This is a genomic window from Microbacterium sp. CCH5-D1 (assembly GCF_001557335.1).
GTDB classification, from domain to species: domain Bacteria; phylum Actinomycetota; class Actinomycetes; order Actinomycetales; family Microbacteriaceae; genus Microbacterium; species Microbacterium oxydans.
Map to the genome: position 1 here is coordinate 1 of NZ_LSJW01000295.1, position 52,424 is coordinate 52,424.

Consider the following 52,424-nt stretch of genomic DNA (forward strand, 5'->3'; position numbering starts at 1 on the left):
CTGTCTCGCGTCAAGTAGTTGGCAGGATTTCTTCGGTTTCGAAGTTGGGGATGGTGGGGTCGGCCAGGCCGACGTAGACCTCGGCGGGTCGGTTCCAGGCGATCGCCTCGTGCGGGCGGACGTGGTTGTAGTCCTGCCGGTACGCGTTGATCTGATCGACGAGGGCGAGGCCGTCGACGATCTCTTCGCGGAACAGCCATTCGTATTTCAAAGTGCCGAAGCCGCGTTCCCGTGACCCGTTCTGCCCGGGCGTGCGAACCCGGGTGCGGACGTGCTTGAGTTCGGGGTGGCGCATGATGAACAGCTCGAACGTGGCTGAGCGGAATGGGCCGCCGTTGTCCGTGACGATTGTCACGACCGGCAGCAGCTCGCCGGTGGCTTCGTCGATCTGACAGTCGTCGACCAGCGGGTGACCGAGCAGCATCTCCGCCTCGGCGAGTGCGAGCTCGACGGCGGCGACGGCGTCGTGCATGTTCGCCGTCGGAGACACGTGCGCGTCGAACTCGTACTTGGCCCAGTAGTCCCGGCATGACGCGATCCGCCACGTCCCGCCGGTGGTGGTCTCGTACTCGGAGAAGTCGAGCTGCCAGACTTGGTTCGGCCCGGTCGGTTCTTTCGCGAACGCGGCCTTGCGGCGCTCGGCGAGCTTGCGGCGTTCCCGCTGGTAGTTCGCTTCCAGGATCAGGCCCTCGTCGCGCAGCAACCGCAGCACGGTCGCCTGGGAGACCCGGTGCCCGTCATGACGGGTCATCGCCCAGATCTTCCGATGCCCCCACGCCGGATGCGCGGCCGCGTGAGCGATGACGACGTCACGGACAGCGACTCGGGCTGGCTGCGGCCACGGGCCCTTCGGCGGCCGGTCGATCTTCGCCTTGGCCTGCCAGCGCCGCCAGGTGCGTTCGGGCATGTCGATCAGTTCACAGAACCTCGAAGTCGACATGCCCGCCTCGGTGCGGATCACCTCAAGGTCCGAGAAGGGCCCAAGCGGCCCTCTCGAGCTGCTGCTCCCGGGAAGTGGGCTTGGACTTGCCCGCCTCGATCCCGGCCTTGCCACCCTCAAGGAATTGCCGCTTCCAGTTCCCGATGGCCTGCTCGGAAACCTTCTCCCGGCGGGCTGCCTCGGCGATCATGATCTCGCCTTGCAACACGGACAACACGATGCGGAGCTTCTTCTCCGCGGGGATCGTCGGTGGACGACTCATGACATTCAGACCTTTCAGCTGGGGCGTTGCATCAGCAACCAACTACCCCTGCCAAACATTCTGACGCGCGACAGGAGCACCACATCGAGGCGCTGACCACGGCCGCGCGCAACCTCACGGGCGCACAACGAGCCGCGTTCGCCCGCTACGTCGAAGACCGCATCCGGGGATGGTGAGATCCCCAACTCCCCGCAACGCAGCGGCGCCAGCAACCCGCACCCCGCCGCGGGACTGCTGTCGGCGGCGCTCGAATTCTGGACGCTTCTGGCGTTCGAAAAGTGAACGGTTGCGGGCAGTCTAGTCAGGCGGGTCGGTGATGTCGGGGCGGGTGCTGGGGAGGCTGTCGATACCGCGGCCGCGGAGCCTGTAGCTGGCGCCCTTGAGGGTGATGACGTCGGCGTGGTGGACGATGCGGTCGATCATCGCGGCGGCGACGGCTTGGTCTCCGAACACGGTGCCCCAGCCGGAGAACGGCAGGTTCGACGTCAACACGAGCGAGGCTTGTTCGTAGCGGGACGACACGAGTTGGAAGAACAGGTTCGCGGAGTCCTGCTCGAACGGGAGGTAGCCGACCTCGTCGACGATGATCAGCCCGTAACGGCGTAGCCTGGCGAGTTCGTGCGGCAGCCGGCCTTGCCGGTGCGCGTCGCCCAGGCGGGTGACCCAGTCGGTCGCGGTCGCGAACAGGACCCGGTGGCCCTGGTGGGCGGCGATGACGCCGAGCGCGGTGGCGAGGTGGGTCTTCCCGGTGCCGGGCGGGCCGAGTAGAACGACGTTGCGGGCTTCGTGGAGGAACGCTCCGGAGGCGAGTTGGGCGACTTGCTGCCGGATGGTGGGCTGCTGGTCCCAGTCGAAGTCCTCGATGGTCTTGACTGCGGGGAACCCGGCCGCGCGGATGCGTAACCGGGCGCCGGAGGCGTTGCGGGCGGACACTTCGCGTTCCAGGACGGCGGCGAGGTAGTCCTCGAACGACCATCCCGCGGTGCGTGCCTGTTCCGCGAGACGTTCAGCGGCTTCGAGGATCCGTGGGGCTTTCAACGCGCCGGCGAGGTGGGTGAGCTGCTTGACCGTCTCGGTCTGCCCTTTCGCCATCAGAGTGTTCCTCCGATCCCGAACGCGCGGTCGTAGTCGGACAGATCCCGGGTGAGGTCATCGCCCACCGCGACGGGACGCGGGGCCCGGAACTGCTCCCGCAGGGTTTTCGCGACAGCCACATGCACTGAGTCGGTGATCGTCATCCCGCGCGCCCAGACCCGCTCATGCTCCGCGACCAACCGGCCGTCCACGCGAACCCGGACGCTGTCGAGATCCGCGCTGACGTCGACGAGCCGCCCGACGGCGCGGGGATCGACGGAGTAGTCGTTCGTGTCGACGCGGACGTAGTAGTCCCGCCCGAGCCGGACCCGGTTCCGCCAGCCCAGGTGCAACGGGACCGGCGGCAACGGCAGCATCGCCGCCCGATCCGCGTCCAATCCCGACGCCGGCGACGCCTTCAACGTCCGGACCGTCCGGACATTGGCGGTTGCGAGCCAGTGCGCGAACTGGGTGTTGAAGTCCGCCGGGGACGTGAACGATCGGCCGGGCATGAACGACGTCTCGAACCAGCCGTTACGGCGTTCAACGATGCCCTTCGACTCCGGGTCTCGAGGAGGCAACAGCACCAGCTTCGCCGCGAGGGTGCCCATGAATGACGCGACGCCCTCCGCCCGGCGCGGGCCGCGGCCGATGCCGGGCTCGTTGTCCCAGATGAAGCGGCGCGGAACCGCGCCGATCTGCTGCAGCAGCTCCCACGTGCCCAGCAGCAGATCCTCCGTCTTCCGAGTCGGGATCATCCGCGCGGCGACGAACCTCGAATACGCGGCGGTGATCACCAGAACCGGCAACATCTTCGATGAACCGTCCTCCAGCGGGATCCGCCGAGGCGGGAACCAGAGATCACACTGCGCGGCATCCCCCGGCTCCCAGACAAGACGGTCCGCGGGATCGATGCGACGCTGCTCCGGACGCAGACGCTTCACGTTCTCCCGGAACCAGCGGATCGACCCCTCCCAGCCGACCCGCTCCGCCAACACCGTCGCCGGCATGTCCGGCGTCTGGCGCAGCAACTCCTTCACCCGTTCCTCGACCGGCGTGAACGACGTCGCCGTCGGCGTCCGCCCGTACTTCGGCGGCGAATCAGACCCCAACGCCGCGTAGACCGTCGTACGCGACACCCCCAACCGCCGCGCAATCTGCGCCTTCGAGACCCCCTCCGCAGCCAGCCTCCGGATCAGCGCCCAGTCCTCCAAAGTGATCACACTCCAATCGTTGAGTGTTCACTTTTCGAGCGCCGAAACTGTCCAGTTTTCGAGCGCCGCCGACAACTGCTGAAGGTCTTGGTGACTCTTCTTGTTAGGCCGCGGATGCGGCCGGTTTGGTCATGATGGCTTCGAACTCGACGGGCGTCAACTTGCCGAGGACACGTTGCCGGCGACGCCGGTGGTAGGTCCGCTCGATCCAGGTCACGATCGCGAGGCGGAGGTCGTCTCGGGTGGACCAGCGGTGGCTGTTGAGCACGTTCTTCTGTAGCAGAGCGAAGAAGGATTCCATCGCGGCGTTGTCGCCGGCCGCGCCGACTCTGCCCATCGAACCGGCGAGGCCGTGCCGGTCAAGTTCGGCTTGGAAACGCCGTGAACGAAACTGGCTGCCCCTGTCGCTGTGGACGGTCGTGCCGGTCGGGTTGCGACGCTGGATCGCCATCCGCAGGGCCGAGACGGCGAGTTCTGACGTCATCCGTTCGTTGATGGAGTATCCGACGATTCGGTTCGACCAGACGTCCTTCACGGCGCAGAGATAGACCTTCCCCTCGCCGGTCGGGTGCTCGGAGATGTCGGTGAGCCAGAGCCGGTCAGGGCCGGTCGCGGTGAACTCCCGCCTGACGAGATCGTCGCGCACCGGCGGGCCGACCAGGCGCCCCTTGCCGCGTCGTTTGCGGACGAACGCGCTGAAGATCTCGTTCTCCGAGCACACCCGCCACACCCGCCTCTCCGATGCGGTGAACCCCGCCTCGGCGAGCTCGTCGGCGATGAACCGGTATCCGAACGCGGGATCGTCAGCGTGCACATCGATCGCCGCGTTGATCAGGTGCGCATCGTCCCAGTCCCGTCGCGAGACGGGAGCCTGCAGCCACCGGTAATAGGGCTGTTTCGCGAACTTCAGCACCCGACACGTCACCGCGACGGGGATCCCGTCGACGGCGAGTTCGCTCACGAGCGGGTAGAGCCTTTTGGGCCGGACAGGTTCGCCTGCGACAGATACGCCGCAGCCCGGCGAAGGATCTCGACCTCCTGCTCGAGCAGCTTCACCCGCTTGCGCAGCTCACGGTTCTCGACCGCGTCGCTCGAGCTGACACCGGGCCGCCGACCACCGTCGACCTCGGCGATCTTGACCCATCGCTGCACGCAGGACTCAGAGATCCCGAAGTCCTTCGCGATCTGCGCGAAGGAGGACTCCCGCTTCAACGCGATAGCAACGACGTCGTCCCGGAACTCCTTGGGGAACGGCTTAGGCATGAGGACATCCTTCCAGCGGTGACGAATCACCACAGATCAGGAGTCTCCTAAACCCTCAGCAGTCCCCGCTGTCCACCCCCCGACGTAAGGTCACCACATGTCCACCCGCGACGACCACCACATCGACTGGGCAACCGTCTCCCGCTGGGTCGACGAGCACCGTCCCGACCTCGCCCCCACCCTCGAGCCCCAGCACTCGCCGCAGAGTGCTGCCGCCGACGATGTCGACAGCAAGTGAGAACTGACCACCGCCCCAGCTAGGCCTGGCCTCGCCGAGCGCCAGCAATCCTCATCCATCCGCTCGCCAATGTCTCCCCGTTCTGATATTGTTGTGGATGTCAGATACACAACATATAGGAGGATGAGATGACCATCACGGCCTGGATCGCGACCCACAGCGACGGCACCACCTGCACGGTCGCCACCACCACGGCGAACTGCCCGCACAATCACACGTACACGGCGCCCACCGACGCGCCGGGCACAAAGGGCCTGCTGATCACGACGGCCGGTGAACTCGCGATCGCGGCGTTCGCCGAGCTCGAGGACTACCAGCGCGCGGTCGGCGGCTACATCGAGACCGTCAGCCTCGACGATCGCCACGATCTCATCGCCAACGAGGAGGGGCTGATCCAGCGCCTGCCGATGAACCTCCTCGCCAGCACGATCGCGAAGCGCCCACTCGTCGGGGACGTCGTGATCGTCGGGTTTGACGATGCCTCGGGCGATTTCGTCGACGTCGACGACTCGATCGTCGACAGCATCCGCCGCGCGTTCAGCGCGTGATGCCCCAGCCGGCGTCGCCGACGTCCACCGCCTGCCAGCGGTGGACGCTCGGCCGGCACTCCTGGCGCCACGCCTCCGAAGGCGGGTTCGATCGCAGGCGGTTCACCGTCGCAGTGATCCCCGAGGCAGTCGCGCGCGCGTTCGTGTGCCGCCACCACTACAGCGCTTCCTACCCCGCCGCCCGCCTCGCGTGGGGCCTGTTCACCGACGACGAGGCCCTCGTCGACGACGGCCCTCTGACCGGGGTGGCCGTCCTGTCGGTGCCCATGCGCGCAGCCGTTCTCACCAACGTCTTCCCCGACCTCGAGCCGTTCACCGAATCGCTCGAGCTCGGCCGCTTCGTGCTCACCGACGCCGTGCCCGCGAACGCCGAATCCTGGTTCCTCGCGCAGGTCTGGCGCCAGGCTGCCGCGGCCAGCCTCCGCGGGGTGGTCACCTTCGCCGATCCTCTGCAGCGGCAGCGCGCGATCGCCGACGTCGATGAGGACGGCCAATCGGTCACCCGCGTCGAGACGATCACCCCCGGCCACGTCGGGGTGATCTACCAGGCCACCAACGCCGTCAGCCTCGGCCGCTCCACCGCCCGCACGATCAACTACGTCCCCTCCGCCGGGCTCGTCCTCCCCGAACGCACCCTCTCGAAGATCCGCACCGGCGAGCAGGGCTGCGAAGCCGCAGAGCGCCACCTGGTGACCCTCGGCGCACGAGCCCGCCGAGCACACGAGGACACCCGCAGCTGGCTGCGCACAGCGCTCGAGGAGATCGGGACGCAGAAGATCCGCCACCCCGGCAACCACCGCTACGCCTGGGCGCTCGGCAACGCTCGCCAACGGCGCCGGCAGCTGATCGCGCTCGAGCGGACGCCCTACCCCAAAGCTGCCCGCGATCTCCTGCAGCACATCCCGTCGATCGGGGCTTGACCCCGCGCGCTCATCCGACTAGTGTTGTGCATGTCAGATACACAACTTAGGTCGACGGGGAGTTCTCGTCGACACGGCGAGCACTCTCCCGAGTGACACGCGACCGCGAGCCGGCCGGCACAGGCCCCGGCCCGCGGCCGCTCCACCCTCGCCGTCCGCGAACGGCCGGGGAACCGGCCTATATGCAGTGAGACCCGGGAGGTCACCCAATGAAGCTCACCCGCACCGCAGGCGCAGCCGCCGGCGTCGTCGGCATCGCCGCGGCCGCCGCGCTGCTGCTGTGGCCGGCCCCGCACGCCGGCGACAGCCTCTCCCCCGTCACGCTCCCCACGGCGACTTCGACAACCGCACAGTCCTCCCCAATGTCTGCCGCGGCCGAGGAGTACTCGCGGGAGGAGTTCGGCCCTCGCTGGGCCGACGTCGACCGCAACGGCTGCGACACCCGCAACGACATCCTCGGACGCGATCTCGTCGACGTCGTCCACAAGCCCGGAACCAACGACTGCGTCGTGCTCACCGGCATCCTGCACGACCCATTCACCGGGGAGACGGTCACCTTCACCCGTGTCAACGAGGGCTACCAGCCCGTGCAGATCGACCACATCTTCCCTCTCGCGGTCGCCTGGTCATCCGGCGCCGCCAGCTGGACGACCGAGCAGCGCACGCAGTTCGCGAACGATCCCGCCAACCTGCAGGCCACCACCGCCAACCAGGTGAAGGGAGACAGCACCCCGAGTGAATGGCTGCCCACCGGCGCCGCGGCCTGCACCTACGCAACCCGCTACCTCGAGGTCACCGACACCTACGCCCTCGAGATCTCCGCAGCCGACCTCAGCGCCCTCGACGAGGCGCTGACCCGCTGCCCGAGCACTCGATAACCCAGGAGACCGACATGAGCCTCACCCTCCGGCGCATCAGCGACGAGACCGGCACCAACTACACCGACCTGTTCGCTGATCTCGACCCCGACAGCTTCGACCTGCTGCCCGGCGAGCTCGGCCCCCGCGGTGTCGACGCCATGGTCCCCAACGCGCCCCACTCCCCCCGCGCCAACGCGGACGGCCCACTCGGGGCGGTCATCGTCCGGTGGATTCAGTCGCGGGTCGACACCCCTGCCGACCGATACGGCTGGCAGTACCTCGACGCCGCCGACGTCCACACCATCGCCTACCTCGACGACGCCAGCGGCGAGCTCGAGTTCATCAACATCTTCGGCCACGTCGAGCACGGCCGGCGCGGCTACCGACTGCGGACCATCGCCGACGCCCTCGGCCTGCTCATCGAGCACGACCTGCACTGAGAGGACACCACCGATGTCGACCCTCGATCTCCTCACCGACACCTTTCCGCACGGAACCCCGGACGGCTATCGTCTCGGCTGCCGCACCGCGGCGTGCCCGGCCGTCCTGCCCTGCCGTGCGGTGCACAGCCGCTACTGCGGCGACTTCACCTTCGCCAAGCTCATCGACGCCGGCGTGCCGCTGGCCGAGATCCTCGAGCGCGACGCCGCCGAGAAAGAGAGCATCCGCCACCGCGACCAGATCGCCGCCCGCAAGGCACGACGAGCAGCTGCACAGCCGAAGGCGGCGGCGCGAACGAAGACGGCGACCCGGCCTCGCGCCGCGGGAACCACGACGTCGCCCCGGCCGAAGCCGGCCGCCGCACAGCAGCCCGCTCGCACATCCCGGCCGCAGCGCCCCCACCCCGGGCACAAGTGGCTCGCCGAGGCGACCGAGGCGATCGCGCAGCTGCCGGCAGACATGCAGGCGCAGCGTCGGGAGGATCTCGCCCAGTACCGACGCGACCTCGATCGTCACGTCGCAGAGCTCGCCCAGTGGCAGGAGCGACGGGACGCGGCCCGCGCTCACCTGAAAGCCGCGGCCTCGACACTCAAGACCGCGACGATCGCCTCCGGCACCGGCCTGTCTGTTAGCGGCGCGATCGAGAACGCGCTGCACGCCGCCACCATCCAGCACCAAGCGGCGACCGACACGCTCGCGCAGGTCGACCAGCAGAAGCCTCCGGCACCGGCCAAGCCCCGCGCACCGCGGCCGCCTCGTGCGCCTCGCATCAGCAAACCCCGTCAGCTGCAGCCGCACGGCACGAACGCCTGCCGAGCTCGCGGCTGCGACCGTCCCGAGTGCATCGAAGCGGGCCGCGAGTATCACCGGATCTGGATGCAACAGCGCCGCGCCGAAAGCATCCCCCTCGAGCACCACGGCACCGCCTACGGGTATCAGCTGGGATGCAAAGACCGGGAGACCTGCCCCGCAGAGATCTCCTGCGCCGACGCCTCCCTCGCCGAAGAGCGCCGCCGGCGCCGCGAAGCCGGCATCGGCGAGCAAGCTCCTCGCGTCCCCGCCGAACCCGTCCGCGAGCACGTCCGTCAGCTGATGGCCGGCGGCATGACCGTCCTGGGCATCGCGGAGAAGGCGGGCGTGTCCAAGACCGGGGTGAAGATCCTGCTCTACGGACGCTCGGGCGCACGCAAGGGCGAACTCCCCCGCGAGATCGAAGAGACCAAGGCGCAGCGCATCCTCGCGCTGCAGCCCGCCGACGCCACCCTGGCGATCTCCGCCTGATCCCCTCGACGCCCACCCGGTAGCATCGAGGCCTGGGCACCCGTCCGTAGAGCATCCTCTGTTCGCAGTGGTGCCGCCCTCCCAGTTGTGTATCTGACAATCCGCATCTGAGTTGGCTCCGGACGGGTGCCCTTTCTCTTTGCCTGCAGACGCGGATTACTCGTCGTCGTCGTCGCCGATCGCGATAAACCGGAACTCCGGGTGCCGACGTCGCGCCGACGCCAGCAGGGCATCCATCTCCCCGGTCGCCGAGTGAGTGCGAACGGTCAGCTGCTCGCCGGAGAGCCGGTACGTCGCCAGCGCCATATCGAGCAGTCGCGTCGCTACACCCTTCCCGCGCCAAGCCTCATCGACCTCGACGTGCTCGAGGTAGAGATCCTGGTCGTCGATCCACCGCATCACGAGCGTTCCGTGCGTCACCCCGGCCCTGTCCTCCTCCCAACACGCCACCCGCGAGGGCTCTTTCCTCGCCTGCATCACCACGTACTCGTCCATGTCGCTCTCCCGTTCGATCGTGAGCACCTTCACTAAGAAATATCGGCCGCGCGGCTCCCGAACCGTGAAGCGTCCCTGTCCTCGTCGACGAGGCCCACCCACTGTGCGGCCAGACACTCACGACCCGGAGAACCACCGAGCCGGCGCGGCCGCCGCCCACTGATCCAACGCCGGCGACGAGTACCCGAAGTAACGCAGGATCAGCAGCGCGGCGTTGTAGGCGAAGAGGCACCCCAGCCTCACCTGGAAGTTGATCACCCGCGGGATCGCGGGGTAGTCGGTTGACGTGATCCCGTCTTCATCCCTCGTTGTGGACTGGAAGGCGAGCGAGATCACCGAGGGGTGCGTGTTGTCGGAGAGCACGTCGTACAGCGCTGCGGCCCCGGTCATGTGGAGCTCGAGAAAGAGACCGATCGACTTGCCCAGGGGCAGCATCGGCTCGCCGCCGATCCGCCACTCGTCAATCTGCTGCGGGTTGTCCAGAGGAGTGTCGACGTCGTCGAAGAGCTCACGGATGCGGGCGAGGAGCTCGTCGCGCTTGCCCTTGAACTGCTTCGCCCGGGGCTTGTCCCACTTGCCGGCTGTGAACCGCTGCCGCTGTATCGCCGCCAGGTGATCGAGCATTTCACGTGCGACCCTGCGGGTGCCCGCCTCCGCCTCCGGGAGCGGCTCAAGCAGCCACGCGACTCGACCGGCGTACTCGAGCTCCGATCTCACCAGCGGCCAAACACCCAGAGGAATCATCGGCTCAGCGCGCAGCAACGTCACCACGGACCGCAGCTGCAGCACGATCGCGTTGACCAGGTTGCCCGCCATCTGGCCATGGGCGTACTCGAGGTTCCGCGGCCGGTTCTCCGGGAACGCCTGCACGATCGCACGGGCGTCGAGCGCGGATGCCGAGTCCGGTGCTGCGCCGGCACCGGACTGAGCCGAATCCTCGTGCCATGCGGCGATGAGCGCCTCGCACACCTCCGCGAGCTTTATCGGGCTCAGGTCGCCGTCGTCGCTCGCCGCCGCCCGGTCGTAAGTGGTCATCTACCCAATTCCTTGTCGTCGTTGTCGCTGTAATCCGCTACAAGATGTCCAACCCCGGCCCAGTAGTTCTCAGTCGCAATAAGCCTCGAGGACCACCTCGATCAAGGCCATTTAGAGCCTCCGCTGCACTACCGCCTCGTCTATGTGCGCGGCGGAAAGGGCGGTTCTGTGGAGGACGGTGACGGCGATCGCGCCAAGGATCGCGAGTCCGAGGAGCGCGATGGCGGCGATCGGCAGGCCGATGGCGCCGAGCCATCCGGCGATCGGGTAGCTGATCAGAAAGCAGCCGTGGGACAGGGCGAACTGAGCGGTGTAGACCAGGTTGCGGTTGGCGGGGGTGGATGCGTCGGCGAGAAGCCGCGACGAGGGGGTATTGATCAGTGATGTGCTGGCTCCGAGGAGCGCCCAGGTGGCGAGCAGCGCCCACCACCCCTCCCCCGTCGATACCGCGACGACCGTCATGGCGACAGCGGCGCCCATGGCGGCGACGAGGAGCCAAGCACCGATGCTCATGGTGCGGAGCACTCCGATTCTGTCCACGATCCAGGGGACGTTCAGCGCGACGACGAGGGACCCGACACCGTACGCGCCGAGCGCGAGGGCGAGCGCGGAGTCATCGAGGCCGAACACGCCCTTGGCGTAGACGACGGAGTTGACCAGGACAATCGCGGTGCCGGCTGCGACGACGATGTTAGCGGCCATCAGGAAGCGGAGGCTGGGGGTGCGGGCGAAGACGCGCAGGCCGGTGGGCAGCCGTTCCCAGAAGGTACCGGTGATCGCCTCCGGGACGTGAGCGGGGAGGCGGGCGATGAGGACGAGGGTGGCGGAGGCTGCGAAACCGAGCGCGGTGCCGATGAACAGGTTGTTGTAGCTGATCACGGTGAGCAGGGCTGCGGCGATGACAGGGCTGAGGATCGAGTCCAGGTCGTAGGCGAGGCGGGAGAGCGCGAGCGCACGGGTGTACTGCTGGAGGTCGGGCAGCACGCTCGGGATGAGCGATTGGAACGCGGGGGTGAAGGTCGCAGACGCGGATTGCAGCACGAACACGAGCAGGTAGATCTGCCAGGTGTCCTGGACGAAGGGCAGGGTGAGCGCGATCGCGAGTCGGACCGCGTCGGCGCCGACCAGGACGGCCTTTTTGGGGAGCCGGTCCACGAGCGCTGCGACCAGGGGTGCGACGCCGACGTAGGCGACCATCTTGATCGTCAGCGCGGTGCCGAGCACCGATCCGGCGGCGTCGCCGGCGATCTGGAACGCGAGCAGTCCGAGGGCGACGGTGAGCAGCCCGGTGCCGACCAGGGCGATGACCTGGGCGAAGAACAGCGCCCGGTACGTGCCGTTGCGGAGGACGGTGATCATGACGGCCCGGGTCGGGTGGTGTCGGCTTCGGTGTGGTGGTGCGGGACGGTGCCGCCAAGGGAGTGCTCTGCTTGGAAGATCGCGTCCGTGACGAGCTGGCGGGCGTGTTCGTCGGCGAGGGCGTAGAAGACGCGGGTGCCGTCTTGCCGGGTGGTGACCATGCGGGCCAGGCGCAGCTTGGCCAGGTGCTGGGAGACGGCGGCCGGGGACTTGTCGACGATGTCGGCGATGTGGTTCACGGACAGCTCCCCCGCCCCGTCCAGCGCGAGGATGATCCGCACGCGGGTGGCGTCGGCGAGCATGGTGAAGACCTCGACGGCGAGCTCGACGTACAGGCTGTCGGGGTCGCGACCGCACGTCTTGTTATCTGCATCCATACGCAGATTATTTCATATGGAGGGCGCGGCCGGCAGCTGACGAGAATGCTCAGTCGAGATGACGCGCGCGATGCAGCAGAGCATCCATGCCGAATTCGAGGTGCGCGGCGACGTTGTCGCCGAGGAAGAGATCGCGGACGCTGGTCAGGGCGGGGAACGAATGCGAGGCGAGTTCCTGCTCGAAACGGTGGGCGCCGTCCTCAGGGGTGGTCTGCTCTTCGTGGACGAGGCCGACCACGAGGTAGTTGAGACTCCAGAAGGTGGTGACCGCGAGGTCGGGGTCGACGCCGGCATCGAGCAGCGCGGCGATCACCGCCTCCCCCAGGCGCAGGGTGTTGGTCTCGGAGACCCGCGTGCCCGAGACGAGGTGCGCGCCGTCGCGGTGGTTCAGCAGGACCTGACGGTAGCGGCGGAAGATCTCCTTGACCCGGTCGATCGGCGGGTGCGGGAGGTCGTCGAAGGAGAGCTCGCCGAGGATGGCGTCGGCCATCAGGTCGAGCAGGCGCGCCTTGCTTCCCACCTGCAGTGACACCGAGTTGAGGTGGACGTCGAGGTGTCGGGCGATCCCCCGGAGGGTGATGGCGTCCGCTCCGTCGCGATCGAGCAGGAGCAGGGCGGCGTGGATGACGTCGCGGCGGGACAGTCGGTCGGCCACAGGGTTCTCCTCGGGGTTGGTCAGTGACCAACATTGTAGTAGCTTGGTCACCGACCAAGAGTGTTGGTCACTGACCAAGTGAGGGAGCAGGACATGGGTGCGGGTCACAATCACGGTGCGCCGGCGAGCGAGGCGGGAGCGCCTGGGGATCACCGGGCACGTCTGTGGATCGCGTTTGGTCTGACGACGACGATCGTGGTCGCGCAGGCGATCGGGTCTGTCGTCACCGGCAGCCTGGCGCTGCTGACGGACACCGCCCACGCGATCACCGACGCATCCGGACTGCTGGTCGCGCTGATCGCCGCGACCTTGATGCTGCGGCCGGCCAACCCGAAGCGGACCTGGGGGTTCCGGCGGATCGAGGTGATCGCCGCGCTCGGACAGGCCGCGCTGCTGCTGGTGGTCGGCACCTACGCCGCCATCGAGGGCATCCGGCGTCTGTTCGAGCCGCCGGAGGTCGCCGCCGGCGAGATGCTCGTGTTCGGCATCGTGGGACTGGCCGCGAATGTCGTGGCGATCGTGATCTTGTCGTCGAGCCGCGGCGCGAACTTCAACATGCGTGCCGCGTTCCTGGAGGTGATCAACGATGCACTCGGCTCCCTCGGAGTGATCGTGGCCGCGATCGTGATCGCCACGACCGGCTTCCAGCAGGCCGACGCGATAGCGGGCCTCCTGATCGCCGGGCTGATCGTGCCGCGCGCGATCATCCTGATGCGTGACACCACCCGGGTGCTCATGGAGTTCACCCCCGCCGGGCTCGACTTGGACGAGGTGCGCCGGCATATCCTCGAGCTCAAGCACGTCACCGACGTACACGACCTGCACGCGTCGACGGTCGCGACGGGCCTGCCCACCCTAACCGCCCACATCGTGGTCGAGGACGAGTGCTTCACCGATGGGCATGCCGCAGAGGTGTTGCACGAGGTCCGCGAATGCGTGGCCGGGCACTTCCCGGTGTCGATCCAGCACTCGACCTTCCAGGTCGAGACCGCGCACCTCACCGAGGACGAGTCGGCCCTGGTCCGGCACCGCTGAGCGCGGCTAGCAGCTCACGGGAGCAGTGTCTCGAAGGCCCCGCCGTGCTGATGCCGGTCCCAGATGGAGCCGGCGATCTGGGCGGCGTCGATGCTGGGGAAGCTGCCGTCCGCGTTCCATTCGGCGGCGGCGTCCGCGGCGGCGCTGCCCTCGATCATCGCGGCGACGAAGGTTGCCCCGACGAACACATCGCCGGCGAGCTCATCGCGCAGGGTAGCGAGGTAGTTGCGGGCGGCGGCCATCGCCGGGGCGGGACCACTCATCCCGGCGGGTGCGCCCAGGGCGCTGGCGCCGTTGACGTAGAAGATCGCACCGTGCTCGCTACCTCGGAGGTCCGCCAGGGTGAGTTGAACGGTGGTGATCAGCGGGTAGAGGAACAGGTCCGCGAAGGTGCGGGCCTGTTCGCTGGTGAGATCTGCCGCCGGGACGAATCCGTCGTCGGAGGCCGCGGTGAAGGCGATCGCGTCGATCCGCCCGAGCCGCTCGCGCACCTGGTCGATGACCGTGCGCAGCTCGTGCGGGTTTGTGATGTCGGCGGGGAACGCGGCGATCTCGCCGCCGTTGCGGCGGATGCTGTCGGCCAGAGCGGTGAGCGGGTCGGATCGGCGGGCGACGAGGGCGACGTTCCAGCCTTCGGCGGCGTAGGTGTGTGCGAGGGCGCGGCCGGTGCCGGGTCCGGCGCCGAGGATGAGCAGGGTGGCGGTCATGGGTGTCCTTCGGGGTGGGGTGGGTCAGTCGAGGCCGCGCGGGTGCTGCAGCGGGAGGGCAGCGACAGTGGGGTGGTCGAGACCGAGAACACCGGTCTTGGCGGCACCGCCGGGTGAACCGAGCTCGGTGAAGAACTCGACGTTGACGGTGTAGTAGTCGGCCCACTCGTCGGGGAGGTCATCTTCGTAGTAGATCGCTTCGACCGGGCAGACGGGCTCGCAGGCACCGCAGTCGACGCATTCGTCGGGATGGATGTAGAGCATCCGGTCGCCCTCGTAGATGCAGTCCACCGGGCACTCGTCCAGACAGGCGCGGTCGGTGACGTCCACGCAGGGCAGTGCGATCACATAGGTCATCAGTAGGGTCTACTCGGTGACGTTGATGATCATCGTGAGCCCGCCGGCGCCGTCGGTCTCGACGTTGTTGTTGGTCGTGTGGTGGTTGATGTGGCAGTGGATGAGCCACTTGCCGGGCTCCAGCGCCTCCCAGATCACGTCGTAGCGTTGACCGGGCCCGATGTTGATGGTGTCGGCTTTGAATTGTTGGTCTTCGGCGAGGGATTCACCGTCGCGGGCGACGACGGTGAACGGGCCGCCGTGGATGTGCATCGGGTGGATGCCGACGGTGTTCGAGCCGATGAAGCGGACCCTGAGGGTCTCGCCAACTTTCATGTCGATGGTTTCGGTGGCCGGGTACGCCTTGCCGTTGATGGTGAAGTAGTTCGGCATCCCTCCTTCCATCGGCATCGCCGGATAGGTCAGGCCTTCTCGGTTGAGCCATTCCTGCAGCTGGATCGTGTAATCGTGATCTGCTGGTGGCTGCTGGGACGGGTCGGCCGGGTCGATGATGAGGGCCCCGTAGAGGCCAAGGGATTGCTGCCGGTCGGCGTGGTCGTGGGAGTGGTAGAAGAAGGTGCCCCACTGCTTGACGGTGTACTCGTAGCTGTACGTGTCACCGGGCTCGATCGGGTCCTGGGTGATGCCGGCAGGGCCGTCCATCTCGTTGGGGACGTCCAGGCCGTGCCAGTGCACAGTGGTGGTTTCGCCGAGCTTGTTGGTGACGTCGATGCGGATCCGGTCGCCTTGGGTGAAGTTCAGCCGGGGCCCGGGCACCTGCCCGTTGTACGCGTATGCGTCGACGGCAACACCAGGGAGGATCTCCCATCGGATCAGGGAGACAGTGAGCTCGTAGATCTTCACGCCATCCTCGATCCGGGAAGGCTCGAGGACCTCGTCACCACGGGTGTCCACGTCGTAGGCGCTGGTGACGTCCCGCGGATCGACCGCAGCCATGTCCTCCATCGCCTCGGCGGGAGTGTCGCGGGTCATGATCATGCCCGGCGGCATGATCAGACCTCCGACGTCTTCGGCGCTGAGGGTCATGTTGACCGCGTTGGCGGGGGCGACCATGCCCACGATCAGTGCGATCGTCGCGAACGAGGCAACGACGGTCAGCTGCGGCACAGTGACCTTGCTTGCCCCATTGGGCTGATGCTGCTCATGCTCGGATGGCTGTTGCGCATCGTCATGCCCCGCTCCGGATCCGGCGGCCATCGCCGCGTGCCCGGCGTGTTCAGGCTGCGGATCGGTGGCCGGCTCCTTGCGCTGAGTCATCAGTCCGTGCTTGATGCCCTTCTTCACCATCCACACGTTGGAGGGGTAGGCCAGCGCAAAGCCGGCGGCAACACCGACGGACATCACGGCCCAGAAGATGAGTTCAGTGGGGACCATGGCCCGCATGTCCCGCCCCATCATCAGCAGCGACATCACCGGCGCCATCCCGGCCATCATGAAGTTCATGCTGATGAATTCCGGCAGGAACGAGCGGCGCACGTTCTGCCAGTAGGTGCCTCCCATCATGTTCTTCATGAACAGGGCCTGGAAGATGAAGAGCCCGAAAGCGAATCCGGCGATGTACTCGATGATCAGATCGAGCCACATCGGCAGGCCCAGGGTAGAGACGATCACCGCGGCGGCGATGATTCCCGTCGCGTCTCCGGCCACGCAGTGAATGGTCGATCCGATGCCCTGCTTCCAGAGGGGCTTTGTGAACTCTTCGTGCTCCCCCGGCCGTGGCTCCTTGTCCGCCAGGACATATAGGAGCGCACCGATGGGTCCGAGGTAGAGGGTGACGAGGATAAAGCCCCACTTCATCACGGTGGGCTCGGGGTTGCTTCGGAACTGGTCGACGCCGACCCAAAGGGTACTGATGGCTACAAGGACGAACCAGCCGACCAGGAAGTAGTCGATGGGTTGGATCAGCATGGCGCTCCTTTTCGCCGAGCCGGTCGGTGCGAAGGAGGCTCAGACCCGTATAGCCTACCCCCGCAGGGTATCCACGATTGGTGGTGTGCCTGCTCGTGCCCCTGGCTCCTCCGGCTGATTCATCAGCGTGATTGCTAAAGTGAGCGCCACCATGGTGTCGGCGCTGCGTTCTCCGGGAGACGCCCTGCGGGGCGATCGGTGGCTGGTGCTGCGTGCCATTACGGTGCTGGGCTTGGGGTTGCTGGTCTGCGCCGGGATCTTCTCGAGCACGCATGCCGAGGAGGGCTCCTCGGGAACGGGGACCGCGGTCAGTGTTGTCACCCCGGAGCTTGTGGCGGATGCGCCTGCAGGAGCAGCCGCTAGCGCGGAGACGGTCGCGGTGCCTACGGATGGGGCGCTCGGTGCAGCGGCATGTTTCATCGGGGTGCTGTGCACGCTGCTGATCTTTACCCTGATCCGCGCGTTCGTGTTGCGGGGGCGGGCCGCACCGTTGCGGGCGCCCCACGTGCGACGTCCGCTGCGCGCCATGCCCATGCCGGGCGGTGCGCCGCCCACGCCGATATCGCTCGTCCAGTTGTCGATTTCTCGAACCTGAGAACCGGGTCGCCGTCCCGTTGTGGGCGGCTCCTCCCCCGCCATCGGCGGGGATGATGACCTGCCGTTTTCGTGTTCTTGGAGAGCTTCGTGACTCATTTTTCGGGGGCGACGCCTGTCGCCGCTGCGGCCACCCCGCCGGGTGTGTGCCGTATTGACCTGTTTTTCTGCCCACCCGAGCCGTTCACCACCGTCCCGGGGGTGCTCGGTTCTGCTGTGACGCGGCGGGCGGGGCTGTCCCTGCGCCCTGGCATCGCGTTCGGTGAGTCTGTGGGGTACGGCTGGTGACCGCGCCGGGACTGTCGCATCGCCGCGCCATCATTGTCGGCGCCGGGCAGGCGGGCCTGGCGGTCGCCGCGGGGCTGATCGCTCGCGGTCTGCGCCCGCAGCAGGATTTCGTGGTCATCGATGCGGCGCCGCGCGGACAGCGCAGTTGGGCGTCCCGGTGGCATTCGATGGAGCTGCTGAGTCCGGCGCGGCACAGCACGCTGCCGGGACTGCCGCTGCCTGGCGATCCCCGACGGCGCCCGCGAGCCGATGAGATCCTCGAGTATCTGGACTCGGTGGAGGCCGCGCTGGGGGTCACCCCGGTGTGGTCAATCCGGGCCTTGGGGCTCGAGCGGCGCGGCGACGGGATGGCGTTGACGCTGTCCACGACAGCGGGCGAGGTGCAGACCCGCAACGTGGTGTGTGCGACGGGCGCGTCCGCGCGCCCGCGCGTCCCCGAATGGGTCACCCGGATGCGGGTTCCCGGAGTGCGGATCCACAGCAGCGACTACCACTACCCGAAGCAGGTCCCGGCGGGCAACGTGCTGGTCGTGGGCGGCGGCAATAGCGGCGTCCAGATCGCGCGTGAGCTCGCACCCTCGCACACCGTCACTCTGTCCACGCGCACCCCGCGACGTCACCGTCCAGCGATGCGGTATCCCGCCGCCGCCGGCACCTCCACGTCGTGGACGTCGGGGGCGCAGGTGCCCGAACCCGTCTTCGGGAACAGGGATGAGCAGCTCCGGCAGGCCGGGGTGAAGCTGGTGCCGGCCGTGATGGATGTGCAGGACCCGTCGACGGTGGTGCTGGCTGACGGCGAGCAGGTGCGGGGAATCGATTCGGTGATCCTCGCGACCGGGTACCGGGCGGGTGACGAATGGCTGCCCGAGGTGGTGCGAACCGAACCCTCCCGCCGCACCCTCACCTCAATGCCGGGCCTGTTCGTGGCGGGGATCCCCGCGTACAGTCGGCGGCGAGCCGACACGCTGGCCGGAGTGGGGCGTGACGCGGCCGCGATCGCTCGACAGATCGTGGACCGGCCGTGAACCGCGGCGGACACCAGCGGCGGCCGCGGGCTTGGTGGCGGCGGTCCCGTCCGGAGCATCCGCGGAGTGACCAGCGCGACGAGGTCGCCGACGCGGCTCGGCGGTACCGTCGGCAGCGCCGCTTCGTGCGTCTCGGGCAGGTTCTCATGTTGGCCGGTGTGGTGGTCGCGGTGGCGCACTGGTTGATGCACCTGGAGATCTTCGGCCCGGGGCAACCGGAAGGGTGGGTGGATCTGGCCGCGGGGTACCCGATGGGTGCGCTGCTACTCCTGGTGGGAGCGGTCATCGCGGGACGGAAACCGGCATGACACGCCTCCGCGATTCCGGCGCGCTCCGCGTTCTCCCCCCACTCCCCCGGACCCGTCGGCAGGATCAGGGACGGGAGCGGGCACCACTGCTGCCGTTGTGGGCGGCGCTGCCGGCAGCGGCCGTGGCCGGGATCCTCATGGACCTCGCCTACCCGGAGGTGGGCTGGTGGCCGGCCGCGTTCCTGGCAGCCGGGGTGCTGCTGGTCGCCGCGATCGGCCGCAGCGTGGCCGGTTCCCTCGCGGTCGGGCTGGTGTTTGGGCTGGTGTTCTTCTCCCTGGTGGTGTCGTGGACGTCCCGGTACCTGGGGCCGGTGCCGTGGGCGGCGCTGACGGTGGTCGAGGGGGCACTGACCGCGGTGTGGGTGATCCCGCTGACGTTGGCGTACCGGTGGGTTCCCCGGCTTGTTCCTCCGGGGACGGTGCGTCTGGTGCTGCTTCCCGGTGTGGTGGCCGCGCTGTGGACGGGCAGGGAGGTGATGCTCGGGGCGTGGCCGTACGGCGGGTTCCCGTGGGCGCGTCTGGGGATGACGCAGTCAGAGTCTCCCGCCGCGGCGGTCGCGTCGTGGGTGGGGGTGAGCGGGTTGAGCTTCGTGATGGTGTTTGCCGTTGCGGTCAGCATCGAGTGGGCACGCACCCGCGCCTGGCGATACCCGCCGCGCACACTGGTTCCTGCCGCGACGATCGGCGTCCTGCTGCTCACGCCGGCGTTCCCGACGACCCCGGCCGGGACGATGCGGGTCGGCGCCGTGCAGGGCAACGGCCCCTCCGGGTATTTCGATCAACGCGGCCCGTGGTCGATCGCGTCGGCGCAGGGTGACGCGTCGGCCGCGCTGGCGGGCACCGATCTGGATCTGCTGGTCTGGCCGGAGGGGTTGGACGACGACCCGTTCGACAGTGACTACCTCGCCGCCTACCTGACCGGGGTCAGTGAGCGGGCGGGGGCGCCGCTGCTGGCGAACGCCGCTACCAGGGTCGACGGGAAGTTCTACAACACGTCGTTCCTGTGGGACCCGACGCTCAGCTCGACCCCGCCCAGGGACCAGCTGCAGACACACGCGAAACGCAACCCGGTGCCGTTCGGCGAGTACGTTCCCGATCGGGACTTCTACATGATGTTGGCCCCGGATCTGGTGGGGCTGATCCAGCGGGAGTATGCGCACGGGACCAACCCGCCGGTCGTGTCGGTGGGCGGCACCAGAGTCGGGCTGGCGATCTGCTTCGACGTCATCTATGACCAGGTGATCTCCGAGAGCATCAGTGCCGGTGCGGAGCTGTTGGTGTTCCAGACCAACAACGCCGATTTCCGTGGCACGGATGAGAATCTGCAGCAGCTCGCGTTCGCGCGAATGCGGGCGATCGAGACCGGCCGGTCCGTCGTGAACGTGTCGACCGTCGGGACGAGCCAGATCATCCGTCCCGACGGGTCCACGATGGCCTCGCTACCCGCCGATGAGCCGGGCGTGATGGCCGAGGCCGTCGAACTGCGCACCGGCGTCACCCCGGGGGCTGTCGCGGGCGGATTCATCTCCACCGTGACGGTGTGGAACGGGCTGATTCTTCTCACTCTCGCCGGTGTGCTGGTGCTCCGGCAGGACCGGCGCCGCGGCGACCGGCCTGCCGGAGGGGCGGGTTAGAGCGTCGCGAGCAGGTCGGTGCAGGCCTGCTCGCAGCGGCGGCAGGCCTCGGCGCAGACCCGGCAGTGCTCGTGCATGTCGGCGTGCGCGTCGCACTCGGCCGCACATGCGGTGCAGGCGGCGCGGAGGGCCTCCAGGGTGGCGCGGAGGATGGTCGTGTCGGGAGTGGTGCGACGGGAGAGGATCCGTGCGGTGGCGTCGCACAGGTCGGCGCAGTCCTGGTTGATGCGGATGCAGGTGGTGAGCTCGGCGACCATCTCTTCGCTGAGACAGGCGTCCGCGCACGCGGTGCAGGCCTGCCCGCACTCCAGGCATGCGTCGATGCAGGCCAGCAGAGCGTCTCGTGCCGGTCCGTCGAGCGGGCGCGGGTGGGTGTCGATCATCTGGGCGGTGACAGTCATGGTTCCTCCGGGGTCGTGGGAGGCGCCACGCTACCTGGGGCGCTGCACGGGCCGCGACCCCCTTCGTTTACGGTGCGGGGGTATGGTACGGGCATTAGGCTGGGAGGGATGATCAGCCTGTCCGCGCTGCGTACCCGGCTGCCGCGTTCGACGCGGTGGCTGCTCCTGGTGTGCTTCGCGGCCGCGATCATCGTCGGGCTGATGGGCATGCACACCCTGGCCTCCTCCCACGCGCCGGCGATGTCGTCGACGGCGGAGATGACCGGCGCCACCGTTCCCGAGGGTCATCACGGCGCAGCCACTGCCCCGGTGGACGACGCGGGGCACGGGTGTGTGACGTGCAGCCCGGAGGGCGGTCACGACGCGCTGATGGTGATGTGCGTGCTGGCGCTGCTGGCGACGGTGCTGCTCCTCCTGCTCCCTCGGCTGATCCGCGGGACACCGCAGGAACGGGCCACATGGTGGCCGGTGATGTTCGTAGCGCGGCCGGCTCCGAGCCGCCCGCCTTCACTGCGGGAGTTGTCGATCAGTCGGACGTGAACGCGCCGGACCCCGCCGTCCGGTGGGGTTTGTTGCCGTGCCCGTTCGCGGGCGTTCACGTACACCCAAGAGAAGGACTGATTGATGATGATGAAGAAGAAGCTCCGCACCGCAGCACTCGTCGCCGTTCCGCTGGCGACGGCCCTGTTCCTCGCTGGGTGCGCCGGCAGCGGCGACTCGATGCCGGGCATGGATCACGGCGGCGGGTCCTCGTCGGCGCCATCGGAGTCCGCAGAGGCGGACTTCAACATGGCCGATTCGATGTTCGCGATGATGATGATCCCCCACCACCAGCAGGCGGTGGAGATGAGCGACATGATCCTCGCCAAGAGCGACGTCGACCAGCAGGTGCTGGATCTGGCGCAGCAGATCAAGGATGCGCAGCAGCCGGAGATCGACACGATGCAGGGCTGGCTCGATGACTGGGGCATGTCCGCCGACGATATGGACATGGGCGACATGGACCACGGCGGCGGGATGATGTCCGAGGAGGACATGGCGCAGCTGGAGGCCGCGACCGGCGCCGACGCTGCCCGGATGTTCCTCGAGCAGATGATCGAGCACCACAAGGGCGCGATCGAGATGGCCGAGACCGAGCTGGCCGACGGGAAGAACCCGGACGCGAAGGAACTGGCCCAGGCGGTGGTGGACACGCAGTCCGCGGAGATCACCACCATGGAAGATCTGCTCGCTCAGCTCTGAGGCACCCCGGTGGGGCGTCACCGATGGTGGCGCCCCACCCTGATCGTGGAGGGTGCATATGCGCGTCCGTTTCAAGGCGGCGGCCGTGATCGCCGCCGTCATGTCCGTGCCTGTCGTGTTGGCGGGGTGCGCGAGCACGCCCGCGTCGACAGGGGAAGAACACACCGCGTTGTCCACGCATGTGCACGCGGTGGTCGTGGACCCGGAGACGGGGCAGCTGCTGCTGGGCACCCACGAGGGCATCTACGAGGTGTCCGAATCGGGTGAGCTCGGCGGCCGGGTCAGTACCGCCGACTTCGACGCGATGGGGTTGACGGCGACGTCGCAGGGCCTGATCGCGTCCGGGCACCCGGGCCCGCAGACCCCCGAAGAGTGGGGAGCACCGAATCTGGGAGTGATCCGCAGTGTCGACGGCGGCGCGAACTGGGAACCCGTCGCGTTCACCGGGGAGAAAGACTTCCATGCGCTCACCGCGGGCGCCGATGACACCGTGTACGGGTTGGCGACCGACGACACCGACCTGTTGCGCAGCGTCGATGCCGGCGCCACCTGGACTCCGACGGGCGCGCAGGTGCCGGCGGTGAGTTTGACCGCGGATGCCAGCGGCCGGGTGGTCGCGGCGACCGCGGACGGGGTGACCGTGAGCACGGACCGGGGGGCGTCGTTCTCGGCGTGGCCGGATGCGCCGCTGCTGTACACGCTGGGAGCGTCCCCGGATCGGAAGCGGCTGGTCGGGGTCGGCACCGATGACCGGATCTGGGTGCTCGGGTCCGGGGAGGACCAGTGGCGGGAGGCCGGCACGGTGCACGAGCAGGCGCAGGCGGTGGGGATCGACGCGGACGGCCGGGTCGTCGTGGTCGACGCCAGCGGCATCACCGTGCTGCCCCAGTAGCGGGGGCCGCACGGCGGCTGCGGTGACGGGTGGAGGTGCCTACGGGAGTCGAACCCGTCTGGGCGGCTTTGCAGGCCGCTGCCTCGCCGCTCGGCCAAGGCACCAGGTTCCGCCCCGACGTGGGGCGGGGGGATGCCGGACGGGTCGTCCGTCTGGTCCGGGTTAGGACCGGACCAGACGGGCGATCGCGTCGCTGGCTTCCTTGATCTTTTGCTCGGCCTGGTCGCCGTCCATCCGTGCTGCGTCGATCACACAGTGCTTGAGGTGATCGTCGAGCAGCCCGATCGCGACGGCCTGCAGGGCGCTGGTGAGAGCGCTGATCTGGGTGAGGATGTCGATGCAGTACTTCTCGTCATCGACCATCTTCGAGATCCCGCGCGCCTGACCCTCGATGCGCTTGAGCCGGTTCAGGTACTTGTCTTTGTCGGTGATGTACCCGTGAGTGGTGTGCGTCGTGTCGACGGTGGGTGTGGACATGGCCGGTTCCTTCGGTCAGCGGTCGAGGACCGCGCGGGTGCTCGCTTCGGGTGTGAGGTCGATTCGGCGCAGCAGCTGCGCGTTCAGGGCGACCACGACGGTGGACAGCGACATCAGGATCGCACCGACCGACATGGGAAGCACGAACCCGATCGGGGCCAGCACGCCGGCGGCGAGCGGCACGGAGATCAGGTTGTAGCCTGCAGCCCACCACAGATTCTGCTTCATCTTCCCGTACGCCGCGCGGGAGAGCTGGATCACCGACAGCACCGACCGGGGGTCGGAGCTGGCGAGGATTACCCCGGCGGAGGCGATGGCGACGTCCGTGCCGGCGCCGATGGCGATGCCGACGTCGGCCTGCGCGAGGGCGGGGGCGTCGTTGACGCCGTCTCCGACCATGGCGACCTTGCGGCCTTCCTTCTGCAGCTCGGCGACCTTGCTGGACTTGTCCTCGGGGCGCACGTGCGCGAACACCCGGTCGATGCCCAGCTCGCTGCCGACGGCGTTCGCGACGGCTTCGGCGTCGCCGGTGATCATGACCACCTGCACGCCGAGCTTGTGCAGCGCCTCGACGGCTTCGCGGGACTCGGGACGGATCTCGTCGGCGAGCTTGAGCCCACCGATGACTTTCCCGTCACGGGTGACGTGCAGGATGATTGCGCCCTCACCACGCCAGCTGTCAGCCTGGTCGACCTCACGGGCGCCGACCTCCTCGAGCAGGCGGGGGCCGCCGACGCGGATCTCCGCACCGTCGACGGTGGCGGTGACGCCCACCGCCGGTGAGGAGCTGAACCCGGTCGCCTTGGGCAGGGTGAGGTTCTTCTCCTGCGCGGCACGGACGATGGCCTTGGCGAGCGGGTGCTCACTGTCGGCCTCGGCCGCCGCGGCGATCGCAAGCACCTGGTCAGCGTCCAGGTCACCGATCGGCTCCACCGCCGAGACGGTGGGCTCACCCTTGGTGAGGGTGCCGGTCTTATCGAACAGGACGGTGTCGACGGTGCGCATGCTCTCCAGCGCGAGCCGGTCCTTGACCAGCACCCCGCCGCGGGCGGCGCGCTCGGTGGCGATGGAGACCACCAGCGGGATCGCCAGGCCCAGCGCGTGGGGGCAGGCGATGACCAGGACGGTGATGGTGCGGATCACGGCTTCGTCGGGGTTGCCGACGAGGGTCCACACCACCGCGGTGATGGCGGCGGCGATCAGTGCGAACCAGAACAGCAGGGCCGCGGCACGGTCCGCGATCCGCTGCGCACGGGAGGAGGAGTTCTGCGCCTCGGTGACCAGCCGCTGGATGCCGGCGAGGGTGGTCTCGTCGCCGGTGGCGGTGACCTCCACGCGCAGCCCGGAGTCGGTGGCGACGGTGCCGGCGGTGACCGGGTCGCCGGTGCCGCGGGCGACCGGGCGGGATTCGCCGGTGACCATGGACTCGTCCATGTCGGCGCGGCCGTCGACGATCTTCCCGTCGGCGGGGACGCTGCCGCCGGGGCGGACCACGACGACATCCCCGACGGCCAGGTCGGCGGGTGAGACCTTGACGATCTGGTCTCCTTCGACTCGCTCGGCCTCATCGGGCAGCAGCGCGGCCAGGGTGTCGAGGGCGGAGCTGGTCTGGGCGAGGGAGCGCATCTCGATCCAGTGACCGAGCAGCATGATCACGATCAGCAGCGCCAGCTCCCACCAGAACTCGAGCTCGTGGTGCAGCAGCCCCAGCGTGGCGCCCCAGGACGCGAAGAACGCGACCGTGATCGCCAGGCCGATCAGCAGCATCATCCCGGGCTTGCGCGAGCGCAGCTCGCTGACCGCGCCGGTCAGGAACGGCCACCCGCCCCACACGTACATGACGGTGCCGAGCACCGGGGCGATGAACCGGGCCCAGCCGGGGACCTCGTAGCCGAGGATCATCGCGAACATCGGGGAGAACGCCACCACGGGGACGGCGATGATCAGGTTGATCCAGAACAGCCGCCGGAACTGGCCGACGTGGTCGCCGTGCCCGGCGTGCCCGCCATGGCCTCCGCCGTGGCCGGAGTGGTCCATCTGGCCGCCGGCGTGCTGGCCGTGGCTGGGCTGCACGTCGTGCCCGGTGTGGGTGTCGTGCTGCGTGGGCGGCTCCGGGGTGTGGTCGCCGTGCTCGCCGGTGGCGGTGGCGGCCTTGCCGGTGGGGTGGTTGGTGTGGTGTGCGTGCGGGTCGGTCATCAGTTCACTTCCCTGTGCCTAGCGGTTATTTCGAGTCTGCCGTGCCGGTCCCGGTGGAGGCGAGGGCCTCCGCGTCGGGGCCGGTCGGGGTGTGCAGCTTGGGCATCCAGCCGAAGACGGCGGGGGCGGCGTCCAAGCCGAGGACACCGACGGGGACCGGGCCGTGCTGGCGGATGACCACCAGCGGCTCGGAGCTGTCGATGCGGGTGTCGGTGCGGGTGTCGGTCAGTCCGGCGCCGGCGATCATCGCGCCGTGGACTGTGGCGGTGAACGGGGCGCGAGGCTGGTAGCTGCCGGGCTGCTCCCCCGCGCCGAGATCGGCGAGCAGGGTGCGGGCGGCGTGCTCGCCCTGCGCGGCCGCGTCGGACCAGTGATCGATCCGCCACGCCCCGAGGGCGGGGTCATCGTGCACGGCGACGCCGCCGGCGGCGTAGACGTGCGCGGCCGCGGTGCGCAGGCTCTCGTCGACCGGCACGGGTCCGTCCCACGGGGATGGTGCGGTGGGGGTGGTGCCGTGGGCGATGAGGAGGAGGTCGGCGGGCAGGGCGGTGCCGTCGTCGAGGGTCAGCTCGAGCCGGTCACCGCTCTCCTGTACCCCGGTGAGAGTGCGGCCGAACGCGGTGTCCAGATTCGCGTGGTGGGCGTCGTTGAGGCGTTCCGCGAGCTCGGCGCCGAATACCCGGACGCCCGGGGTGGTGTCGCGGGTGAGGAGGGTGACCTGGTGGCCGCGTTCGCGCAGCAGTGTCGCGGTCTCCGCGGCGACCAGCCCGGCCCCGGAGATCACGACCTGTGCGGGCCGCCCGAGCCCGGCGATCAGGTCGCGGACGGTGATCGCGTCTTCCAGGGAATGCAGCGTGGTGATCCGAGCTGTTCCCGTGGTGGCACCGGGGATGGTGTCCTCCAGGAGCCGCGGGGTGCTGCCGGTGGCGAGGATGAGGGCGTCGTAGTGCTCGACGCGGCCGGACGCGAACCGGACGGTCTTGTTCTCCGGGTCCACGTCCACCGCTGTGTCCGCCTCGGCGGCGACACCGGGGATGGCGGCTTGCTCGGGGGTGAGCAGCCCCACGGCGACGCCCTTGTTGACCAGGGTGCGGTTGTAGGGGGTTTCGCCGGTGCGCCCGATCAGGGTGACGGTCACCGTGTCCGTGCCCGCGAGGACGCGGGCGGCGGCTGTGCCGGCGGCGCCGGCACCCAGGATGAGGATCTTCTGGGGTGACATGTCGTTCCTTGAGAGGGTCTGTGGGGCCCGGATGTTCCGGGCCCCCGAGGGTGGTGTCAGGCGGCCTTGACGTACTTTTCGGGGTCGGCGTCGAAGAGCGGACCGCACGCGGCGCAGCAGAACCAGTACCGCTCGCCTTCGTAGTCCCGGTACAGGCCCTGGGCCTCGGCGACGCTCTTGCTGACGGTGCTGCCGGGCATCACGGGACAGACGACGACGTCGTTCGCGTCGGCGGGGGCCTCGTGGTGGTGGTCGTGGTCGTGGCTCATGGCGGGTGTTCTTTCTGTCGGTTGTCGACGGCCGAGCGGCCGTCGGTCCGGCACGGTGTGCGCCTGGGACTCCCCTAGCGTATACCCCGTATGGGTATCACAACAGGCGGGTGCCGCCTGCTATTCCCGTCCGGGTCGACCTCATTGGCGGTAGGCGAGGACGGTCATCATGCCGGCCTCGCCGTGGTAGATGTTGTGGCAGTGGGCCATCCACCGTCCGGGGTTGTCGGCGTCGAACTCCAGCTCGAGCGTTTGCTTGGGGAGCACGATGGAGGTGTCTTTGCGGGGGCCGCCGCCGGTGTGCTGGTAGGTGTGCCCGTGCAGGTGGAACGGGTGCCACATGTCGGTGTCGTTGGTGACGGTCAGCCGCACGCGTTCGCCCGCGGTGAGCGGGTGTGCGTCGCGGAGTGGGTCGTGCATGTCGAACTGGCGGCCGTTGAAGCCCCAGTCGTAGTCGGCCATGCTGCCGGTGAGGGTCAGCGCGATGGTGCGGTCGGCGTCACGCCGGTCGAGGGTGACCGCGGCGGTCGCGGCCAGCCGCTCGGCGGTCGCGACCTGGGCGCCCTCCCCCAGCTCGGTGATCTGCACGTCCGCGGCCGGCGCCTGCCCGCCGCCGGTGCGGACGAGCGCGAAGCCGCGTTCGCGTTTGCCTTCGGCTTCGGCGATGAGCGGGAACACTCCGTCGCCGAGGGTGACGAGCACGTCGTAGCGTTCACCCATCCCCAGCAGGACGCTGTCGACCTCGACCGGGTCGACGGGGTACCCGTCGGTGTGGGTGACGGTGAGCCTGTGTCCGCCGAGCGCGACCCGGAATGCGGTGTCTCCACCGGCGTTGATCAGGCGGATCCGGACCCGGGATCCGGGGGTGCCGGTGAACTGGGCGGGGTCGGCGGCGGGTTTGCCGTTGATCAGGTAGTGCGGGTAGTAGACGTCGCCGGCGTCACCGCCGAGCAGGTCGGAGGTCGCGCCCATCAGCATGTTGCCCATCCGCATGAACATGTCACCGTGGCCGCCCATCTCCCCCATCCCCTGCCGCAGCTGCTCGAGCACCTCGTCGGGGGTGGCGGTGACGCCGTCGAGCCAGTCGTCGAGGATGATGACCCATTCGTCGTCGTAGCGGAGCGGTTCGTTGGGGTCCTCGACGATGAGCGCGCCGTACAGTCCGGTGTCCAGCTGGGCGCCGACGTGCGGGTGGAACCAGTGGGTGCCCGGATCGGGGGCGGTGAACTCGTACCGGAAGGAGTCGCCGGCGGCGATGGGCTGCTGGGTGAGCGGGGGGACACCGTCCATGTCGTTGCGCAGCGCGAGCCCGTGCCAGTGCACGGAAGTGTCGAAGGGGAGATCGTTGCGCAGCGTCGCCTGCAGGGTGTCCCCGGCACGTACCCGCAGGACCGGTCCGGGCACCGACCCGTAGGAGAACGTCGCCGCGGCGGTGCCGGCGAGGTCGATGGTGGTGGCCGCGGCGGTGAGCGCCGCGGTGGTGACCCGTCCGGTGCCGCGCCGGTCCCGTTCGGCGCGGTCCACGGCGGCACCGGTGGGGGTCACCCATGCCGGGGTCGGGGTGCAGGCGGCGAGGGCCACGGCGGCGACGGCGCCGGTGCTGAGGGAGAGGAACCCGCGGCGGGTGAGCTGGCGGCGGGGACGAGGAGCGGGGGTGGTCATCGGCGCGTGGTCTCTTTCTGGTGGGCGGCCGCCGCGCGGCGGGCGGGCTGGTCGGTCAGGAGCAGGCGGGTGAGGATGGCGGTGATGCTCAGCGCCACAACAGCCCCACCAAGCAGGGTCGCCGCGCCCGGCAGGGTGAGCACGGGCACGAGGAGCCCGGCGAACACGGTGGGTAGCGACATGGCCAGGTAGGAGATCGTGTAGATCACGGCCATAACGGTGGCGCGCTGGCCGGGGTCGACGTGTGGGAGCAGGGTGCGCATGGCCCCCATGAACGCGGTCCCGAATCCGGCGCCGACGATGGCGACGCTGGCGAGGTATCCGGTGAGGCTGTGCCCGTGCAGGGTGAGCAGGCTGAACAGGGTGCCCAATCCGAGGCTGACGCTGCCGAACAGGGTGATGCGTCGCGGGCTGGAGCGGTGCAGCAGCACCGCGGCTGCGACACCGGCGGTAGCGAGGATCACGATGGACGCCGCTTCCTGAGTGCGGGTGTCGGCGGTGAACTGGGTGGCGACGATCCCGGTGCCCAGGGCCAGGAACATGCCGTTGGTGACCCACCCGGAGATGACCGCCGGGACGACGGACAGGATCACTCGCCGGGTGCGCGGCGGCAGCGGAACACGACGCGCACGGCCCCGGTCGTGGCGGGCGGGGGCGGCGTCGGGGATGCTCCACGCGGTCGCGGCGAGCACGACGAACGCGGCGGCGAGCACGAGGAAGATGGTGCCCGCGTCGATGCCGTCCAGGTCCAGCAGCACCGCGGCGGTGAGCGCGCCGAGTGCGAGCCCGGCCATGGGGGCGGCGGTGTTGGCCAGCGCGGCGGCTCCCGGCCGGCGGGGTGGTTCGAAGTCGACCATCATCGCGTTTAGCGCCGGGACGAGCAGCCCCGCGGCGAGGCCTTGGAGGGCCCGGGCGGTGAGCAGGGCGGGCAGCGAGTCGGCGGCCCAGAACAGCAGCAGGCTGACGGTGAGCAGCACCGCCCCGACGCTGAGGACGCGGCGTCGTCCGATCCGGTCGGAGAGGGAGCCGAGGGTGAGCAGGGCGATCAGCAGCGGGAGGGCATAAATCGCGAAGATCAGGGTGGTCGCGACCGGTGCCAGCTGCAGCCGCTGGGTGAGCTGCGGGTAGAACGGTGAGGGGGCGGAGGCTGCGGCCATCAGCAGCACGGTGCCAGTGATGGCCAGACAGAAGCCGCCGCGGGCGCGGGTCGCGAGTGCTGCGGCGGTCATAGGAGTCCTCCTGGGCGAGCGGCGACGGGGCGCGGCTGGCATGTCTGTGTGCGGTGTCCGCTGCGCTGCGAAGAGGGGTGGGGGTTAGGGCTGGATCAGCCGGGCGATGGCCGCGGAGGTGGCGGCGAGGGAGGTCTCGTCGGTGAGGGTCCCGGTGGTGTTTGCGTGGCGGAGGTGGTCGTCGAGGAGGCTGAGTGCTACGCCTTCCAGTGCGCGTTTGCTGGCGGAGATCTGGGTGAGGGTGTCGATGCAGGGGCGTTCCTGCTCGATCATGCGGGTGATTCCGCGGAGCTGTCCCTCGAGGCGGCGGAGCCGGTTGCGGTAGGTGCGCGGGTCGGTGATGTAGCCGTCCGCGGCGGGTGTGGGGATGGTCATGGTCGGGTGTCCGTGTCCCGGGCCCACACGGTGGGTGTGGGCCCGGGAGTGAGGATCAGGCCATGGCGGCGGCGTGCTTGGCCGGGTCCGCGTCGAACGCGGGACCGCAGCCGGCGCAGCAGAAGTAGTACCGCTCGCCCTCGTAGTCGCGGAACAGGCCGGCGGCCTCGGCGGTGGCCTTGTTGACGGGGGTGCCGGTCATGACCGGGCAGGTCGTCATGTCAGCGCCGGTGGTGCCGTCGAGGAGGTTCTCGCGTCCGCCGGGGGCGGGGGCGCTGGTGCTGCAACAGCTGGACATGGGTGGTGTTCCTTCCGATGTGGGTGATGGGTGCGCTGGCGGGTGGGCCCGGTCAGCGCGCGATGCTCTTGAATCCGCGCAGACGCAGGCTGTTGCCGACGACGAACACGCTGGACAGGGCCATGGCGGCCCCGGCGAGCATCGGGTTGAGGAGGCCGAGAGCGGCGACTGGGATCGCAGCCGTGTTGTAGGCGAAGGCCCAGAACAGGTTGGTCTTGATCGTGCCCAGGGTCTTGCGGGACAGGCGGATCGCGTCGGCTGCGCTGCGCAGGTCGCCGCGGACCAGGGTGATGTCGGATGCTTCGATCGCGACGTCGGTGCCGGTGCCCATCGCAAGTCCCAGGTCGGCCTGCGCGAGCGCGGGGGCGTCGTTGACGCCGTCTCCGACCATCGCGACGACCTTGCCCTCGCCCTGCAGGCGGGTGACGACGTCGACCTTGTCTTTGGGCATGACCTCGGCGATGACCTGGTCGATGCCGACCTCGGCGGCGATCTGGCGGGCGACCGCCTCGTTGTCGCCGGTGAGCAGCACCGGGGTCAGGCCCAGCGCCTTGAGCTGGGCGATGGCTTCCTTGCTTGTCGGCTTGACGGTGTCGGCGACGACGAGGATGCCGCGGGCGGCACCGTCCCATCCGACGGCGACGACGGTCTTGCCCTCGCTCTCGGCCTGTGCCTTCGCGGCGGCGACCTCGGCGCTCAGGCGCAGCGACCACTCGGCCAGCAGTGACTCCCGGCCCACGAGCAGCGCGTGCCCGTCGACGACGCCCTGGACGCCCTTGCCTTCGAGGTTGGTGAACCCTTCCACGGCCGGCAGGGTGCTGCCGGTTTCCTGGGTGGCGCCCTTGGCGATCGCCTGCGCGATGGGGTGCTCGGAGGCGTCCTCCAGCGCACCGGCGAGGCGGAGCAGCTCGTCCCGGTCCACGCCGGGCTCGGTGACCACGTCGACCAGGGTCATTTTGCCGGTGGTGACGGTGCCGGTCTTGTCCAGCACCACGGTGTCGACCTTGCGGGTGGACTCCAGCACCTCCGGGCCCTTGATCAGGATGCCCATCTGCGCGCCGCGGCCGGTGCCGACCAGCAGCGCGGTCGGGGTTGCAAGGCCCAGGGCGCAAGGGCAGGCGATCACGAGGACGGCCACGGCGGCGGTGAATGCGGCGGAGATCGGGAAGCCCGCCCCCCACCAGGCGCCGAGCGCGATGACCGCGATGAGGATCGCGATCGGTACGAACACGCCGGAGATCTTGTCGGCCAGGCGCTGCACCTCGGCCTTGCCGGTCTGGGCGTCCTCGACGAGCTTGGCCATCTGGGCCAGCTGCGTGTCGGAGCCGACCCGGGTGGCGCGGATGACCAGGCGTCCGCCCGCGTTCACGGTGGCGCCGGTGACCGGGTCACCCTCGCCGACCTCGACCGGGACGGATTCGCCGGTGAGCATGGACGCGTCGACGGCGGAGGTGCCGGAGACGACGACCCCGTCGGTGGCGATCTTCTCGCCCGGGCGGACGACGAATTCGTCCCCGACCTGCAGCTCGTCGACGGAGATCTTCGTCTCCACGCCGCCCCGCAGGACCGCGACCTCCTTCGCGCCGAGCTCGAGCAGCGCGCGCAGCGCGGCCCCGGCCTGCCGCTTGGACCGCTTCTCGAAGTAGCGGCCGGCGAGGATGAACATCGTCACTCCGGCGGCGACCTCGAGGTAGATGTTCGCCGCACCGTCGGAGGGGGCGAGGGTCAGCTCGAACGGGTGCGTCATGCCGGGGACGCCGGCGGTGCCGAAGAACAGGGCGTACAGCGACCACAGGAACGCGGCGGTGGTGCCCATCGAGATGAGCGTGTCCATCGTCGCCGCGCCGTGGCGGAGGTTCGCCCAGGCGGCCTTGTGGAACGGGAACGCCGCCCACACGATCACCGGCGCGGCCAGCGCGAGGGACGCCCACTGCCAGTAGGTGAACTGCAGCGCGGGGACCATCGCCATAGCGATGACCGGGACGCTGAGGATGATCGAGACGATCAGCCGGTTGCGCAGGCTGGTCAGCTCCGGGTCGGCGTCGTCCGCGTCCCCGCCCTGGGTGGTGTCGTTCTTGGTCTTCTTCGGGGCCGGGAGTGCGGCGCTGTAGCCGGTCTTCTCGACCTCGGCGATCAGCAAGGCCGGGTCGTACCCGGCGGGCACGGTGACCTTCGCCTTCTCGGTGGCGTAGTTCACCGTCGCGGCGACGCCGTCGAGCTTGTTCAGCTTCTTCTCGATCCGCATCGCGCAGGAGGCGCAGGTCATCCCGCCGATCTGGAGTTCGACTGCGGAGTCCGCGGTCGAGCCTGCGGGGGCTGTGGTGCTCATGGTGTTCCTTCTTCTCTCAGATCACCGCGGGGCGGTCAGTGACCGTCGCCCGTGTCGCTGTGTGTGTCGTCCGTGTCCGTGCCGCCGGTGCCGTGACCGGCGTCGACGACGAACTCGGCGGTGTGGACCTTCCCGTCGACCTGGAAGTCGAGGTAGAGCAGGTACCGGCCGGCGGTGGGGGCCTCGGCTGCGAACCGGATGTCGGGTCCGGCGGTGTCGCCGTCGCGTGGTTCGTCGCCTTCGGCGTGCACGTGCAGGTAGGCCAGGTCGCCGTCGCGCAGCGCGACCAGGTGCCCGAAGGCGCCCAAGTACGGCTGCAGCGTGGTGACCGGCTGCCCGTCGCGGGCGACCGACAGGGTCAGCTCGGAGCTCTCCCCCGCGGTCAGGTCACCGTCGAGGGTGACCGTGTACCCGTCGACCTCGCTGGCCGTGGAGGTGGCGGTCGCCGGGTCCGGGGTGAACTCCCCCGCGACGTCGACCGTGCGGGTCAGGGTGACCTTGTCGGGGCCGTCGGTCACGTCCGGCACGAAGTCCGCGTAGATCCGGTAAGTACCGGCCTCGGCCCACTCCCACGATGCCGACCAGGTGCCGGTGCCCTCATCAAACGTGGGGTGCACGTGCCGGAACTGGGTTCCGTCGGTGCGCACCACGATCAGATGCAGGTCCTTCTCGTGCGAGGTCTCGTAGGCGGTCAGCGGCGTCCCGTCGGCGTCCAGGATCTGGAAGCTGAACTCGCCGGCCTGTCCCGTGCCGGTCGGCGCGGTGATCGGGCTGAGTTCGTACCCATAGCCGGAGAGGGAGACACCGGGGATGGTCGCGGTCTCGGTGGTGTCGGTGTCGGTCATGCCGGCGTGGTCGGCCATCGAGCCGTCGCTGGCGGCGGCCGTCCAGTTGGCGACGGCGCTGTCCGGGACGACCGCTGCCGCGATGCCGAACGCTGCGCCGAAGGCCACGACGACGCCGGCGCCATACAGGCTGAGTCGTCCCGCAGCGTTCATCAGGCGCGCACCGCCGAGTAGCCAGCCTCGTCGACAGCGGCCAGCACGGCGGCGTCATCGAGGTCGCTGGTGGACGAGACGACGAGCTTGCCGCTCTGGGCGCTCACCTGGATCTCGTCGACCCCGGGGATCTGGGAGACCTCTTCGCGGATGGACATCTCGCAGTGTCCGCACGTCATGCCGGTGACCTGGTACTCGCTGGTGGCCATGATGGGTTTCCTTCCGTCTGGGTGGTGCTCCTGAGTGGGGCTCTCCCCACCGTAACACCCCTACCCCCCTAGGGTATTCCAATTCACCGTGACGGACCCTGTTGCGCCATGCCTAACTTGCTCTCCCCCTTGACGACTGGACCGCTTCCAAATATTGTTATGTAGGTCAGATACACAACTTTACTAGGAGGTAGTTGCCATGCGCGCGCTCCCCGTCCCCCAGGACGTCGTTGACCTGTTGGTCACAGCGATCCTGATCAGCAGCACCGACATCACGCAGTCTCCCGCCCGGGTGCCGATCGTCGCCTCGGGCCGCTCCCCCGCCGCAGTTCTCGCCGACGCCGACCGTCTCGGTCAGCAGCTGTGGGACGAGAACTACGCCAGCGTCAGCTTCGCCAACCGCTGCAGCGTTCCAGCGCCCCGCTACGAGTGGCGTCCCGTCGCGGAGTTCCTGGGCGACCGCATCGACACCGAGCAGATCCTGCAGATCGAGCGGTGCCGGCTGTACATGGAGGAGGTCTCCTGCCATCACGCCGGGTGGGACGACTCCGAAGCGAACCGGCAGCTGAGCCGCCTCGAGCAGAGCATCGAGGCTCGCCTGTACTTCCATCCCCGCGAGGCATCCACGCAGGAGCCCGGCGTCGTGGAGTACGTCGGACTCAGCCGCGCCGTCGACGAGTGGACGCGCGAGATCGGATTCCGATCCTCGCTGACCGTGGCCGCGGCCGCGAAGGCCCTGGACGTGGGTGACCGATGAGCCTCGCGACTCCGCGCAAGCACGCGGACATCCCCGACGAGATCCTCACCCGGCTGCGCCGGATGATCATCGGTCTGCTCACGATCGGCCTCGCGGTCGGCGCCGGCTGGCTCGGCATCCTCCTCGCGCCGCACATGGGCAAGATCCTGCTGACCGCGGCCGCGATCGTGCTGCTGTGGGCGCTCGTGATCAGCGTGATCGACTTCTTCCGCAGCAGCTGAGGCCACCATGTCGGCCTACAAGGTCACCTGGACCCAGCAGGCGATCGCCACCGCAACCGTCGACGTCGAACTCGACGAGCTCGCACGGTGGGCGATCTCCGCCGGCGTCGTGCGCGCAGGCCCCGACCCACGACCCGCGGATGCGGAAGCGCTGCGGCGATCGCTCGAGCGCAACACCCATCTGCGCGACGCGCTGCTTCGGCTCTACGCCACCCGGCAGCAGACCTGACACGACTGAGGGGCGCCCCATCCGGGACGCCCCTCAGTCACTTGCTCGCTCACACCAGGCGTGCGGCGAGCTCGTCGATCTTGTCCGGCCGGAACCCGGACCAGTGATCCTGATCCGTGATCACAACCGGCGCCTGCAGGTAGCCGAGCGACTTCACCTGCTCGAGCGCGGCGGGATCTTCCGACAGATCGAGAACGTCGTAATCGATCCCCTTGGAATCCAGCGCGCGATAGGTCGCCGTGCACTGGACGCACGACGGCTTCGTGTACACCGTGACAGCCATGTGACTCATCCTCCTCTCTTGGTCTCGTAGTTTGTGGATCGGGTCAGACACGCTCGCGGGCGCGGCGGCGCAGCCAGACGACGGTGGCCACCAGGGCGGCGATCAAGCCGCTGGCCACGACGATCTGCGGCCATCCGAACCCGATGCCGTCGATGAACGGAATGACGACCTCGGTGCCGTTCGCGAGCAGGTGGTACTGCAGCATCCAGTCGCGCACCGGGTGGAGCAGCACACCGAACGAGAACATCCCGGTCGCCATGCCTCCGCAGAGCATGAACATCAGCGTCAGCAGGTCGTCCTCGTTCTCGGCCACAGACTGCGTCATGAGATCCACACCTCCTCGGGCGTGGGCGCCGGCGCGTCCGGGTAGCGGATCTCGCCGGCGCGGTCCTCGAGCACGTTGACGTACTCACCGGCGAACTCCTCCGCACGTTCGCGCGCAGCACCCTGGGTGAGTGCGAACGCGAAGGCCTGCTCGTGCGCGAGCTCGGCCCGGTTCTGAGTGCTCTGCATCACTGCTCCTTTCGTTCACGCGGCGGCGGGGCGCCGGTAGGTGAGCACTTCGTTGTCCGACACGGTCATCAGGCCCTCGTCGCCGGTGTCGAGCTCGCGGTACTCGATCGCCATCGCGTCCTCGTCGACGATGTCCGGCTCCACGGACTCCACGACCACCCAGATCCCGAGGGTGGAATCGGACAGCACCAGGTCGCCGACCGCGAGGTCGCCGGCCAGGCCCTCGGAGATCTCCCCGTAGCCTTCGTCGTCATCGGCGGCCGCGGCGGGTTCGTCGTCGACGTCCAACGGCTCGGGCTCGAACCGGACATTGCCGGCCTTGCGTGCGCCGAGCGCGACGACGTTGCTGGGCAGGGCCTTGGGAGTCTCCACCGCCGGCGGCTCGACGCCGTCGAAGAGGGTGATGCGGGTGGTCGCCCAGTCGTTGTAGGTCGGCGGGAGCTCCTCGTCGCCGTCGATGAGCGCAGACGGTTCGGCGATGGTCTTGCGAGGGTGATCAGTCTCGAGCGGGGTGAGCGTGCGCAGGTGCTCCCAGTCCTGCGCGTCGGACTTGTCGAGCTTGGCCGGGTCGGGCGTGTAGAAGGTCTGCACTTCCACCGGAAGCGACTCGGCGCTGAGGGTGACGCCGCGGCCGCGCTTGTTGCGAGGCAGCGCGACGCCGATCGCCGGAGAGTCCCACATCATCATCGCGCCCTGCGGGGAGAGCCGGCCGAGGGAGAGTCGGGCTCCGAAGTTGTCGCGCATTTCACCGCCGAGGAACTCGACGTCGGGGCGCTGGATGCCCAGCAGCATGTGGATCTTCGCGCTTCGCGCCAGACGGGCCAGATCCGACAGGAGCTCGAGCACCGGCGCCTGAGTGGGCGCCCCCTTCGGCTTCACCGTCTTGTACCAACGCTGCACGCGAGCCTTGAACGTCGCGTACTCGTCGATGATCAGTGCGAGCGGCTCGAAGTCCTCGAGGCGGGCGGTGCCCTCCTCGAGTTGGGTGTAACGCTGCTCCATGAGCTCGTGCGCTGCGTGCAGCATCCGCACCTGGTGCTCGACGCGGGCCGCGACGAGCTCGACGTTCGGCCAGGTGCGGAACCCCGCGAACTCGATCCGCTTCCCGTCCAGCACCCACACCCGCCAGCGGGCCTGCGCCAGGTGGGTGAGCACCGTGTGCTGGAACGACGTCTTGCCCGAGCCCGTTCCACCGATGACGAGCATGTGCGGGGAGACCGAGGGCTGCCATGTCTGCACCGACCCGTCCTCGTCGACGCCGATCGGGATCTTGAACGCCTTGTACTCGGCGTGCGTCAGCTGCTTCGTCGACGGCGCCGGCTCGTGCAGCACCATGTCGGGCATCGGGGGACGGATCTCGAAGGTGACCTCATCGCCCTCGAGATCCCAATGCGCCCGCCAACGCCCCGGCAGCATCGAGGAGATCACCTTCTCGATCTGCATTCGTCGCGCCGGGATCGCCAGCCGCGGCCCCATGTCGTGCTTGACCTTCATCTTGCGGACGTCGTTGGATTCGGGGTCGGTGGTGACCTCGACCTTGGCGCTCTCCCCCAGCAGCAGCTTCGCGACCTGCTCGGCCCGCTGCTGCTCTCGAGAGACCGGCGTGGTGGGCGGCGCGAGCTCGAGCACGAGGAGGCAGCGGCGGGGGACGTGCTTGAGCACGCGGTACTCCTCGCCGATGCGGCGCGAGAACGATGTGACGATCTGGTCGACGAACCGCACATCACGGTCGTCGACGTGGGAGGCGTATCGGATCGTCACCTTGCGAGGGACGCCGACCCAGCCGCGGGTCCACTTCACCGCACGGACCAGGTCGCGCGACGGACGCTGCGCGCCCAGCGACGGCAGCACCGCCTCGATGCCCGGATCGAGCCGGCTCTGCTTCTGGTAGGTACGGATGCCGGACGCGACCGACACGGCCGCGATCACCACAGCTGCAACCCACACCCACGCGATCGCGTCGGTGAAGCGGGCCTGCATGTTCACTCCGGTCAACACCACCGCGGCCGCCAGCACCACCAGTGCGGGGAAGATCCCCGTCACCTGCCGACGCGGCAGCACTCCCAATGGGGCGACCGGCGCCGACGACGGACGGGCCGGCGGGCGAGCAAGTCGAGTCGCCATCGGATGCCTCCTGAACCGGGCCGCGCCGATCGCGGCCCTCTGCGTCATATAGGCCCCGCGAACCCCTCTTCGCGGACACGAGGATCTGGATCTGGCAGCTTCGAGCGACCCGGGAACCCGCCGCGCTCGATGTGGCGAGAGGTATTGCGGGCGTAGTGCCGCAGCACTTTCCCGCACATCAGCGCAATATCGTCGCCACCTTGGCGCTTGACAACAGTGGTAGGCTTGCCCCGCGTAGCTGAAGCGAAGTCGGAAGCGGAGCGGGGCAAACCCCCCACCGCCGTAAGAAATATCCAGCCCGCAATATCCCCGCAGCATCACCGCATCAGCTGCACTCTCTCGGCGGCGACCCGGGCCGCACATCCCCCGCATAACGTTCACGCGCGGGCCGGACTGCAGCTGTCGGCGGTCGGGCGGCGCTCAGCCCTGAGCGGAGCTCTCGCCGCGACGGTTCTCCCACTCGCGCCGCATCCACTCCCCCTGACGCACTGCTGCGGCCCGGCTCACGCCACGCGCGGACTCTGGTGCCGGCGGGAACGGGGCGCCGTTGTTGTGCCGCTGCTCGAGCATCGCGGCCGCGGCGATAAACAGCGCCTCGACCACCGATGACAGCGCCGGCGTGCGAGCATCGCGCAGCACCCACCAGGTGGCCTTGAGTCGTGCGTGCAGGTCCGCGGGAAGGTAGTACGCCACGAGCCGGTGCCCCTCCGAAGCAATACTCCTCGGCCCCTGCGCGCCCCGAGGCGCAGACGGGAACGGTCGGCCGCCGTTGTGCTCGAGCTCAGCCGCCGTGACGTACTCGAGGAAGATCCCCTCCACCAGGGCCGAGAGCGTCGGCGCTCCGTCCGGGCACTCGCGAGTCGCCCACCAGGCGGCCTTGAGTCGCGCATGCAGCGCTGCCGGCAGGTAGTACGAAACAGATCGGTATCCGGTTGCTGTGGTGCGCGCAGCGGGACCGGATACTGCCTGATCGTCGACGTGGGGGGCGTCTCGATCGGTCACACATCACCGTCTGGAAAATGGCGGGCTGAGCCCGCGGGTGTTCGGGTAATCGGTAGCCTACCCGCCGCTTATCCAGACGTCAGGGCCTCAGCTGCCCGTGCTACTGGCAGGAGCCGACCGGGCAGAGCTCGACGCCCCAGAGCTCGAAGAAGTCCTCCGGGTTGACGAAGTTCTGGTGCTCGGGGAGCGTCGCCGGTCGCGGCAGGCGAGTGTCGTTCTGGGACAGGATGAGCTTCGCGACCTCGGGGTTGGTGTTGTTGGCGACGTTGATCCGCAGATCAAGGTGGCAGCCGCCGGAGGGCGGGACGTTGCCCACGACGCCGATCTGCTGGCCGGCTTCGACGGTGTCGCCGACGTCGACCAGGCGCTGCGACTTGTACATGTGCAGGTAGGAGACCACGTAGCCGTCTGCGTGCTCGATCGACAGCCACAGGGCGCTTGAGAGGACGACCTTGCCAGGCAGGATCGCGTAGACCGGGTCGCCGCAGGGGTTGGGCCACCGCTGCAGGTCGATCGCGGCGTGCCAGGTGGAGGCGCCGGGGACGCCGGCGGCGCGAGGTCCGTAGCCGCTGGTCATGTTGTAGTCGGAGCGCAGGGGCAGCTGGATCTCGCCGTCGATGCTGCCGCTGCAGCCGCCGCCGATGATGCCTTCGCCCAGGGTGGCAATCAGCTGCTCGGCCGCGGGCTCCCACTTGTCGTAGGCATCGGGGAAGGCGCTGACCTGAACCCTCTGAGCCGCGACGCCGGGCTCCATGCTCTCCCAGCCGTTGATGTCGAGCAGGCCGCGCGGGGAGCCCCCGTTGGGGCCGGTGGGGCCGCCGAAGAACGCCTTGATGGAGTAGTCGAGGTTCATGAGCTCCGCGACGGTCCCCCACCCCGACACGCGCTGCTGGAACGGGTTGACGCTGTCGTGGTCGCTGCCGACCGCGTCGTGGGGGTAGTTGAGCGACTCGGGGACGGAGGAGTTCGCGTACATGCGCAGCACGGATTCCTGCAACGCCGTCATCAGAGCGATCTTGAGACCCTTGTCGGAGACGCCGAGGTCACGCCCGACCGTGATGATGCGGGTGGCGATCGCGATCTGCTTCTCGTTCAGCGTGATCTTGCCGCCGCGGCCATTGGGGATCTCGATCGACTGCGGCGCGGCCGCGGCCGCCGGCGCCGTCTCGCTCGTCGACGAGCTCCCCCACCCCGTCGACGAAGCGGGCGGCTTCGAGCTCGACGACGCCGGCGGGGTCGGTCGCGTCGACGTCGCATCGCCCCACGACGCCGAGGAGGCCGTCGACGCGGGGACGCACCCGCCGCCATCCGATCCCACTGCGCCGGCGGACGAGGCGATGACGCCCATGAACACCGCGAGGAGCCCACCGACGACCATGGCGAAGATCAGGCCGACGACGCAGAGGATCGCGACGATCCGCTTCCACGGCGACCGAGCCTCGTCCTCGTCCACTGTCAGATCCGTCATCAGCGCGTGAGCTCCCGGGGACGGTAGGCCTCAAGCTGGCGGCGCCGCTCGAGCGCACGGGCAGAGGGCCGCTGCGCCGGGCGGGGCGGCAGCGAGGAGATGTCCTGCACCCCGGTCGCGGACTTGCGGTGCGCGGTGGCCACCCCCTGCGCGTCGACCTCGATGCGGCTGGCGCGGGTTTCGGCGACCTTCACGACCTTGAGCTCGCCGGCGTCGACCACCTGAGGCGCCACCCGGCGTGCGGCGGCGTTGGTGACGGCCGACGTGGCCTTGTTCGCGGTCTTCCGGGCGACGCTCTTGCCGACGACCACAGCGCCGGCTGCGGCCGCGCCGGCGACTCCGCCGCTGGCTGCTCCCTTCGCGACGGTAGCGGCACCCTTCGCGACGGAGGTCGCTGTGGACGCCGCGCCGAGGGCCTTACGAGCCGCGCCAGGACCGACCGAGGGTCCGCGGGTGCCGGAGGGGCCTCTGCCGCCTCCTGCGCCGCCCTGAGGGCCGGGGTCGCGGACCTGGGTGAGGGTCACGGGCTCGGGCTCCGGTGCAGCGGGCTTCTCCGGCAGCGCCGCGGCGCTCGGCTTGGCCGGACGGCGCTTGATCAGATCCTTCGCGGTGTTGGCCATGCTGGCGATAGCGCTCATCTTGAGCAGGGCGTTGGAGTCCTTCGGGCCGGGCTTCATGCCCAGGCCGAGCTTGTTCAGGTGGCCCGCGACACCGCGCCCGGCGCGCAGGGTGGCCCGACGTGCCCGCCACACCAGGACGATGACGATGATCAGGAAGATGATCAGAAGAACCATCCGCAGCTGGTGCGGGAGGAAGCCGGTCTGCCCCATGATCCAGGTCGTCAGCTTGAGGTACAGCGCCATCACGACGGTCATCACCGCGAGGCTGATCGCGCCCATGTAGGTGTCGGAGATCGCCTTCCACAGCGGCTCGCGGTTGACCGGGAGGATGCACAGGTACACCAGCAGCATCGACTTGACCGCGGCGACCAGGAAGAACACCACCGACACCATCAGCAGCGCCGCGATCACCATCCCGAACACGAACATGACGGAGACCCCGCCGCCGGCGACCATGGCGTTGAGGATGTTCATGCCGCCGGGGTTGTCGTGCGCGAACCTCGCCGCCTCGGGGGCGCAGTCTCGCAGCGCCGACTGCGGCTCGCCGGACTGGATGAAGGTGTCGAAGATGCCCTGGCAGTTGTCGGGCAGCACCTGGGCGTAGGAGATCACCTGGTACGGAATGCGCACGAAGATGTCCATCAGCGTGGCGTTGACCGCGGTCGCAAGCGTCCCGTCGCTGCTCTGCGCGTCTGGATCTACGACGATCGAGTTGGCCAACTGGCTGCCGAACTCCTGCGCGTTATCCAGAACACCGCCGGTGGCGGTGAGTGTGGCGACCGGGTTGGCGAGCACGCCCACAGCCAGGACGGCCAGGACGGCGGAGACGAGCATTTCCCAGAGCCCGCCGGACACGCGCCCGACGTAGAGGGCGATGCCTCCCACCAGGGCGCTGATCATCAGCGCGAAGGGAATCCAGTTGACCGTGCCCAGCTGCTCCTGCATCCACACCGCGAGGGCGTTGAACGGGGTGGCCAGCCACGCGACCCACTCGAAGCTGAGGAGGAAGTCGAACAGCCAGAGGATCACGCCGGTCGCGAAGTACTGCATCGACCACAGCAGCTGCACGATGAAGTTGACGACGACCGTGCCCGGCGTCCACACGTCGCCGGCGTTGATGTCGATCACCCCGTACTGGGAGAACGGGTTGCCGTGGCTGTCGATGTAGTCGACGCCGTCCGGGAGGAAGCTCACCGCGTGCGCGGTCTGGCCCTGGATGAAGGTGAAGTACCCGATGAGCCCGATGGTGGCGATGGTTCTCGCCCACCGGGGGTGCCGGTGCGCCCAGACCCGGGCGCGCCAGGCCCACCCGCCCATCGAGCGGAAGGCGTCAACGTAGAACGTGATCATGAGATCTCCACGGGGGCGGAGGGAGTGGACAGCACCGCCTGACGACGGTCGGGGCGGGCGGGCAGCGTCTTGCGGAACTTGCCGTAGCGGCCGCGGACGTCGCGCATGATCCCCTCACCGCGGCGCTCGATCGGCACCTTCCGGTCGGGTCCGATGGGGCTCAGGTTGGTCATGACCTCACGGACGAGCTCGGGCGAGACGGGCAGGCCCAGCCAGTCGACGGCGCGCTTGGCGAGGGTCTCGTCGCGCTGGCGCATGACGAACCGGATGGGGATCAGGCCTCGGGTGACCTCGTCGCCGAAGTCGTGCGGGTCGTGGGAGCCGACCGCGGCCGCGGCGGCGTGCTTGCGGCCGTCGCGGAAGAACGTCTGCAGTTCGGCCTGGCCGTCGCGGGAGGCGCTGATGTGGTGGGTCTCGTCGAAGATCGCCAACGCGAAGCGGTGGCGGTCCATGAAACACACCTCGCGGGTCAGCTGGGCGAGCATCGCGTACATGGCTCGGCCGACGATCTTCTCAATGGGCATCTGCTTGAACAGGTGCTCGTTCTCGACCTCGGCGCGGTCGGGCAGGCTCAGCCCGTGAGTGGTGAACACGACCGCGTCGACGGCCTTGAGATCCAGCGGGGGCAGGGACTCGTCGAAGAGAACGGCGCCGAAGTCCTTGGTGGCCACGACGCGGATCAGGCCGAGCAGTTCCGCCGCCACCGCGTTCTGCTGCCCCAGCTGGCGCAGGTGCTCGATGAGCGCACCGAGGCTGGTGATCCGGTGCGTCTCCATGTACTCCGCCTCGAGCAGCCCCGACAGCTGCACGCCGCGGGTGTCCATGGTCTGGATGCCGAGCATCAGCGAGAACAGCGACTGCACCATGCGGGCGCCCTTGCGCGGGCCGAGCACCCGCAGCGGGTCCAGAGACCACTGCGGCTCGAGCATGTCGATGACGCGGGTGGAGGTTCCTGGCAGCGACTCGGCGAACGTGGCGTACTCGCGGGCCACGGTGCGGTCCAGCGCCACGATCAGCCCGCCGCGATCGAGCACGTCACCGGCGACGCTCTTGAGCAGGACGCTCTTGCCGGCGCCGAGCTCGGCGACCACTCCGAAGCTGCCGGAGGAGTCCGCCTGGATGTTGCCGAACAGGTCGACGAGGATCGGGGTGTGCCGTCCGGTGGTGATGTTGTCGCCGAGACGGATGCCGCGGTCATCGCCGAGGGCGCTGCTGACGACGGGCAGGCCGGACGCGAACTCGCGGCCGGTGGTGATCTGGGACAGGTCGCGCACGATGCGGGAGGTCGGTACACCCGGCTGCATCGCCCACCAGAGCTCTTCCTGGCCGCCGAGGGGCGCTTCCAGGAGGAAGTCGGAGGCCTTGTAGTCGGCGGCGATGTAGCGGGCGCGAGCCTGCGCCGTGGCGGGATCGGGGCCGCCGACCGCGTAGATCACGGTCGCTTGGACCTCGACCTCCTTGTCGCTGGCGTTGAGAGAGGCGTGGTACGCCGCGAGGGTCTCAGCGACCTGCGCGAGATCTGACCCGCTGCCGGTGATCGCGAGGGTGCCGGACTGCTGGTCGACCTGATCCAGCAGCTGCTCCTCGGCGCGCTTGTTGCGGCGCTTGACCGCGTCGGCGCTGGTGACGGTCAGCCGGATCGCCCAGTCGACGTCGAGCTCGTACTGCTCGACGCGGGAGATCCACTCGACGCCGGGCATCAGCCATCCGCCCTTCGGGCCTCCCACGACGGCCTGCATGATCTGGTAGCTGGGGGCGTCGGCGTGCGGGCTCTGCACCTTGAGGTAGCGGCGGTTGAACGGCAGGAACCGCTTGAGCTCGGCCGGGGAGAGGTCGGACTGGCCGCCCTCGTCGATCCAGGGGTTCGGCATCGCGGTAGGCAGCTGGGTGGCGGGCACTTCCGCGATGCCGACGTCGCCGGCCTCGGGGACGGAGCCGTCGATGTCCAGGCCGCGGTGCTGAGAGTGCAGTGCCATCCAGACGTATTCCGCGACGGTGGCGGGGCGGGCGTAGAAGTCGGCGGGGATACGGTTCTCGATCTCCTGGGCAGCGGCCATGGCCGCGGCGATCTCGGATTCGGCCGGTGTGGTCCGAGGAAGGGCCAGCTGCTCGCGGAACTGCTCGAGGCCGGCGCGCCAGGCGGCCTGCGATCGGGTGCGCCAGTTGCCGGCAGACAGGGGGATGGAGAGCCAGTAGGCGCGCTCCCCCAGTGCGATCTCCTCGAGGGAGTCGAGAGTGAGGGCGCATTCCTCGGCCCATTCGGGATGCTGGCGGATGTCGACTCCCGCGAGCATCTTGTCGACGATGTCAACGGGGTCGCTCGTGGCGCACAGCCCGATCAGCAGCGCCTCTCCCCGGAGCGACTGGAACAGCGCCTGGTGCTGACCGAGCACCAGCTGACGGAGCTCGTCGGTGCCGTACCCGTGCGGGAGGCCCTGCAGGCGCCAGGTGGCCCAGATCGTGCCGGTGCGGGTCCACATCAGGTGTCCGGCGAAAGAGGCGGCGGGAATGCGCATGAGACGTGCTCCTAGTTCGTGTTCTTGGACTGCTGCAGCAGACGCTCGACGGCGCTGACCGCGGCGCGAGGCTTGGCTGCAGGCGCGGGGGCGGGGCGCTCAGGACGGCGCTCGGGCACTGCCGGAGGCTGCTCGGGGGCGGCATCCTCGAGCTCGGCGCCCTGGTGGTCCGCCACGGGGGGCGGCATCCGGGTCGACCCGATCGCCTGGTGCGGACGCGCTAGGCGGATCGGGCGGGCCTGATACCTCCCCCCGTGCGGCTTGAACATCGCCGCGACCGCGCCGACGAAGGCGAGGACGAGGTTGCGGCGCGTCATCGGGATAAGTCCGACGAGCCAGGTCACGCCCCAGGCGACACCGACCGTGATAGCCAGATCGAGGAGAGTCGCTCCCGTGCTCCACAGCGTTCGCGTCGCGAGCAGACCCATGAGAGCCACGCCGCCGAAGCCGACCTGGGTGAGCGTGTACGGCCCACCCGGGATGCGAGACCCATCGGTCATCCGACCGATCATCTTCGGGAATCGGCGCGACCGCGTGTAGAAGCGGGCGATCTCCTCGTTGGCCACGAGTCAGGCAGCCAGGTCGTGACCGACGACGTCGGTGATGGCGGCGGGGGCGGCGTTGGTCTCGTTGTTGATGGTCTGCGAGAACCAGCCAAGACCGTTCATCGTCACCGCCCAGATGACGAAGCCGGCCACCAGCGACGTGACCAGGAGCTTGCCCCAGGCCAGGCGGGTGACGATCGCCACGACGATGACCAGGACGATCGAGGCGAGCAGCGCGAACGCCTGCACGACGCCGGTCCACGTCGAGAAGAGGTTGTTGAGGTATTCGGAGAGTGCCATTGCAGTGCTGTCCTTTCGGTGCGTCCCGGGCTATCGAGACGGGTTGGGTGTGGGGTCGGCGCCGGGCGCGGCGCTTTCCAGTGGGGCGAGATCGACGGATGTCGTCTCCCAACGCCCGTCGCGCGCGGTGAGCGTGAGGGCGTAGGTCGTGGTCAGCCGCTGGTCGCTGGCGCTCAAGACCTCGGCTGTCGCGAGGACGTGCACCACCGATCCCGTGCTGGGGGTGTCACTCGGCTCGACGTCGCTCTTGACGTCGGTGACCGTGATGGTCATGTACGGCGCCGGGGTGATCGCGGAGATCTCCGAGCCGGGCGAGACGTAACGGCTGATCTCGCCGGAGCCAGCCAGGTAGGCGGAGAGGAACGCCTCGACCGTCTGCCGAGCGCTCGAGGTCTGCAGCACCGTCTGGCCATACGCCAGGCGCACGGCGCTGTCTTCCTTCGCCGGCGCAGCAATCGGAGCGGGCAGACCCACCACCGACAGGCCTGCGTCCGTGACGCGGGCGGTGACGGCGAAGTAGCGGCGCGGCCAGACGGTGGCGCCGCTCTCGCTCTCCATGTCGAACTCCTCGACGTTGGCGGCGACGACCACGCTCACCAGATCCGACTCATCCGTCTTCTCCACCGACACCACGGCGAGGTCGCGGTACTTCCATGCGGTGGCCGACAGCTGCCCGACAGCGGCCGGGTTGATGTACGTGGCGAGGGTGCCTTCGTCCTCGCGCGAAGCTCCCAGCCATGCCGCGACGAACGCTGCACCGTACTCCCCTGCCGACTGCTCCTGGGCGGTCAGCGGGGCGTCGACGGCGACCTGAGCGACCGCCTGGCGAGGCTGCCCGTTGATGGCCGCGTTGACCAGCGCGAGCGGGCCGCACGCGACCGCGACGATCAGCGCACCGGTGACGGCCTTCTGACCGAACCCGCGTCCGGCCGTCCACTCGCTACCCTTCGCCGGCGTCGTCTTCGACCCCTTTGCCGGCTTCGCTTCCTTCGGCTTGCGCAGAGTCATCACACACCCCCGCTGAGCTGAATGCCGGCCACCCGCATCGCTGCCGGCGCGGCTTCGCGCAGTTCCGCGAGTGCCGCTTCGACACCCCCGTAGGTGCTCGTGTCGAACGGGCGATCCAGGGTCCGAGCTACCGCATCCTCGAATCCCTGAGTCGCACGGATGGCGCGCGCGGCGTCGGGCTTGAAGCTGTCCCAGGTCGGGTCGCTGAGGTTGTCATCCGCCACGGCCACGTTCCCTTCTCGTCGTCGTCTTCACTCCCCCGCACCGGGGGCTCTACGTCATATAGGCCCCCCTTCTGGCCCTTCGCGGACACCGGACGACGAGATTTCTTGCAGGAATATTGCGCCCTTGTGCCCCTTGCCTTATCGCGCCGCTGATCTGGGTTTTGTAGATCTGATCCAGGCGCATTTCTGCCAGTACGCGCTTGCGCGCGCAGATGGCGTGCGCCCTTATCCAGACGTTGACCCTGGGGTGCTGAGGAACGTGGCCGCCGTCAACCGACGTAGCGACGAAGGGGCCATTTCCATGCACGTCTACAACGCAGCCACCACCCTCGAGCGGGCACTACTGAATGAGTGGAACAGCACGCTCGCGACCTTGCGCCACGACTACGGCGCCCTCGGGGAGCTCGCCGGCGATGAGGCGATCGAGCTCATCCGCCGGCCCCAGCCGGCCGAGGCCCGCGACCAGATCCTCAGCCAGCTGCTCGAGCTCGAGCACGGCGGAGACGTCGTCGCCGGCAAGGTGATCCTCAAGTCCTTCCTGCCCCTGGCGTTCCGCCTGGCACGCACCTGCAGCAGCGTCCGCGCCATCTGGCGCAACTCCCCCACCGACGCCACCGCGACGACGATCGGCGCACTGTGGGAGGTCATTCGCACCTACCCGCTGCACCGCACGAGCTCGGTCGCCGGCAACATCCGACTCGAGTGCATCAAGCTCCTCGAGCGAGGCTTCGGGGCTACGCCCGACATCGAGCTCGCGGTCGACGACGAGACCCTGGAGCACCTCGTGAACGCGGACGCCGACACCGAGACCGACGACCCTCTGCGCGACCTCGTCACCCTGTTCACCTGGGCCATCGACAACGGCACTCTGACGGCCGACGAGGTCCGCCTGCTCGCCCGGATCGAGCTCGCCGAAGGCAACCCGGGCGAAGAGCGCCAGCAGGCAGCCGACGAGCTCGGCATCAGCCGCGACACCCTCAACCGCCGGGTGCATCGCATCCGCACCAAGCTCATGACCGCGGTGTGCGGTGACGTGCAGGAGCGGATGTCCTACGCCCCTCGCCGCAGCTGACACACCCCTTTCGCCGACAAAGCCCCTGGATGGCCCCCAGGGGCTTTGTCACGTCCGGCGATGCCCTCACACCCGAGCGCAGGGCCGTTCGACGCTCAGAATGGCTCTGACGGCCTGCTGGGGGCATGATCGTGATCGCCTTCCCCCCACAGCCGCCCGCTCATCGACCAATCCCCCCTCTCCGGTCTCCCGCCGCATCCGTCCCTTGCTCCACCTGGCGGCTCTCCCCTGGGCCGCAACATCGCTGCACGTCGATAGGCTCATCGGTGCAACACCCTCCGCTCGATCGTTCGCTCCACTGGCGCAATACGACACGGGGGTCTGGCGGATGATCACCGCATGCACCGCGCTCGATCACCGCACGGCATCTGCCCGATTCTCGCAATATCGGTCGCAATATCGCACGCAATATTGTGGCTACATCGAGCGCATGTATTGCGCGGGTATTGCGCTCAGTATAGCACCTTTCATGCGGCACTCTGCCGCATAGGTTCCGCCGCATCCGCGCCACTGTCCGGTAATAGTTCCGGCGATGTGCCGCCGTACCTCCGCTCGCTTCCCGCCCATACTGCGCCGATACCGCGCTCTGTCGCGAATCGATGCGCCCGCAGTATTGCGCCGTTATTGCGGGTGTAGTCCGCAGTTATATCGGGGGTCTATCGCTAGACTGCCGCCATGGATCAGCACATGTGCTTACAGTCGAGCGTGGCAACTGCGCCACGTCGTCGCAGGGTCACCGCCACATCGGCGCTTATGAGGAACGGGAGGGACGGATGAAGGTCATCGCGATCGCCGGACAGAAGGGCGGGGTCGGTAAGACGACCAACGTCATGAACCTGGCGGCATGCCTGACGCGCGGTAGCCGCGTCCTCGTGGTCGACGTCGACCCGCAGGAGTCCACGACCTGGTGGGCAGAGAACGCGGGGGAGGAGTTGCCTTTCGACTTCACCGCTGACGTCGACCCAACCAACCTCTCGCTGATCCGCAACGCCGACGACTACGACTACGTACTGATCGACACCCCAGGCAGCCTCGACAACACCGCTGTCCTGTCCGCCGTTCTCGACGTGGCGGACTTCGTCATCCTCCCGCTGAACCCCGAGCCCCTGGTCGTGCCGGCGCTCCGTCGCACTGTCGCCCAGCACATCGCACCGCGCGGCCTCGACTACCGGGTGCTGCTGAACAAGATCGACCGACGAGTGTTCGGCCAACTCGAGGACTGGCAGGAGCTCGTGGATGACGGCCTCAAGATGCCCCGGTTCGAGGGGTACATCCGGGCAAGCAAGAGCATCGCGGACGGCCCGCTGGACGGGAAGGTCGTCACTCAGTACAGCGACACCCGCGCCACGCAGAACGCGATCTTCGACTTCACCACCGTCGCCCGCGAACTGCAGGCCGCACTAGAGGCCACGCCCGCCATGAAGGGAGCGAACTGATGGCACGCAAGAGCCTTGGATCACTGGTCGGCAAGGACGCTGACACACCAGTGCCGACCGTGGGGGAGCAGGCGGCGCCTGCGCCCGCAGCCGCACCGACCCCACCCGTGCAGACTGAACCGGCGCCGGCTACGGCAATCGAAAAGGCGACGCCGCCTCCCGCCGCAGAGGAGTCCAGCACCCCGGCCCGCAAGACGCGCGGTCCCCGCCGCACCGCGACGGCGGCGGACGGCGAGAGCGATCGCGAGACCGCCTCCAAGGGCGTCCCGGTGCACCTGACCGAGGAGCTCAACGAGCGGCTGCAGGCGTACATGGCTACCACCCGTTGGAGCCATCACAACGTCCTTCTCGACGCGATCGAGACGACGTATGAGCGCCTGCCTGAACTCATCGCCGAAGCAACCGCCGCTGCCAGCCGCAAGGCCGAGCGCACGGTCCTGTTCGCCCGCCCCAACCCCACCGCGCCCAAGGCGTCGGGGGAGGCCCGTGTCAAGCACACCGTGAAGATGAGCGACACCAACCGGAACATCCTCGACCGCGTCACCGCCGAGGTCGGCGCCCCCAGCCGCAACTTCCTCATCACCGTGGCCTACGAGGCCTACCTGCCCACCATCGAGAAGAGCTAACCCATGACGACAACCGCCCCTGAGAAGACCAGCAAGCGAGCCCGGAACACCGAGAAGGCTGCGACCCGACCCGCCGCGGTCGGGCAGCCGACCAAGTCTCGTCGCCGCGTGTGGATGATCGCCCTCGGCATCACCATCGTCCTCATCGGCGCGTTGGCCACCTGGTACGTCACCACCACCACGTCACGCACCGTCTCGGTCCTGACCATCAGCGACGCCGTCCAGCGCGGTGAAGCGATCACCCAGAACGACCTCACGACGATCTCGATCGCCGGCGGTCAGAACGTCGACGCGATCCCCGCGTCGGAAGCATCCGACATCGTCGGGCAGGTCGCAGCAGTCGACCTGCCCGCCGGGTCGCTGCTCACCACCAGCAACATCATCGACACGCTGCCGGTCCCGGAAGGCTCCTCGATCGTCGGCATCGCCTTGAACGCGAGCCAGCTGCCCTCCTACCGTCTCGCCGCCGGAGACGCCGTCCGCCTGGTCGACACCCCGGTCGCGCAGGGCGAACCGCCGACATCCGACCCGCAGACCTTCGACGCCACGGTGTTCACCACCACCTACGACGAGGCCAACCAGACCTGGATCGTCGACGTCGTGGTCCCCGAGCGCGAAGCCGCATCCATCGCGGCGCGCGCTGCTACCCAGCGCGTCTCCATCGTCCTCGACGGCGTGGGGGAGTAACCCCCCCCATGTCGATCGTCTACCTCACCAGCACATCAGGTGCGCCGGGAATCTCCACCCTGGCAACCGCCCTCACGCTCAACTGGCCGCGTCCGGCTCTCCTGCTCGAGGCTGACATCGCCAAGACCAGCCACATCCTCTCCGGCTATCTGCGCGGTCAGTACCAGCACGTTCAGAGCCTCACCGAGGCCGCGATCGCCAACCTCCGCGGCGGGATGGACGGGGAGACCCTCTTCGCGCAGACCATCAGCCTCGGCGAGGGCCGCTACGTCATCCCCGGATTCAACGACCTCGGCGGGGCGCGTGGAACCACGAGCGCGTTCTGGGCGAACCTGCTGCGCGCACTCGAGCAGCTGCCGCGCACCGCCGCCGCTCCCGACCTGGACATCATCGTCGACGCCGGACGGTTCGCCCCCGGAGACCCCCGCAGCCCCTTGATCGCCGCCGCGGACGCGGTGCTCGTAGTCACCGGGAACACGCTCCCCGACATCCACGCCCTGTACGCGAGCTCGGGCGCATTCGGCTCCACGCTCGAGGCATCCGGCCACCGCGACTATCTCGGGCTCACGATCACCACCAGCCCGCTGCGAGGCCAGGGCTACAGCGCCCACGAGATCTCCTCCAAGACCGGCCTGCCGTTCATCGGAGCGCTGCCCTGGGACCCCGCCACCGCCGCGCACTACTCGCACGGAGCCGCAGCCCCGTCAAAGCGCTCGCCCTACACCAAGGCGCTGTCGGAGATCATCACCACCCTTGACGGTGACCTCGCCGGCCGCCGCTACACGCCCACCGCACAGGACTGACCATGGCCAAGAACCCCACCCCGGAC

General features: G+C 68.8%; 58 protein-coding genes, 1 tRNA gene and 1 pseudogene. 22 read left to right on the plus strand and 38 right to left on the minus strand.

Annotation, left to right across the window (positions count from 1 at the left end):
- Window positions 1–10: 10 nt before the first annotated feature.
- From AX744_RS17510 to AX744_RS17530, 5 genes and pseudogenes are all read right to left on the minus strand, one after another.
- Entirely contained in the window at window positions 11–907 is an 897-nt protein-coding gene (locus AX744_RS17510; RefSeq protein ID WP_231728849.1) for an integrase core domain-containing protein, read from the minus strand.
- A 55-nt stretch (window positions 908–962) separates the two neighbouring features.
- Complete coding sequence (locus AX744_RS17515; protein WP_197429274.1) at window positions 963–1,202, minus strand: transposase; 240 nt, start codon at window positions 1,200–1,202, stop codon at window positions 963–965.
- 297 nt (window positions 1,203–1,499) lie between these two features.
- Complete coding sequence (gene istB, locus AX744_RS17520; protein WP_061018315.1) at window positions 1,500–2,294, minus strand: IS21-like element helper ATPase IstB; 795 nt, start codon at window positions 2,292–2,294, stop codon at window positions 1,500–1,502.
- Complete coding sequence (istA, locus tag AX744_RS17525) at window positions 2,294–3,490, minus strand: IS21 family transposase (RefSeq protein ID WP_197429276.1); 1,197 nt, start codon at window positions 3,488–3,490, stop codon at window positions 2,294–2,296. The genes istB and istA overlap by 1 nt, the downstream gene beginning before the upstream one ends.
- A 103-nt stretch (window positions 3,491–3,593) precedes the next feature.
- Window positions 3,594–4,753: pseudogene (locus AX744_RS17530) on the minus strand (IS3 family transposase).
- Window positions 4,754–4,850: 97 nt separating this feature from the next.
- Between AX744_RS17530 and AX744_RS20385 the strand changes: the two are divergent.
- The 6 genes from AX744_RS20385 (at window position 4,851) to AX744_RS17560 (ending at window position 9,041) form a co-directional block, all read left to right on the plus strand.
- Complete coding sequence (locus AX744_RS20385) at window positions 4,851–4,991, plus strand: hypothetical protein (RefSeq protein WP_157543645.1); 141 nt, start codon at window positions 4,851–4,853, stop codon at window positions 4,989–4,991.
- A 128-nt stretch (window positions 4,992–5,119) separates the two neighbouring features.
- Entirely contained in the window at window positions 5,120–5,539 is a 420-nt protein-coding gene (locus AX744_RS17540) for a DUF3846 domain-containing protein (RefSeq protein ID WP_061018323.1), read from the plus strand.
- Window positions 5,539–6,459 carry a Mom family adenine methylcarbamoylation protein gene (locus AX744_RS17545; protein ID WP_061018326.1) on the plus strand — a complete coding sequence of 307 codons (921 nt, stop codon included), beginning with the start codon at window positions 5,539–5,541 and terminating at the stop codon, window positions 6,457–6,459. The genes AX744_RS17540 and AX744_RS17545 overlap by 1 nt, the downstream gene beginning before the upstream one ends.
- Window positions 6,460–6,668: 209 nt before the next feature.
- Complete coding sequence (locus tag AX744_RS17550) at window positions 6,669–7,337, plus strand: HNH endonuclease family protein (RefSeq protein WP_061018327.1); 669 nt, start codon at window positions 6,669–6,671, stop codon at window positions 7,335–7,337.
- A 14-nt stretch (window positions 7,338–7,351) separates the two neighbouring features.
- Entirely contained in the window at window positions 7,352–7,759 is a 408-nt protein-coding gene (locus AX744_RS17555; RefSeq protein ID WP_061018329.1) for a hypothetical protein, read from the plus strand.
- Between the two features lie 13 nt (window positions 7,760–7,772).
- On the plus strand, window positions 7,773–9,041 hold the full coding sequence (locus AX744_RS17560) for a hypothetical protein (protein WP_061018331.1): 1,269 nt from the start codon (window positions 7,773–7,775) through the stop codon (window positions 9,039–9,041).
- Between the two features lie 156 nt (window positions 9,042–9,197).
- Here the strand turns inward: AX744_RS17560 and AX744_RS17565 are convergent, their stop codons facing one another.
- From AX744_RS17565 to AX744_RS17585, 5 genes are all read right to left on the minus strand, one after another.
- A complete protein-coding gene (locus AX744_RS17565; RefSeq protein WP_157543646.1) occupies window positions 9,198–9,536 on the minus strand; it encodes a GNAT family N-acetyltransferase in 339 nt (112 codons plus the stop codon).
- A 117-nt stretch (window positions 9,537–9,653) separates the two neighbouring features.
- The gene (locus tag AX744_RS17570) at window positions 9,654–10,571 is read right to left on the minus strand and encodes a hypothetical protein (protein WP_061018335.1); all 918 of its coding nucleotides are present in this window, start codon (window positions 10,569–10,571) and stop codon (window positions 9,654–9,656) included.
- Between the two features lie 111 nt (window positions 10,572–10,682).
- On the minus strand, window positions 10,683–11,930 hold the full coding sequence (locus AX744_RS17575; protein WP_061018337.1) for an MFS transporter: 1,248 nt from the start codon (window positions 11,928–11,930) through the stop codon (window positions 10,683–10,685).
- Entirely contained in the window at window positions 11,927–12,307 is a 381-nt protein-coding gene (locus AX744_RS17580; protein WP_061018340.1) for an ArsR/SmtB family transcription factor, read from the minus strand. The genes AX744_RS17575 and AX744_RS17580 overlap by 4 nt, the downstream gene beginning before the upstream one ends.
- A gap of 49 nt (window positions 12,308–12,356) precedes the next feature.
- Entirely contained in the window at window positions 12,357–12,962 is a 606-nt protein-coding gene (locus tag AX744_RS17585) for a TetR/AcrR family transcriptional regulator C-terminal domain-containing protein (RefSeq protein WP_061018341.1), read from the minus strand.
- 93 nt (window positions 12,963–13,055) lie between these two features.
- Between AX744_RS17585 and AX744_RS17590 the strand changes: the two genes are divergently transcribed.
- Window positions 13,056–13,997 (plus strand): cation diffusion facilitator family transporter, encoded by a 942-nt coding sequence (locus AX744_RS17590; RefSeq protein WP_061018344.1) that lies wholly within the window; start codon window positions 13,056–13,058, stop codon window positions 13,995–13,997.
- A gap of 14 nt (window positions 13,998–14,011) precedes the next feature.
- Here AX744_RS17590 and AX744_RS17595 read toward each other — a convergent pair whose 3' ends face one another.
- Genes AX744_RS17595 through AX744_RS17605 form a run of 3 tightly spaced genes read right to left on the minus strand, consistent with a single transcriptional unit; the run spans window position 14,012 to window position 16,969 of the window.
- Window positions 14,012–14,704, minus strand: coding sequence for an SDR family NAD(P)-dependent oxidoreductase (locus AX744_RS17595; protein WP_061018346.1), 693 nt, complete (start codon window positions 14,702–14,704; stop codon window positions 14,012–14,014).
- 24 nt (window positions 14,705–14,728) lie between these two features.
- Complete coding sequence (gene fdxA / locus AX744_RS17600) at window positions 14,729–15,061, minus strand: ferredoxin (protein ID WP_061018348.1); 333 nt, start codon at window positions 15,059–15,061, stop codon at window positions 14,729–14,731.
- Between the two features lie 9 nt (window positions 15,062–15,070).
- Window positions 15,071–16,969: a DUF4396 domain-containing protein gene (locus AX744_RS17605; protein ID WP_061018351.1), complete on the minus strand. Its 1,899-nt coding sequence runs from the start codon at window positions 16,967–16,969 to the stop codon at window positions 15,071–15,073.
- 139 nt (window positions 16,970–17,108) lie between these two features.
- Between AX744_RS17605 and AX744_RS17610 the strand changes: the two genes are divergently transcribed.
- From AX744_RS17610 to lnt, 4 genes are all read left to right on the plus strand, one after another.
- Window positions 17,109–17,564, plus strand: a complete 456-nt coding sequence (locus tag AX744_RS17610) for a hypothetical protein (protein WP_157543647.1) — start codon at window positions 17,109–17,111, stop codon at window positions 17,562–17,564.
- Between the two features lie 283 nt (window positions 17,565–17,847).
- Entirely contained in the window at window positions 17,848–18,876 is a 1,029-nt protein-coding gene (locus tag AX744_RS17615; RefSeq protein WP_061018355.1) for a flavin-containing monooxygenase, read from the plus strand.
- Window positions 18,873–19,184, plus strand: a complete 312-nt coding sequence (locus AX744_RS17620) for a hypothetical protein (RefSeq protein WP_231728850.1) — start codon at window positions 18,873–18,875, stop codon at window positions 19,182–19,184. The genes AX744_RS17615 and AX744_RS17620 overlap by 4 nt, the downstream gene beginning before the upstream one ends.
- The gene (gene lnt / locus AX744_RS17625) at window positions 19,181–20,818 is read left to right on the plus strand and encodes an apolipoprotein N-acyltransferase (RefSeq protein WP_082738576.1); all 1,638 of its coding nucleotides are present in this window, start codon (window positions 19,181–19,183) and stop codon (window positions 20,816–20,818) included. The genes AX744_RS17620 and lnt overlap by 4 nt, the downstream gene beginning before the upstream one ends.
- Here the strand turns inward: lnt and AX744_RS17630 are convergent.
- The gene (locus AX744_RS17630) at window positions 20,815–21,219 is read right to left on the minus strand and encodes a four-helix bundle copper-binding protein (protein ID WP_061018357.1); all 405 of its coding nucleotides are present in this window, start codon (window positions 21,217–21,219) and stop codon (window positions 20,815–20,817) included. The genes lnt and AX744_RS17630 overlap by 4 nt on opposite strands.
- Before the next feature lie 108 nt (window positions 21,220–21,327).
- On the opposite strand from AX744_RS17630, the gene AX744_RS17635 reads away from it, so the two are divergent.
- The 3 genes from AX744_RS17635 to AX744_RS17645 all read left to right on the plus strand — a co-directional run bounded on the left by AX744_RS17635 (window position 21,328) and on the right by AX744_RS17645 (window position 23,353).
- Window positions 21,328–21,759 (plus strand): DUF6153 family protein, encoded by a 432-nt coding sequence (locus tag AX744_RS17635; protein WP_061018360.1) that lies wholly within the window; start codon window positions 21,328–21,330, stop codon window positions 21,757–21,759.
- Between the two features lie 87 nt (window positions 21,760–21,846).
- Window positions 21,847–22,461, plus strand: coding sequence for a DUF305 domain-containing protein (locus AX744_RS17640; protein ID WP_061018432.1), 615 nt, complete (start codon window positions 21,847–21,849; stop codon window positions 22,459–22,461).
- A gap of 58 nt (window positions 22,462–22,519) precedes the next feature.
- Window positions 22,520–23,353: a F510_1955 family glycosylhydrolase gene (locus AX744_RS17645; protein WP_061018362.1), complete on the plus strand. Its 834-nt coding sequence runs from the start codon at window positions 22,520–22,522 to the stop codon at window positions 23,351–23,353.
- Window positions 23,354–23,383: 30 nt separating this feature from the next.
- Here the strand turns inward: AX744_RS17645 and AX744_RS17650 are convergent.
- The 12 genes from AX744_RS17650 to AX744_RS17705 form a co-directional block, all read right to left on the minus strand.
- Window positions 23,384–23,457, minus strand: a tRNA-Cys gene (locus tag AX744_RS17650).
- A 58-nt stretch (window positions 23,458–23,515) separates the two neighbouring features.
- Window positions 23,516–23,830: a metal-sensitive transcriptional regulator gene (locus AX744_RS17655; protein WP_061018364.1), complete on the minus strand. Its 315-nt coding sequence runs from the start codon at window positions 23,828–23,830 to the stop codon at window positions 23,516–23,518.
- Window positions 23,831–23,845: 15 nt separating this feature from the next.
- The gene (locus AX744_RS17660; RefSeq protein ID WP_061018366.1) at window positions 23,846–26,026 is read right to left on the minus strand and encodes a heavy metal translocating P-type ATPase; all 2,181 of its coding nucleotides are present in this window, start codon (window positions 26,024–26,026) and stop codon (window positions 23,846–23,848) included.
- Window positions 26,027–26,051: 25 nt separating this feature from the next.
- Window positions 26,052–27,245, minus strand: a complete 1,194-nt coding sequence (locus AX744_RS17665) for an FAD-dependent oxidoreductase (protein WP_082738577.1) — start codon at window positions 27,243–27,245, stop codon at window positions 26,052–26,054.
- A 56-nt stretch (window positions 27,246–27,301) separates the two neighbouring features.
- Window positions 27,302–27,514: a YHS domain-containing protein gene (locus AX744_RS17670; protein ID WP_061018368.1), complete on the minus strand. Its 213-nt coding sequence runs from the start codon at window positions 27,512–27,514 to the stop codon at window positions 27,302–27,304.
- Between the two features lie 141 nt (window positions 27,515–27,655).
- Window positions 27,656–29,176 (minus strand): multicopper oxidase family protein, encoded by a 1,521-nt coding sequence (locus tag AX744_RS17675; RefSeq protein WP_061018370.1) that lies wholly within the window; start codon window positions 29,174–29,176, stop codon window positions 27,656–27,658.
- Window positions 29,173–30,405, minus strand: a complete 1,233-nt coding sequence (locus tag AX744_RS17680) for an MFS transporter (RefSeq protein ID WP_061018372.1) — start codon at window positions 30,403–30,405, stop codon at window positions 29,173–29,175. The genes AX744_RS17675 and AX744_RS17680 overlap by 4 nt, the downstream gene beginning before the upstream one ends.
- Before the next feature lie 84 nt (window positions 30,406–30,489).
- Entirely contained in the window at window positions 30,490–30,780 is a 291-nt protein-coding gene (locus tag AX744_RS17685) for a metal-sensitive transcriptional regulator (RefSeq protein WP_061018374.1), read from the minus strand.
- 55 nt (window positions 30,781–30,835) lie between these two features.
- Entirely contained in the window at window positions 30,836–31,078 is a 243-nt protein-coding gene (locus AX744_RS17690; RefSeq protein ID WP_061018376.1) for a YHS domain-containing protein, read from the minus strand.
- A 52-nt stretch (window positions 31,079–31,130) separates the two neighbouring features.
- Window positions 31,131–33,407, minus strand: a complete 2,277-nt coding sequence (locus AX744_RS17695) for a heavy metal translocating P-type ATPase (protein WP_061018378.1) — start codon at window positions 33,405–33,407, stop codon at window positions 31,131–31,133.
- A 35-nt stretch (window positions 33,408–33,442) separates the two neighbouring features.
- On the minus strand, window positions 33,443–34,405 hold the full coding sequence (locus AX744_RS17700; protein ID WP_061018381.1) for a hypothetical protein: 963 nt from the start codon (window positions 34,403–34,405) through the stop codon (window positions 33,443–33,445).
- On the minus strand, window positions 34,405–34,614 hold the full coding sequence (locus tag AX744_RS17705) for a heavy-metal-associated domain-containing protein (protein WP_061018383.1): 210 nt from the start codon (window positions 34,612–34,614) through the stop codon (window positions 34,405–34,407). Before AX744_RS17705 ends, AX744_RS17700 begins: the two co-directional genes overlap by 1 nt.
- A 199-nt stretch (window positions 34,615–34,813) precedes the next feature.
- Between AX744_RS17705 and AX744_RS17710 the strand changes: the two genes are divergently transcribed.
- From AX744_RS17710 to AX744_RS17720, 3 genes are read left to right on the plus strand one after another with little or no spacing between them, the layout of a single operon-like run.
- Complete coding sequence (locus AX744_RS17710) at window positions 34,814–35,371, plus strand: hypothetical protein (protein ID WP_061018386.1); 558 nt, start codon at window positions 34,814–34,816, stop codon at window positions 35,369–35,371.
- Entirely contained in the window at window positions 35,368–35,592 is a 225-nt protein-coding gene (locus AX744_RS17715; RefSeq protein WP_061018388.1) for a hypothetical protein, read from the plus strand. Before AX744_RS17710 ends, AX744_RS17715 begins: the two co-directional genes overlap by 4 nt.
- A 7-nt stretch (window positions 35,593–35,599) precedes the next feature.
- Window positions 35,600–35,821: a hypothetical protein gene (locus tag AX744_RS17720; protein ID WP_061018390.1), complete on the plus strand. Its 222-nt coding sequence runs from the start codon at window positions 35,600–35,602 to the stop codon at window positions 35,819–35,821.
- Window positions 35,822–35,870: 49 nt separating this feature from the next.
- Here the strand turns inward: AX744_RS17720 and nrdH are convergent, their stop codons facing one another.
- The 12 genes from nrdH to AX744_RS17780 form a co-directional block, all read right to left on the minus strand.
- Window positions 35,871–36,104: a glutaredoxin-like protein NrdH gene (gene nrdH, locus AX744_RS17725; protein ID WP_061018392.1), complete on the minus strand. Its 234-nt coding sequence runs from the start codon at window positions 36,102–36,104 to the stop codon at window positions 35,871–35,873.
- A gap of 43 nt (window positions 36,105–36,147) precedes the next feature.
- Window positions 36,148–36,429: a hypothetical protein gene (locus tag AX744_RS17730; RefSeq protein WP_061018394.1), complete on the minus strand. Its 282-nt coding sequence runs from the start codon at window positions 36,427–36,429 to the stop codon at window positions 36,148–36,150.
- On the minus strand, window positions 36,426–36,617 hold the full coding sequence (locus AX744_RS17735; protein WP_061018396.1) for a hypothetical protein: 192 nt from the start codon (window positions 36,615–36,617) through the stop codon (window positions 36,426–36,428). Before AX744_RS17735 ends, AX744_RS17730 begins: the two co-directional genes overlap by 4 nt.
- 15 nt (window positions 36,618–36,632) lie before the next feature.
- Window positions 36,633–38,741: an FtsK/SpoIIIE domain-containing protein gene (locus tag AX744_RS17740; protein WP_197429275.1), complete on the minus strand. Its 2,109-nt coding sequence runs from the start codon at window positions 38,739–38,741 to the stop codon at window positions 36,633–36,635.
- 420 nt (window positions 38,742–39,161) lie between these two features.
- Window positions 39,162–39,743, minus strand: a complete 582-nt coding sequence (locus tag AX744_RS17745; RefSeq protein WP_061018400.1) for a hypothetical protein — start codon at window positions 39,741–39,743, stop codon at window positions 39,162–39,164.
- 100 nt (window positions 39,744–39,843) lie between these two features.
- Window positions 39,844–41,211, minus strand: a complete 1,368-nt coding sequence (locus AX744_RS17750) for a M23 family metallopeptidase (RefSeq protein WP_061018402.1) — start codon at window positions 41,209–41,211, stop codon at window positions 39,844–39,846.
- Entirely contained in the window at window positions 41,211–43,181 is a 1,971-nt protein-coding gene (locus AX744_RS17755; protein WP_061018404.1) for a hypothetical protein, read from the minus strand. The genes AX744_RS17750 and AX744_RS17755 overlap by 1 nt, the downstream gene beginning before the upstream one ends.
- Window positions 43,178–45,697, minus strand: a complete 2,520-nt coding sequence (locus AX744_RS17760; RefSeq protein WP_061018407.1) for an ATP-binding protein — start codon at window positions 45,695–45,697, stop codon at window positions 43,178–43,180. The genes AX744_RS17755 and AX744_RS17760 overlap by 4 nt, the downstream gene beginning before the upstream one ends.
- Window positions 45,698–45,708: 11 nt before the next feature.
- On the minus strand, window positions 45,709–46,197 hold the full coding sequence (locus AX744_RS17765) for a hypothetical protein (protein ID WP_157543649.1): 489 nt from the start codon (window positions 46,195–46,197) through the stop codon (window positions 45,709–45,711).
- 69 nt (window positions 46,198–46,266) lie between these two features.
- Entirely contained in the window at window positions 46,267–46,542 is a 276-nt protein-coding gene (locus AX744_RS17770) for a hypothetical protein (protein ID WP_061018411.1), read from the minus strand.
- A 30-nt stretch (window positions 46,543–46,572) separates the two neighbouring features.
- Entirely contained in the window at window positions 46,573–47,550 is a 978-nt protein-coding gene (locus tag AX744_RS17775; RefSeq protein WP_157543650.1) for a conjugal transfer protein, read from the minus strand.
- Entirely contained in the window at window positions 47,550–47,780 is a 231-nt protein-coding gene (locus AX744_RS17780) for a hypothetical protein (RefSeq protein ID WP_061018415.1), read from the minus strand. Before AX744_RS17780 ends, AX744_RS17775 begins: the two co-directional genes overlap by 1 nt.
- A 295-nt stretch (window positions 47,781–48,075) precedes the next feature.
- Here AX744_RS17780 and AX744_RS17785 point away from each other — a divergent pair, with 295 nt between their 5' ends.
- The 5 genes from AX744_RS17785 (at window position 48,076) to AX744_RS17805 (ending at window position 52,398) form a co-directional block, all read left to right on the plus strand.
- Window positions 48,076–48,846, plus strand: coding sequence for a hypothetical protein (locus AX744_RS17785; RefSeq protein WP_061018417.1), 771 nt, complete (start codon window positions 48,076–48,078; stop codon window positions 48,844–48,846).
- A 773-nt stretch (window positions 48,847–49,619) separates the two neighbouring features.
- Window positions 49,620–50,282: a ParA family protein gene (locus AX744_RS17790; protein WP_061018420.1), complete on the plus strand. Its 663-nt coding sequence runs from the start codon at window positions 49,620–49,622 to the stop codon at window positions 50,280–50,282.
- Entirely contained in the window at window positions 50,282–50,908 is a 627-nt protein-coding gene (locus tag AX744_RS17795) for a hypothetical protein (protein WP_061018424.1), read from the plus strand. Before AX744_RS17790 ends, AX744_RS17795 begins: the two co-directional genes overlap by 1 nt.
- Before the next feature lie 3 nt (window positions 50,909–50,911).
- Window positions 50,912–51,595, plus strand: coding sequence for an SAF domain-containing protein (locus tag AX744_RS17800; protein ID WP_061018426.1), 684 nt, complete (start codon window positions 50,912–50,914; stop codon window positions 51,593–51,595).
- Window positions 51,596–51,603: 8 nt separating this feature from the next.
- Window positions 51,604–52,398, plus strand: coding sequence for a hypothetical protein (locus AX744_RS17805; RefSeq protein WP_061018428.1), 795 nt, complete (start codon window positions 51,604–51,606; stop codon window positions 52,396–52,398).
- Window positions 52,399–52,424 lie beyond the last annotated feature (26 nt).

Excerpts from the sequence above, each read along its gene's own strand:
- AX744_RS17605 (WP_061018351.1), bottom strand. The coding sequence starts at position 16,969 with ATGCTGATCCAACCCATCGACTACTTCCTGGTCGGCTGGTTCGTCCTT.
- AX744_RS17510 (WP_231728849.1), bottom strand. The coding sequence starts at position 907 with ATGCCCGAACGCACCTGGCGGCGCTGGCAGGCCAAGGCGAAGATCGAC.
- AX744_RS17790 (WP_061018420.1), top strand. The coding sequence starts at position 49,620 with ATGAAGGTCATCGCGATCGCCGGACAGAAGGGCGGGGTCGGTAAGACG.
- AX744_RS17680 (WP_061018372.1), bottom strand. The coding sequence starts at position 30,405 with ATGACCGCCGCAGCACTCGCGACCCGCGCCCGCGGCGGCTTCTGTCTG.
- AX744_RS17805 (WP_061018428.1), top strand. The coding sequence starts at position 51,604 with ATGTCGATCGTCTACCTCACCAGCACATCAGGTGCGCCGGGAATCTCC.
- AX744_RS17630 (WP_061018357.1), bottom strand. The coding sequence starts at position 21,219 with ATGACTGTCACCGCCCAGATGATCGACACCCACCCGCGCCCGCTCGAC.
- AX744_RS17655 (WP_061018364.1), bottom strand. The coding sequence starts at position 23,830 with ATGTCCACACCCACCGTCGACACGACGCACACCACTCACGGGTACATC.
- AX744_RS17675 (WP_061018370.1), bottom strand. The coding sequence starts at position 29,176 with ATGACCACCCCCGCTCCTCGTCCCCGCCGCCAGCTCACCCGCCGCGGG.
- AX744_RS17560 (WP_061018331.1), top strand. The coding sequence starts at position 7,773 with ATGTCGACCCTCGATCTCCTCACCGACACCTTTCCGCACGGAACCCCG.
- AX744_RS17570 (WP_061018335.1), bottom strand. The coding sequence starts at position 10,571 with ATGACCACTTACGACCGGGCGGCGGCGAGCGACGACGGCGACCTGAGC.
- AX744_RS17685 (WP_061018374.1), bottom strand. The coding sequence starts at position 30,780 with ATGACCATCCCCACACCCGCCGCGGACGGCTACATCACCGACCCGCGC.
- lnt (WP_082738576.1), top strand. The coding sequence starts at position 19,181 with ATGACACGCCTCCGCGATTCCGGCGCGCTCCGCGTTCTCCCCCCACTC.
- AX744_RS17775 (WP_157543650.1), bottom strand. The coding sequence starts at position 47,550 with ATGACTCTGCGCAAGCCGAAGGAAGCGAAGCCGGCAAAGGGGTCGAAG.
- AX744_RS17665 (WP_082738577.1), bottom strand. The coding sequence starts at position 27,245 with ATGTCACCCCAGAAGATCCTCATCCTGGGTGCCGGCGCCGCCGGCACA.
- AX744_RS17705 (WP_061018383.1), bottom strand. The coding sequence starts at position 34,614 with ATGGCCACCAGCGAGTACCAGGTCACCGGCATGACGTGCGGACACTGC.
- AX744_RS17720 (WP_061018390.1), top strand. The coding sequence starts at position 35,600 with ATGTCGGCCTACAAGGTCACCTGGACCCAGCAGGCGATCGCCACCGCA.
- AX744_RS17595 (WP_061018346.1), bottom strand. The coding sequence starts at position 14,704 with ATGACCGCCACCCTGCTCATCCTCGGCGCCGGACCCGGCACCGGCCGC.
- AX744_RS17660 (WP_061018366.1), bottom strand. The coding sequence starts at position 26,026 with ATGACCGACCCGCACGCACACCACACCAACCACCCCACCGGCAAGGCC.
- AX744_RS17760 (WP_061018407.1), bottom strand. The coding sequence starts at position 45,697 with ATGCGCATTCCCGCCGCCTCTTTCGCCGGACACCTGATGTGGACCCGC.
- AX744_RS17785 (WP_061018417.1), top strand. The coding sequence starts at position 48,076 with ATGCACGTCTACAACGCAGCCACCACCCTCGAGCGGGCACTACTGAAT.
- AX744_RS17765 (WP_157543649.1), bottom strand. The coding sequence starts at position 46,197 with ATGACCGATGGGTCTCGCATCCCGGGTGGGCCGTACACGCTCACCCAG.
- AX744_RS17545 (WP_061018326.1), top strand. The coding sequence starts at position 5,539 with ATGCCCCAGCCGGCGTCGCCGACGTCCACCGCCTGCCAGCGGTGGACG.
- AX744_RS17590 (WP_061018344.1), top strand. The coding sequence starts at position 13,056 with ATGGGTGCGGGTCACAATCACGGTGCGCCGGCGAGCGAGGCGGGAGCG.
- istB (WP_061018315.1), bottom strand. The coding sequence starts at position 2,294 with ATGGCGAAAGGGCAGACCGAGACGGTCAAGCAGCTCACCCACCTCGCC.
- AX744_RS17750 (WP_061018402.1), bottom strand. The coding sequence starts at position 41,211 with ATGACGGATCTGACAGTGGACGAGGACGAGGCTCGGTCGCCGTGGAAG.
- AX744_RS17715 (WP_061018388.1), top strand. The coding sequence starts at position 35,368 with ATGAGCCTCGCGACTCCGCGCAAGCACGCGGACATCCCCGACGAGATC.
- nrdH (WP_061018392.1), bottom strand. The coding sequence starts at position 36,104 with ATGGCTGTCACGGTGTACACGAAGCCGTCGTGCGTCCAGTGCACGGCG.
- AX744_RS17710 (WP_061018386.1), top strand. The coding sequence starts at position 34,814 with ATGCGCGCGCTCCCCGTCCCCCAGGACGTCGTTGACCTGTTGGTCACA.
- AX744_RS17770 (WP_061018411.1), bottom strand. The coding sequence starts at position 46,542 with ATGGCACTCTCCGAATACCTCAACAACCTCTTCTCGACGTGGACCGGC.
- AX744_RS17730 (WP_061018394.1), bottom strand. The coding sequence starts at position 36,429 with ATGACGCAGTCTGTGGCCGAGAACGAGGACGACCTGCTGACGCTGATG.
- AX744_RS17515 (WP_197429274.1), bottom strand. The coding sequence starts at position 1,202 with ATGAGTCGTCCACCGACGATCCCCGCGGAGAAGAAGCTCCGCATCGTG.
- AX744_RS17645 (WP_061018362.1), top strand. The coding sequence starts at position 22,520 with ATGCGCGTCCGTTTCAAGGCGGCGGCCGTGATCGCCGCCGTCATGTCC.
- AX744_RS17795 (WP_061018424.1), top strand. The coding sequence starts at position 50,282 with ATGGCACGCAAGAGCCTTGGATCACTGGTCGGCAAGGACGCTGACACA.
- AX744_RS20385 (WP_157543645.1), top strand. The coding sequence starts at position 4,851 with ATGTCCACCCGCGACGACCACCACATCGACTGGGCAACCGTCTCCCGC.
- AX744_RS17800 (WP_061018426.1), top strand. The coding sequence starts at position 50,912 with ATGACGACAACCGCCCCTGAGAAGACCAGCAAGCGAGCCCGGAACACC.
- AX744_RS17695 (WP_061018378.1), bottom strand. The coding sequence starts at position 33,407 with ATGAGCACCACAGCCCCCGCAGGCTCGACCGCGGACTCCGCAGTCGAA.
- AX744_RS17640 (WP_061018432.1), top strand. The coding sequence starts at position 21,847 with ATGATGAAGAAGAAGCTCCGCACCGCAGCACTCGTCGCCGTTCCGCTG.
- AX744_RS17690 (WP_061018376.1), bottom strand. The coding sequence starts at position 31,078 with ATGTCCAGCTGTTGCAGCACCAGCGCCCCCGCCCCCGGCGGACGCGAG.
- fdxA (WP_061018348.1), bottom strand. The coding sequence starts at position 15,061 with ATGACCTATGTGATCGCACTGCCCTGCGTGGACGTCACCGACCGCGCC.
- AX744_RS17735 (WP_061018396.1), bottom strand. The coding sequence starts at position 36,617 with ATGCAGAGCACTCAGAACCGGGCCGAGCTCGCGCACGAGCAGGCCTTC.
- AX744_RS17565 (WP_157543646.1), bottom strand. The coding sequence starts at position 9,536 with ATGGACGAGTACGTGGTGATGCAGGCGAGGAAAGAGCCCTCGCGGGTG.
- AX744_RS17740 (WP_197429275.1), bottom strand. The coding sequence starts at position 38,741 with ATGGCGACTCGACTTGCTCGCCCGCCGGCCCGTCCGTCGTCGGCGCCG.
- AX744_RS17540 (WP_061018323.1), top strand. The coding sequence starts at position 5,120 with ATGACCATCACGGCCTGGATCGCGACCCACAGCGACGGCACCACCTGC.
- AX744_RS17580 (WP_061018340.1), bottom strand. The coding sequence starts at position 12,307 with ATGGATGCAGATAACAAGACGTGCGGTCGCGACCCCGACAGCCTGTAC.
- AX744_RS17555 (WP_061018329.1), top strand. The coding sequence starts at position 7,352 with ATGAGCCTCACCCTCCGGCGCATCAGCGACGAGACCGGCACCAACTAC.
- AX744_RS17700 (WP_061018381.1), bottom strand. The coding sequence starts at position 34,405 with ATGAACGCTGCGGGACGACTCAGCCTGTATGGCGCCGGCGTCGTCGTG.
- AX744_RS17635 (WP_061018360.1), top strand. The coding sequence starts at position 21,328 with ATGATCAGCCTGTCCGCGCTGCGTACCCGGCTGCCGCGTTCGACGCGG.
- AX744_RS17575 (WP_061018337.1), bottom strand. The coding sequence starts at position 11,930 with ATGATCACCGTCCTCCGCAACGGCACGTACCGGGCGCTGTTCTTCGCC.
- AX744_RS17550 (WP_061018327.1), top strand. The coding sequence starts at position 6,669 with ATGAAGCTCACCCGCACCGCAGGCGCAGCCGCCGGCGTCGTCGGCATC.
- AX744_RS17755 (WP_061018404.1), bottom strand. The coding sequence starts at position 43,181 with ATGATCACGTTCTACGTTGACGCCTTCCGCTCGATGGGCGGGTGGGCC.
- AX744_RS17670 (WP_061018368.1), bottom strand. The coding sequence starts at position 27,514 with ATGAGCCACGACCACGACCACCACCACGAGGCCCCCGCCGACGCGAAC.